This window comes from Paraburkholderia sp. BR14374, from assembly GCF_040948685.1.
Classification (GTDB): Bacteria; Pseudomonadota; Gammaproteobacteria; order Burkholderiales; family Burkholderiaceae; genus Paraburkholderia; species Paraburkholderia youngii.
The window spans coordinates 1-44151 of record NZ_JBFPKF010000031.1; the positions used below are offsets into that span (position 1 = coordinate 1).

Here is a 44151-nt window from a genome sequence, read left to right on the forward strand (position 1 = left end):
GGTGCAGGACGGCGACGGCCCGAACGCGCCCGAGAGGTGGTTCACGGCGAGCGCTTGCCAGCAGGACAAGGGCTGGAAGTGGGCGACGGCCGAGCCGGCGGTCGCACGCTGGGGCAATTTGCAATAATGAAGCGGCCAATGTTGCTCGCCGCTTCCTCCCTCCGTCATTAACGACGGAAGGCCCCATCGTCAGCAGTTCCTGGAGGACGCAGTCCACCTTGCGCGCGCAGGGCAGCCCCCGATGACCAGGATGCAGTCCTGATGGGGCTGCATCGTTGAGCACAGCCCCGCGCGATAGATCGCACGCTAGCAGGAGTGATTTAACGTCGCTCTGTACATCGGAGAAGCGGCGACGCCTTCCAATCAATGGTCACGCTAGAGCACACGGGTCGACAGCTCCCGCAAAGCCGAAGCGCGTGTGGATCGACGCTACCTTGCGGCGAACACCGAGACCCCGCCATTGACGAATCCATTTGCGGCGCAACTCGGGCATCCTGCTGGCGATGTCGCCGAAGAGTAGGGAACGAAAATCAGCCCTGTCGCCGGGTCGACTGCAACCGAATGCGCATTGTTACCAGTGTTCAGGCGAGTGACAACCCTGCGGGAACCGGCGTCGACAATGGTTAATACCGGCGTACACGGCGATGCGGCCGAGCAGGCGCCATTCGTCGAGGCATTGCCGGAAGAAGTCCAACGGCTTGCCGCGTTGTAGTAGCGATTGGTGGACACATCGTATTCAAGCTGATCACCTCCACCCGCGTTGAGGGACGCCAGGAGCGCGCCGTTTGAACGATCGATAATCTGCATGAGCAACGGTGCGCCAGTCGTCCCTTCTCGGCAACCGACCGCAATATCGTTCCCAGGCCCGAGCGCCAACCCAGTAGGATCGCAGTTACCTTCCCCATACATTGCGACGCCCGCAAGGGTTGTATAGTTCTGCGTCCCGCCGTTTGGTATTGCGCGAACAGATGCTCCCGGCAGTTTTACGAGTTCACCATGAGGATTCGTCGTGCTGCCGTCTACGTTCACGTAGAAGTTGTCGCTCGTGGCGTCGTACCGGCAGGCTTCGAGTCCGGCAGTGGGTTTACCCGCGTTGTCAGTGAATGTGACCTTTGCCACGACGGTCTGAGTTGCCGTGTTGATGAATGTCGCGAAGGGCGGGTTCTCTTCCGGACTCGAGATCATGAAGATGCCATGGGTCGAATCGAGACAACCTTCATCTGCGCGCACGCCGGTTGTGCTGACCACTATCTTGCTTATCACTGCCCCTGCTGCAGGGTCGACGATCTTCACAGAATTCACGTCCCCCGCATAGATGAGGCTGCCGACAGGCGTCGCGCCGTCCGGACCGGCCTGCGAATTCGGACCGGGTCCAAGTCCCGTAAACGCGAGCGGACCGCTACCCTGGATTGCCTTGACGAACGACTTCGACGGAATGTCGATCTGATCCAGCGAAGCGTTATTTCTGTCGGTAAAAAAGTAATGGCTACCGGAAACGACGCCGATATCAAAGGAAAAGTTGACGCCGGTCTTGATGTTCGGCACGGCAATGTCCGATACATAATGCGGCCCGCTTGTAAGGTTGTCCCCGCCGCCACAGCCCGCAATAACGACCGCCACCGACGCAACCGCCATTGCATTTGCCCAAATGTACCTTCGCATCGCCCACCTCCTTTGATCGTTGAAATATGTCGAGCTTCGTCAATGCGTCCGCAACAGTGGAATCCGCCGCTACAGCATACGCTTTCCATTAAGTAGTCGTCCGTATCGTATTCACCAGGTATCAAACGTGATTTGCTTCAGTTTTTCATAAGGTTTCCGTGGAGCCATTCAATGTCGCGAAGTTCGCCATACCACCATTCTCGGGCTTCGCGCCAAAACCAGCTGGCAAAAGGGCCCGTCGCGGCGAGATGCAATCGGTTAGCACCGGTTTGCACGCCTCCATGAAAGCGCGTTCATTTGCGAGCCGTGAACACGTCGCTCAGCTAACTGCAGTCTGATCAGACGCGCGCCGTCGGAGTCGATTCTGGAATGTGAGCTGAAGGATGCACCGGGCCATTGTCCGGATCAGATCCTATGGAACGACGCGGCGGCCCGCGCACCACGATAGTCGAGCGTGAGGCATCAGGGCTGATACTCCTTGTTCATGCGTGGTTGCATGCAGCATACCGCGGCGCTGGAAGCGCGAGGCAGGACTACGCTTCTTTTGTGTCAAAGATCAGAAGATCTACACCTGCCTGCGCGAAGTTGCCGAGATCTGCCGCAGTCGCCCGGCCTTCGGGCGGGTCAAACGCCGACTTGATGGCGTCGACCGAGTCGAAACGACACTTTACAAGAAGCAAACGGATGCAAGGCGTTCGATAACTACTACGCGTCGACCCATGTGCCACTGGCGAAGACACTGCCGGGCCTGAAAGGTTATGAGATTAGTGCGGGGCCGGTGGCGTTAGCCCAAGGCAACTCGCCCTACCACCTCGTCGCCCATCAGTCGGGTGCATCCTTTCGAGCGGGATGGGGGCGGTGCAGTTTGCTGTCCTGACCATTCAGAGCGGAGTCCACCATGACACCGCTACGTCGACGCATGATCGAGGATATGCGCGTGCGCAACCCTTCCTTGCGGAAGACCGCTGTCGTCGTCATTCGGCCGGCGATCGCGCTCCGCTCGCTCGCAGGATCATGCTCACCACTTCTTCCGTAGTCACCTCGAAGCGCTTCGGCGCTAGCGCGCGCTTGCCGGAGAGCGCGCATATCTGTGCCTCGAAATCGGCATAGTGCTGAGTGGTTGCCCAGATCATGAACAGTAGCGTCGGCGGATCGACGGGCGCGAGCAAGCCTTTGGCAATCCATCGCTCGATCAGCTTCACACGTGTGTCCATCCACGGCTTCACGCGTTCGAGCAGGATCTCTTGCATATGCGCCGCACCGCTGATGATTTCGTTGGCCCACACCTTCGAGCCGAGCGGGCGGCGCCGTGACAGGGCCATCTTGGCGCGTACGTAGCCGCCTATCGCCTCGACCGGATCATCGCTTGCATCGAACAGGTCCGCGGCCGCGTTCCATTCCTCGAACACATCGTCGAGCACGCGCCAGTACAACGCCAGTTTGGTCGGGAAGTAGTAGTGCAGATTGGCTTTCGGCAAGCCTGCGCGCTCTGCAATCAGCGCCGTGCTCGCGCCTTCGAAACCGCGTTCGGCGAACACGGCTTCGGCACAGGCGAGCAGGTGGGATTCATTCGACGCGCGAATCGAGGCTTTGCGCCGACCGCGCTTGTGCGTTGCGTCAGCGGCTGGCAGCGCCGGCGTGGTGCCGCGCGTCCCGAGGGGCGCGGCTCGCGCGGTGGGTTCGTCGTTGCGCATGGTGTTCGGTCCATTCGAAAGAAATGAGAAGCGCGTCGGCCGCGCGCGTGCCGGCTTCATTGTAGCCACGATGCAAGTGCGTCGCGTATTCACCCGCATCGGCAGAAACGCGCAAGTAGGACGTCCGCGTGCTTTTCGCGCACTGCAGCATCAATGGCACGGTTCTCGCTCGTAACTCCGCATTGAATTAGCGAAGTTTATCGTCTAAAACCTGTCCAATCGGACAGGATTAGAAGGGCGGGATTTCAGGAACCGCACAGTCCTACCCAGGCGTGCACCGCGATGGCTCTTCGCGCCCCACGCGGCGGCATGCACGCACGTTTGACGAACACGGACAGGAGGACACGTATGAACGCAGTAAGCGAAGCCGCGCTGACGACCGCGGTCCACGTGAACGGCCAGCGCTTGTGGGACAGCTTGATGGAGATGGCGAAGATTGGCGCCACCCCCAAGGGCGGCGTGTGCCGTCTCGCGCTGACCGACCTCGACAAGCAGGGCCGCGATCTCATCGTGCAATGGGCGAAAGAGGCGAACTGCACGGTGAGTGTCGACCAGATGGGCAACGTGTTCATGCGCCGCGCGGGGCGCAACAACGACCTGCCGCCCGTGATGACCGGCTCGCACGCCGACTCGCAGCCGACGGGCGGCCGCTTCGACGGTATCTATGGTGTGCTCGGCGGGCTGGAGGTGATTCGCTCGCTGAACGATTACGGCATCGAAACCGAGCGGCCTGTTGAAACGGTGATCTGGACCAACGAAGAGGGCTCGCGCTTCGCGCCGGCGATGGTCGCCTCCGGCGTATTTGCCGGCGTGTTCACGCTCGAGTACGGGCTTTCGCGCAAGGACGTCGACGGCAAGACTATCGGCGAGGAATTGCAGCGGATCGGCTATGCGGGCGCAGTGCCGTGCGGCGGTCGCAAGATTCACGCTGCGTTCGAACTGCACATCGAACAAGGGCCGATACTCGAGGCCGAGAACAAAACGATAGGCGTGGTCACCGACGCGCAAGGCCAGCGCTGGTACGAAGTCGTGCTCACGGGGCAGGAAGCGCACGCGGGGCCTACGCCCATGCCGCGCCGCCGCGACGCGCTGCTAGGCGCCTCGCGGGTCGTGCAGCTCGTCAATGAAATCGGCCTGCGTCACGCGCCGCTCGCGTGCGCGACGGTCGGCATGATGCAGGTGCATCCGAATTCGCGCAACGTGATTCCCGGCCGCGTGTTCTTCACCATCGACTTTCGCCATCCGCAGGACGAGGTGCTGGCGCAGATGGACGCAGAGCTGCGCGAAGGCATCGCGAAGATCGCGCAACTGGGCAAGCTCGAAGCCGACGTCGAGCAGATTTTCTACTACGCGCCCGTGCCGTTCGACGAGGCTTGTGTGAAGTCCGTGCGCGCGGCGGCCGAGCGCTTCGGCTATTCGAACCGCGACATCGTGTCGGGTGCAGGTCACGACGCGTGCTATCTCGCGACGGTCGCGCCGACCTCGATGGTGTTCGTGCCGTGCATCGACGGAATCAGCCACAACGAAGTCGAGGACGCGACGATCGAATGGATCGAAGCCGGCGCGAACGTGTTGCTGCACGCGATGCTCGAACGCGCGAGCGAACCCGGCTGACGCCCAACGATTGAACACGAGCGGTCTCAGCGCCGCGCTGTCTTTCCAACGATTCCCCTATACCGGCCGCGCGCATCACGCACACGGCCGGCGGACCCGTGTTTTGCCTCGCAAGGAGCACCCGGATGTCCCAGACCACCTCGAATGCCGCCGACGGCATCGCCCCAGGCCGTCTCAACGCCGAGCAGCTCGGCTGCAATTTTGCCGACGTCGCGCCGCCGCTTTCCGCGAACGCGGCCGTGATCGCGGCCGACCGCTGTCATTACTGTTACGACGCACCTTGCGTGAACGCGTGCCCCACGGGCATCGACATTCCCGGCTTCATCCGCAAGATCGGCAACGGCAATCTGAGGGGCGCGGCGCGCGACATTCTGAGCGCGAACCCGCTGGGCGGCATGTGCGCGCGAGTGTGCCCCACCGAAATTCTCTGCGAAGGCGCCTGCGTGAGAAATCATCAGGATGGCGAGCCGGTTCGGATCGGCGTGCTGCAACGTCATGCCACCGACTTCCAGATGGCGCGCGAAGCCGCCGGCGCGCCGACGCTCTTCAAGCGCGCGAGCGACACAGGCCGTCATGTTGCGGTGGTCGGCGCGGGTCCCGCGGGTCTTGCCTGCGCGCACACGCTCGCGCTGGCCGGGCATCGCGTGAGCGTCTTCGATGCGGGCAAACATCCGGGCGGTCTGAACGAGTACGGCATCGCGGCGTACAAGACCGTCGATGATTACGCACAGCGCGAGGTGCGGTGGCTGCTTTCAATCGGCGGGATAGAACTGCGCCAGCGCCAGCGGCTGGGGCAAGACGTGACGCTGGCGGAACTACGTGCAGCGTACGACGCGGTGTTCATCGGCGTGGGACTTGGCGGCACGCACACGCTGTCCATCGAAGGCGAACTGCTCGACGGCGTGCTCGATGCGGTGGATTTCATCGCAGGCTTGCGCGCGGCCGATGACCTGTCCGGCGTGCCCGTCGGCCGCAAGGTAGTGGTGCTCGGGGGCGGCAATACGGCAATCGACGCCGCCGTGCAAAGCCGCAAGCTGGGTGCTGATCAGGTGACGCTCGCCTATCGTCGCGGCGCGGCGCAGATGAGCGCCACCTGGGCCGAACTGGAATTCGCGTGTACCCAAGGTGTGACCGTGTCCGAGTGGATGAAGCCGTTGCGAATCGTCGGCGACGACACCGCGGTGCAGGCCGTGGAATTCGAGCGCACGAAGCTCGATATGACCGGTGCGTTGCTCGGCACCGGGGAGATCGTGCGCGTCGAGGCCGATATGGTGCTGAAAGCGATTGGCCAGAAGCTCTTACCCGCGGGCCTCGACGGGCTGCAATTCACCGAGGGTGGCGGGCGCATCGCAGTGGACGCGAACGGCGCCACCTCGCTCACGGGCGTTTTCGCAGGCGGCGACTGTGCCGGCCACGCCGGAACCGATCTGACCGTTCAGGCCGTGCAGGACGGCAAGCTCGCCGCGCACGCGATCGACCGCTTCCTTGCGAACCTGTCTGCGAGAGCCGCTTGAGCCGCGCGAAAGCTACATCGAATCCAGCTAAAACGAAGGAGTCGCATCATGGCCGACTTGCGCTGCACGATTGCCGGCATTCAATCGCCGAACCCGTTCTGGCTCGCTTCCGCGCCACCCACCGACAAGGCCTACAACGTCAACCGCGCGTTCGAGGCAGGGTGGGGCGGCGTGGTCTGGAAGACGCTCGGGCTCGACCCGCACGTGGTGAACGTGAGTTCGCGCTACGGTGCGACCACCTGGCGCGGCCAGCGGATCGCAGGCCTGAACAACATCGAGCTGATCACCGACCGGCCGCTCGACGTGAACCTCAAGGAAATCGCGCAGGTGAAGCGGGACTGGCCCGACCGCGCGCTGATCGTCTCGCTGATGGTGCCCTGCAACGAGCATGACTGGAAGTGGATCCTGCCGCAGGTGGAAGCGACCGGCGCGGACGCGGTGGAACTCAACTTCGGCTGTCCGCACGGCATGAGCGAGCGCGGCATGGGCGCAGCGGTCGGACAGGTGCCCGAGTACATCGAAATGGTCACCCGCTGGGTGAAAGAAGGCACGCGCCTGCCTTGCCTCGTGAAACTCACGCCGAACGTCACCGACATTCGTCACGGCGCGCGCGCGGCGATGAAGGGCGGGGCGGACGGCGTCTCGCTGATCAACACGATCAACTCGATCGTAGGTGTCGATCTCGACGTGATGGCGCCGCTGCCCGCCGTGGACGGCAAGGGCACGCATGGCGGCTATTGCGGCCCCGCCGCGAAGCCGATTGCGCTGCACATGGTCGCGGAGATTGCGCGCGACCCGCACACAAATGGCTTGCCCATCTCCGGCATCGGGGGCATTTCCGACTGGCGCGACGCCGCGGAATTCATTGTGCTGGGAGCGGGCAGCGTGCAGGTTTGCACCGCCGCGATGCACTACGGCTTCCGCATCGTCGGCGACATGATCGACGGCCTGTCCAACTGGATGGACGACAAGGGCTACGCCAGCCTCGACACGATTCGCGGCCGCGCCGTGCCCAACGTCACCGACTGGCAATACCTGAACCTCAGCTACGACATCAAGGCACGCATCGATCAGGATCGCTGCATCCAGTGCGGGCTCTGCCACATCGCCTGCGAAGACACCTCGCATCAGGCGATCACCGCCACGCGCGATGGCAAGCGCCACTTCGAGGTGGTCGATGCGAACTGCGTCGGGTGCAATCTATGCATGCATGTGTGCCCGGTCGATCAATGCATCACGATGGAGCGCGTCGATTCGGGCGAGCGCTACGAGAACTGGACCACGCACCCGAACAACCCGGCGCGTGTCGCCGACCCGAAAGCCGCCTGACACGTTGAAGCCGGACCGAGCCGAACCCACGACAAGCGACGGAGAACCCACTTCATGAGCCAACCCTTAGCCGTCGACGCCACTGCGCGCCGCGCCGAAAGCGATCTATACAACGATGACCTCGCGCCCACCGGCGTCGCGCAGCGCACATGGCGCTGGTATCACTTCGCGGCACTATGGGTGGGCATGGTGATGAACATCGCCTCCTACATGCTCGCCGCCGGCCTCACCGAGCAGGGCATGTCGCCATGGCAGGCGGTGCTCACCGTGCTGCTCGGCAATCTGATCGTGCTCGTGCCGATGCTGCTGATCGGTCATGCGGGTACCAAGTACGGCATTCCTTATGCGGTGCTGGTGCGAGCATCGTTCGGCACCCAGGGCGCGAAGCTGCCCGCGATGCTGCGCGCCATCGTGGCATGCGGCTGGTACGGCATTCAATCATGGCTGGGCGGCAGCGCCATCTATACGCTCGCCAACATCCTCACGCACAACGCGCTGGTGGGCGACGCAATGCCGTTTCTCGGCATTTCGATCGGCCAGGCCAGTTGCTTTCTCATCTTCTGGGTGTTGCAGTTGTACTTCATCCTGCACGGCACCGATTCGATCCGCTGGCTCGAAAGCTGGTCCGCGCCGATCAAGGTGGTGATGTGCGCAGTGCTCGTGTGGTGGGCCTGTTCGAGGGCGGGCGGCATGGGCTCGATGCTGTCGCAATCGTCACAGTTCGTTGCCGGCGGCAAGAAGGCGGGCCTGTTCTGGGCGACGTTCTGGCCGAGCCTCACGGCCATGGTGGGTTTCTGGGCGACGCTCGCGCTCAACATTCCCGACTTCACGCGCTTCGCAAAAACGCAAAAAGACCAGTTCGTGGGCCAGGCGATCGGCCTGCCCATTCCGATGGCTTTGCTCTCGGTGGTGTCCGTGGTCGTGACGTCGGCGACGGTCGTGATTTACGGAAGGGCGATCTGGGACCCGATCGATCTCACGAGCCGCATGGAGGGCGTCGGTGTGGGCATCGCGCTCGTGATCCTCACGCTCGACACGATGTGCTGCAATCTCGCCGCGAATCTCGTCGGCCCTGCCTACGATTTTTCGAGCCTGTGGCCCAAGGGCATTTCGTACAAGACGGGCGGCCTTATCACCGCGGCCATCGCCATCGCGATGATGCCGTGGAAGATCCTCGCGACCACGCAGGGCTACATCTTCACTTGGCTGGTCGGTTATTCGGCGCTGCTCGGACCGGTGGCCGGCATCCTGATGGTCGACTACTTTCTGGTTCGCAACACACGCCTCGATACGACCCAGCTCTTCGAGGAAAACGGCGAATACGCGTACTCGAACGGCTGGAACCCGGCGGCCGTGATCGCGCTGATCGCCGGGGTGCTGCCGAACCTGCCGGGCTTTCTGAATGTCGCGTTCCCGAATGTGTTTGCCTCGGTGCCCGACGCGTTCAAAAGCATTTATACCTATGCGTGGTTCGTGGGGCTCGCGATTGCGGCGCTCGTCTACGGCGTGATGATGAAAGTGGGCCGGAGCCGGCGCCCGAGCGTGGCGAGCGCGTGAGCGTTTCAAGCGTCAATGTTCAACTGAAGGAGACTTGGCATCATGGCGATCCTGATTCGAGGCGGCACCGTCGTCAATGCAGACAAGAGTTGGCGTGCGGACGTGCTCTGCGAAAACGGCGTGATCCAGAGCGTCGGTGAAAACCTCGACGCGCCTGCGGGCGCGACCGTGGTCGACGCCGGCGGTCAATATGTGATGCCTGGCGGCATCGATCCGCACACGCATATGGAACTGCCCTTCATGGGCACGACCGCCAGCGACGACTTCTACACGGGCACCGCGGCGGGGCTTGCGGGCGGCACGACATCCATCATCGACTTCGTGATTCCCAACCCGAAGCAAGCGCTGATGGATGCCTTTCGCGAGTGGCGCGGCTGGGCCGAAAAAGCCGCTGCTGACTATGGCTTTCACGTGGCGGTGACGTGGTGGGATGAAAGCGTGCATCGCGACATGGGGCTGCTCGTGAACGAGCACGGCGTGTCGAGCTTCAAGCACTTCATGGCCTACAAGAACGCGATCATGGCGGACGACGAGATCCTCGTGAACAGTTTTGCCCGCTCGCTCGAACTGGGCGCGCTGCCCACCGTGCATGCGGAAAACGGCGAGCTCGTATTTCAATTGCAACGCCAGTTGCTGGCGCGCGGCTTCACGGGTCCGGAGGCGCACCCGCTGTCGCGGCCGCCCGAAGTCGAAGGCGAGGCAGCGAATCGCGCGATCCGCATCGCCCAGGTACTGGGTGTGCCGGTGTACATCGTGCATGTGTCGGCGAGAGACGCGCTCGAGGCGATCACGCGCGCGCGCAGCGAAGGTCAGCGCGTATTCGGCGAAGTGCTCGCGGGGCACCTGGTGATCGATCAAGCCGTTTATCGCGACCCGGACTGGACGCGCGCCGCCGCCCACGTGATGAGCCCCCCGTTCCGTACGCAGGAGCATCGCGACGCGCTCTGGCGCGGACTACAGGGCGGGCTGCTGCATACCACCGCGACTGACCATTGCGTGTTCTGCGCTTCGCAGAAAGCCATGGGCCGCCATGATTTCACGAGGATCCCGAACGGTTGCGGCGGCGTCGAGGATCGCATGGCGGTGTTGTGGGATCAAGGCGTGAACACCGGCCGGCTCACGCCGAACGAATTCGTGCGCGTTACCTCCACCAATGCCGCGCAAATCTTCAACCTCTACCCGCGCAAGGGCACGGTGGCCGTCGGTGCCGACGCCGATCTCGTCGTATGGGATCCCGAGGCCACGCGCACCATCTCGGTCAAAACGCATCATCAGAACGTGGACTTCAACGTGTTCGAGGGCATGACGGTGCGCGGCGTGCCGACCCACACCGTCTCGCAAGGCGAACTCGTTTGGGTAGACGGCGACCTGCGGGCGCGGCGAGGCGCCGGACGTTACCTGAAGCGTCCCGCGAATCCCGGCTATGTGCAGGCGTCGCGCCTCGCGAACAGCCTGAAAGAGACGCAGCCCGTGCATCGCGACGGTGACGCACCACAATAAAAGCGGCGACGCCTTGAGGCACAACAGGAAAGGTCCAGCGCTCGACGCGCAGGATTGGTGTAATGCGCCGGTTTGTACGGCGGATTTACGGCGGCGGTGCCGGGGTGCTGATTGCACGGCGGTAAGCGATTCTGAAAGGATATTCCCGGCGACCGTGTTGCCAAAACAGTGCTCCTCGAAGCCGAGCACGGTTATGTGGCCGTCGCGCTGCCGTCAACGCCGTGATCGTGATCATGCGTTCGATCGGGCGGTTCTGGCGGACGAGAGAAAATGTCACGCCGAGGCGACTGGCGAGCACCTGCGGTTCAGGTTCGACGGTTTCCATAGGAGGCAAGGACGGCGGTTCTGATCAGGTCACGATGATTCTTGCACAGGTTATGCATTTCAGGCGCGGGCGAAGTTGGCGAGTTGGACGTCATAGCGCGCCGCTTCGGACTGGATGGAAGCCAGTGGTTTCCAACGCCGGTTGCGTCCTGACTACCGGCGTCTGTCACTAGCAAAAGCCTCCCCGATCTGCCTGGCCCGCTTCACCTCATCACTGTGCAGATAGATCGACGTCGTCGACACGGACGCGTGCCGCAGGTTGTCCCGCACGGTGGTCAGTTCCGCGCCGCGCCCGAGCGCGTGCGTCGCGTGGGTATGGCGCATCCAGTGGGGACTTGCGCGACGCAGTTTTTCCGCCAGCGGCGGATGATTGGCTTCGATAGCCTGCGCGGCAAGCAGGAAGAAGCGCCTGAGCACACCCCAGAGCCGTGCGCTGCTGATCGGGCCTTCGCTGAACGCGTGCGACGTGTCCAGCACGTTCACGCCGCTGAATCCCGTTGAAATCCTCGCGGGTGCCGCCACGCACAGCGGCACGTCTGCGCGCGCGTCCCCCTGGGGTGCCCTCGTCCGCCCCTTTCTTTCCTCGCCTCACCCCCTCGCTCCCCCGTTCAGGGGATGTTCCGCCCCCTTGTCTGAGCCGAAGATGACGTCATTCGGGATGTCACTGTCCACCAAGTAGTACGACAAATCTGTGCCAGCCCGCCATCCCCTTTCAGACTCAAGGAGAGATTGATGCAGGACGACGACCAGAAAGCGGCGACTTCGGCCCATGCCTATCCGCTGTTGATCAAACAACTGCTGCATACGCCGTGCGTTCAGGCGCCGGACCAGGAGATCGTCTACCGCGGGCAGCTGCGGATGACCTATTCGACGCTTCGTGAGCGCATCGCGCGCCTCGCCAGCGGCCTGAAGGGGCTCGGCGTACAGCATGGCACCACGGTCGCTGTAATGGACTGGGACAGCCATCGCTATCTGGAGTGTTACTTCGCCGTGCCGATGATGGGCGCCGTCCTGCAGACGGTCAATGTGCGTCTTTCGCCCGATGAAATCGCGTACACGATCGACCATGCCGGCGCCGAGGTGCTGCTCGTGCACACCGACTTTCTGCCGGTCGTCGAATCGATCAAGGACAAGCTCGAGAACGTGCACACCTTCGTCTATATCGACGAGCCGGACAGCGTGGCCGCCGCACATTCGATCGACTTCGTGGCGGAATACGAAGCGATGCTGGCGCAGAGCGAAGCGCACTACGACTTTCCCGACTTCGACGAGAACACCCGCGCCACGACGTTCTACACGACGGGCACGACCGGCCTGCCGAAAGGCGTCTACTTTTCGCATCGTCAACTCGTGCTGCATACGCTCACGCTGATGGCGGCGCTGGCGAGTCCCGTGTCCGGTCAGCGCTTCCATCGCGGCGACGTGTACATGCCGCTCACGCCGATGTTCCATGTGCACGCGTGGGGCATGCCCTATATCGCGACGGTCATGGGCGTGAAGCAGGTTTATCCGGGCCGCTACATGCCGGAGCGCCTGCTGCACCTGGTGCGCGACGAAGGCGTCACATTCTCGCACTGCGTGAGCACGATTTTGCACATGCTGCTCAACAACACCGAGTCCGAGTCGGTCGACTTGAGCAAGTGGAAGATCGTGATTGGCGGCGGAGCCTTGCCGCAGGGTCTCGCGCGTAGTGCGCTCGAGCGCGGCATCGACATCTTCGCCGGCTACGGCATGTCCGAGACGGGCCCCGTGCTGAGCCTCGCACAACTGCCGATGGGCAGCGAGGCGGTCGATCTCGACGAGCAGGTGCGTCTGCGCTGCAAGACGGGCTTCCCGGTTCCGCTCGTCGATCTGCGTATCGTCGACGAGGAGATGAACGACCTCCCGCGCGACGGCAAGACCAGTGGCGAGATCGTCGTGCGCACCCCCTGGCTCACGCAGGGCTACCTGAAGAATCCCGAGGCCTCGCAGCAGCTCTGGGCCGGCGGCTATCTGCATACGCAGGACATCGCCAATATCGACCCGACCGGCAATCTGCAGATTACCGACCGCATCAAGGACGTGATCAAGTCGGGCGGCGAGTGGGTGTCCTCGCTCGAGATCGAAAGCCTGATTTCGCTGCATGCAGCCGCGGCCGAAGTGGCGGTCATCGGCATCAAGGACGAGAAGTGGGGCGAGCGTCCCGTGGCGCTCGTCGTGCTCAAGCCCGGCGCCAAAGCCAGCGAGAACGACATCAAGCAGCACGTTATGACGTTCGCCACGTCGGGCCGGATCTCGAAGTACGCCGTGCCGCAGATTGTCAAGTTCGTCGATGCACTGAAGAAGACGAGCGTCGGGAAGATCGACAAGAAGTGGCTGCGCGAGCAGTTCGCCTGATCGGTCATTGAGAAGGGTTAAAAGAGGAATACTCACCATGAGCATCAAGGGATACAGCATCGCCACGATCGACGAATTCGTGGGCCGCGAGTTGGGCGTATCGGATTGGGTCGTCGTCGATCAGGCAGGCATCGACGCGTTCGCACACTGCACGGGCGACCGGCAATGGATTCATGTGGACGTCGAGCGCGCCAGACGCGAGAGTCCGTTTGGCGGCACGATCGCGCACGGCTATCTGACGCTTTCGCTGCTGGCCGCGCTCGCCATGGAGATCGGCCTGATTCCGGAAGACGCGTCGGCGGGCCTGAACTATGGGCTGGACAAGGTGCGCTTCATGACGCCGGTAAAGGCGGGCGCCCGGGTGCGCAACCGCGTAAGCCTTGTGTCGGTGGAGAAGAAGGGCGGCGGGCGCATCATCGTCAAGACGATGAACGAACTGCAGATCGAAGGTGAAGAGAAGCCCGCGCTGGTCGCCGAGACCCTCGCGATGCTCGTGGCGTAATTCGGGCGTTCAAGGACGCGCAATGCGTCGCACAAGGAGCAAGAAAATGGCGGCAACCGCGAAAGACAATTCGCATAACGAACAGATTGACGATATCTCAGCGTCGGCAACGGAAGGCATGCTTGGCCCCAATCCGTTTGTCGGACTGCGGCCGTGCGATATCCTGGCCACGGCGCAGCAGATCGGCGCGCAGGCCGTGCGGCAGCCCGCGCTGCTGGTCGAACAGGAGGCGGCGCTCGTGCGTAATCTCGTCGCGGTGCTGGGTGGCAACGCGAAGAGCGCACCGCCCGCAGGCGACAAGCGTTTCGCAGACCCCGCGTGGCAGGACAACACGTGGTATCGCATGGCGCTGCAGGGCTATCTGGTGTGGCGCGACGCGCTGAGCGGGTTTGTCGACCGCTCAGCGCTGGACCCGAAGAGCAAGGAGCGCGCGCAATTCGTGATGTCGCTCTTCACCGATGCGCTTTCGCCCACGAACACGCTGCTCGGCAACCCGGCGGCGCTCAAGAAAGCGGTCGATTCGGGAGGTGCAAGCCTGATCGGCGGCCTGAAGAACGCCATGTTCGACATGCTGAAGAATCAGGGCATGCCCGCTCAGGTGGACAAGAGCGCCTTCGAGGTGGGCAAGAACCTCGGCACTTCGCCGGGCGCGGTGGTGTTTCGCAACGAGGTGCTGGAGCTGATTCAGTACAAGCCGGCCACGGAGCAGGTCTATGGCCGCCCGCAATTGATCGTGCCGCCGCAGATCAACAAGTTCTACGTGTTCGACCTCTCCGAAGGCAAGAGCATCGTCGACTACCTCGTGAAGAACGAGTTCCAGGTGTTCGCGGTGAGCTGGCGCAATCCCACGGCAGCCCAGAGCCACTGGGACATGGATACCTACGTCTCTGCGCTGCTGGAAGCCATCGAGGCGGTGCGCGACATCACCGGCAGCGAAGACGTGAACCTGCACGGCGCATGTTCCGGCGCGATGACGATTTCGGCGCTGCTCGGCCATCTCGCGAGCCGCGGCGAAAAGACGGTCAACGCGACGACGCTGATGGTTGCCGTGCTGGACAGCACCGCCGACTCGCAGCTTGGCCTCTTCTGCACGCCCGAAGCGATCGCGGCGGCCAAGCAGAACAGCCTTGCGCGCGGCGTCCTCGCGGGCGAGGAGATGGGGCGCGTGTTCGCGTGGATGCGGCCCAACGATCTGGTGTGGAATTACTGGGTCAACAATTACCTGCTGGGCAAGGCGCCACCCGCGTTCGACATCCTCTACTGGAACAACGATACGACCCGCTTGCCCGCGCGGTTTCACGGCCAGCTGCTCGACATTTTCACGGGCAACCTGTTCAGCAAGCGCCACGCGCTTACGGTGCTCGGTACGCCGATCGATCTCTCCGAGGTCACGTGCGACACCTACGTGGTGGCGGGCATGACGGATCACATCACGCCATGGAAGGGTGTTTACAACACGGCGCGCACGTTCGGCGGCAAGACGCGCTTCGTGCTCAGCTCGAGCGGTCATATCCAGAGCCTGATCAACCCGCCGGGCAATCCGAAGGCGAAGTACTTCATGAACCCGGAACTGCCTGCGGAGGCGGATGCCTGGCTCGCAAGCGCCACGCCCGAAAAGGACTCGTGGTGGGGCAACTGGCGCGAGTGGCTGGCCAGCCGCTCGGGCGAGCGCCGCAGCGCGCCGGCATCGCTCGGCAACGAGCGTCACGCTGCGCTCGCCGACGCACCGGGAACGTACGTGACCGAGGCCTGATATACGCCCGTCGTTCTTACGCTGTGCATTGTTTTTTCAACGTAGTACTAATGGAGCTTTAATCGTGGAATCTACCAATCCGACTCATCTTTTCGCCGAATACACGAAGGTTCTCGGCCAGTTCAAGCTGCCGGGTGTCGATGTGGCCGCTATTCTCGAATCGCGCCGCAAGGACATCGAGGCGCTGGCCCAGGCCAACAGCGCGGCGCTCGCGGGCGTGCAGTCGCTTGGTCTGAAGCAGGCCGAGATCCTGCGCACGACCATGACCGAGCTGCAGTCGCTCGTGGCGAAGCTGGGCGCGCAAGGCGCGGCGCCGGGTGCGAATGCCGGCGAAGTCGTGCAGCAGGCGCTGCATAAGGCGCTCGTCGACATGCAGGAACTCGCGGATACGGCTTACCGTGCGCAGTCGGACAGCATCGCGGTCGTGACGAAGCGTGTGGCCGAGCACGTCGAGGAGCTGAAGGCGCTCCTGCAGCCGAAGAAGTAAGAGGGTACGGCGATGCAAAGCGCCGATGTTTCCAATGACGCGTCCCGCAGCGGGACACCCGTGCAAGAGATCGAGCAGATGAGAGCAGAGGCTTGCAGTCCCGATTCGAGCGGTGGCCCGGCCAGCATGCAAATCCAGACCGTCGACATTGACGGTCAGGTCCTGCGCGTGGGCGTCCGTCACGGCAGCGACGCTTCCCCGCCGCTGCTCCTCTTCAACGGCATCGGCGCGAATCTCGAGCTGGTGGAGCCGTTCGTCGAGGCGCTGGGGGACGTGGGCGTCGTCATCTTCGACGTGCCCGGTGTCGGCGGGTCGCCCGTGCCGCTCGTGCCGTACCGCTTCTCGACGCTTTCCGTGCTCGCGGACAGGCTGCTGACGCGGCTCGGCTACGACGGTCCGGTCGATGTGCTCGGCGTCTCGTGGGGCGGGGCGCTCGCGCAGCAGTTCGCGCGCCTCTACCCCACGCGTTGCCGCAGGCTCATTCTCGCGGCGACGTCGCCGGGCGTCATCATGGTGCCGGCGCGGCTCTCGGTGCTCGCGAAGATGATCGGACCGCGCCGCTACACCGACCGCAGCTATATGAAGCAGGTGGGCGCCGAAATTTATGGCGGTGCTTACCGGCGCGATCCCAGGTTGCTGGAGGAGCATAGCCGGCATATCCATCCGCCGCGCGGCCGCGGCTACCTCTATCAGCTGCTGGCCGCGTCCGGCTGGACCAGCCTGCCGTGGCTCGGTGCGCTGCGTCAGCCCACGCTCGTGATGCACGGCAACGACGACCCCGTCGTGCCGCTGACCAACGCGAAAATCCTGGCGGCCCGCATCCGCAACTCGACGCTCTACGTGATCGACGACGGTCACCTGTTCCTGATCGCGCGTGCGAAGGAAGTCGCGCCCGTAGTGCGCCGTTTCCTGCGCGAGGAACTGGCGTGAACGAGTCAGTCAGCGAACAAGTCAGCGCGATGCCCGACGGCGACGAGAGCCCGCTGAATGCGGCTGACCGGGCGCTGGCAGCAAGCAAGACGCGGCGTCTCAAACGGATGCAGCGCACCGCGACAAGTCTGCTCGCGGTCGTGTTCGCGGTGCTGCTCGCATGCGTTTTCCTGCAAGCGAAATATCCGTGGCTGGCCGGGCTTCCCTGGCTCAGGGCATTCGCTGAAGCCGGCACGGTGGGCGCCATCGCCGACTGGTATGCGGTGGTCGCGCTGTTCCGGCGGCCGTTCGGCCTGCCGGTTCCGCATAGCGCGATCATTCCACAAAACCAGCAGCGCATTGCGGAGAGCCTCGGCAAGTTCGTCGAGGCCAATTTCCTTGCGCCCGAGCTCATCACAGGCCGCCTGACCGGTCATAACGCCGCGCAGGCGCTGGCCCTGTGGCTCGCCGAGCCGCGCAACAGCCGCGCCGTCGGCGACGTGGTGGCCGACTCGCTGCCGCGCCTGCTGAACGGCATCGACGACACACAGGTCGAGCAATTCTTCGAGCGCGTGGCCACGCCGCAACTGCGCACGCTCGACGTTTCCCGCGCCATCGGCGAGGTCCTCGAAGTCCTGACCGAAGGCAATCGTCACCAGCCGCTGCTGGACCGGGGGCTGGCAGGACTGGAGCAATGGCTCGCCGCCAATGTGGACCTCATCAAGGCCAAGTTCAGCGAAGCGTCGCGCTACACGCCCGCACCGCTCGATGCGTATATCGTCAGGAAGTTCGTCGAGGGCATCGTCGCGCTGCTGCATGAAGTGGCGGCGAGCCGGGAGCACGCGCTTCGACACCAGTTCGATGCAGCGGTGCAGGACCTGATCGTCCAGTTACAGCGTTCGCCCGTGTACCGGCGTTTCGGCCGGTCGCTGATGCGCGACTGTCTCCGCCATTTCAGAAACGAGGCCTATGCACCGCGCTTGCTGGACCACGTGCGCGCGCGCGTGATCGCCGATGTCGAACGTGACGATTCCATCGTGCGCGGCGCGCTGGCAGGCGTGCTCGCAACGCTTGGCAGGAGCGTGAGCGAGGAGAGCGCGATCCAGCACAAGCTCAACGCGTGGTGGCTGGAACTGGCGCGCGAGCTGGTGCTGCGCTATCGCCATCGACTCTCGGCGCTGATCACCGACGTCGTGAAGGGCTGGAACGCGCAGGAGGTCAGCGGCAAGATCGAGGCGGAGATCGGCCGCGATCTGCAATACGTGCGGATCAACGGCACACTGGTGGGCGGAATGGTCGGCGTGTTGCTGCATGGGCTCGCGCTCGTCATTGTGATGTGACGCGCCGGACGATTCAGACGCTCCCGACCAACCCCAACGATTGCGCCCGCGCCACCGCCTGCGCGCGTTTGTCCACCGAGAGCTTCACGAAGATGCTCTTCACGTGCGACTTGACGGTCTCCGGCGCGATGCCGAGCGTGCGCGCGATTTCCTTGTTCGACTGGCCGTGCGCAATCAGCCCGATGATGTCGCGCTCGCGCGCAGTGAGCGCCTCGCGCTCCGCATTGCGCGCGCGCTTGTCGCCTGGCTGGTACAGTGCGCGGCTGCTGTCCAGCAAACGATCGACGTAGGCCAGCAGCGCCTTCGCTTGCGCCTCGCCGCGCAGCGCTTCGCGCACGGCCTGTAGCAACGGCACGATCTGCGGCCCCTGATCGACGATGGACTGGTAGAGCCTCGCGGGCGCTGCGGCCTTCAAGACTTCGCGAAAGGTCTCGACGGCCCGCGCGCGCTCGCCTGCCGCCATCCAGACGAGCGCGAGCACCGTGCGCAGGCGCAGCGCGAGATAGCAGCCGTGCCGGCACTCGATGGTTTGCAGCGAGGCCGTCAATGTGTCGGCGGCGTCCTGGGTGCGGCCCTGTCCCATCGCGAGATACGCGCGCGCGAGCCCACGGTAGGTGGCGATTTCGGGAGCCGCGGACGTTGCGGCAGCGCTGGCCGCATCCGCGAGCCGGTCGAGCTGCACCACACTGGCCGCGGCTTCCACGATGCGGCCCTCGGCGAGGTTGAGCCGCGTGCGTTCGACGAGGGCGCCGGCGCTCAGGCGGTCCCATTTGCGCGCGTAGGCCAATGCCTGCGCCCGATCAATCAACGCATAGGCCTGCACGGTGTCCGAACGCGCCCCGGCGGTGCGGATCAGCATCCGGTAAGCCATCAGCGCGCTGTCGAGCAATACGGCGGCGTCGATCACGGGCATCAGGTCGCTCACCAGCGCCTCGGCTTCGTCCAGCCGGCCTTCCTCGTAGCGCAGCTGCCCGATCATCGGCGCGACCTGTGCGACGGCGATGGACTTCGGGCCGGCATGCTGCTCCGCGAGCCGCATGGCTTCCTGAAAATAGCGCTCGGCCAGCGGGAAGTGCAGTTGCTGCATCTCTACGTGGCCCAGCAGCGTGAGCCGGTAGACCGACGCGAACACGTTGCGCGAGTCTTCCTCGATCGAATACGGAACCCATGGCACCGCGTAGAGCGCTTCCAGGTTGCCCGTTTTCCAGTGCGCGAAGCGCACGACGTTGGAGGCCACGTTGGTGGTCCAGATATCGGTCGATGGCCGCTCGAGGCAGGTTTGCGCAAGCGCGAGGCAGGCGTGCGCGTCGTCCTGAAGGGCGGCCACGACGGAGCGGATTGCCTGGCATTCCCAATGAACTGGCCCGGAATCGGTGCTCGATGCATCGGCGCCCGACGCATCGGCGTCTTTCTCGATCGTGTCGAGCATGGCGAGCGCTTCGTCGAAGCGCATGGCGAGCGCCATGCCCCAGGCGATGGCGAGCGTGACCTTGATCTGCGAGCGCATCAGGTGCGCCGGGAACTGCCGCTGCCAGCCGAGCAGCGTGAGCAGGTCGCCTTTCGTCACCAGCGCCATGGCGCAGCGGCCGATCAGCGACACCGCCTCTTCCGTATCGCCCGCGGCGATGGCATGCCTGACCGCGTCGGTCCATTGCGCCTCCTGCGCGTACCACTGGCAGGCGCGGCGATGCAGGTCGGCGACCTCGTCGCGGTGCTGCGTTTGCAGGCGACGGCGCAGGTATTCGCCCATCAGATGATGGAAGCGGAACCAGCTGCCGTCGAGATCGAGCGGTTCGAGCAGCAACTGGCGCGCGGCGATCGACTCCAGCATGGCCTGGCTCGTTCTGACGCCGGTGAGCGCCTCGCACAGCGGCGCGTTCAGCCGCTCGAGTATCGAGGTGCGCAGCATGAACTCGACCATGCCGCCCGGCAGGCGCTTGACCATGTCCTCCAGATACGCCGCAAACGGGCGCGATGCGCCCGAGGCCGGCGCGACCTCCGCACCCGGCTTGTGAGCGACGCGCGCCAGCACCGACGCGGAAATGCGCAATGCGGCGGCCCATCCCTCGGTGCGGGTAAAGAGCGACTTGATGCTGGACGCATGCAGTTTGCCCGGGCATTCGTGCTCGACAAAGCTGCGCGTTTCGTCGAAGTCGAAGCGCAACGTGGAGGCGTCGAGCTCCAGCAGGCTGTTGCGGGCTCGCAGGCGGCCGAGCGGCAGCGGCGGGTCGGTGCGCGTGCAGATCACCACGTGGACGTGCGACGGCGCGTTTTCGACCAGAAACGACACCGCGTCGTGGATGGCCGGCAGGCTGATCAGATGGAAGTCGTCGAGGAAGATGCAGACCTCGTCGGCGACCTCGACGAGCTCGTTGATGAGCGTCGAGACGATCGCCTGCGCGGGCACCAGCGACGCCGCTGTCGTGAGCCCGATGGCCGACGCGCCGACGTTGTCGCACGCCTGCTGCAGGGCCTGCGCGAGGTGATAGAGGAAGCGCGCGGGCTCGTCGTCTTCGCTGTCGAGCGACAGCCACGCCACCAGTACACCCTCCCTGCGCAAGCGCTCCAGCCAGGTCAGCGCAAGCGAGGTCTTGCCGAAGCCCGCCGGGGCCTTGATGACGGTGAGACGTTTGTTCTCGGCCTCCCCGGCGAGGCAGACCAGGCGCGGACGGTCGATCAGGCCCGCGGGCAACCGGGGCGGAAAGATCTTCGTCGCGAGCAAAAGTGGAGGTCTGGCCGCGAATGCCCCTCCAGTCACCGCTCCTGACGCTTCGGTCACGTGCATGGGCTGCTCCGTGTCAGCGGGTTCGCCCCGGCTGCGTCCCCTGTTTTTCGATGGATCACCCCTGTATGGGGGATATTGCACCGCGTCAGCCTGAGAGACCATGGCATCTAATGAAGCGGACGGAAAAATGATAGCCCAACCGCTACGAAGCTGGTGCGGTTGAGCGCGACGAATTACGTTGCAGCGCACAAGGCCCCACCTTGGGAAGCAGGGAGAACAGTTCGTTCTACGGACCATTTGGACGATCTAAAGGAGCGGAGCAGGCAATGAAAGTACTTGTAACAGTCAAGCGCGTCGTCGATGCAAACGTGAGAGTGCGCGTGAAAGCCGACGGCAGCGGTGCGGATGTCGCAAACGTGAAGTTCTCGATGAACCCCTTCGACGAGATCAGCGTGGAGGAGGCCGTTCGCCTGAAAGATGCCGGCGCCGCGACGGAAGTGGTCGCCGTGTCCTGCGGCGTGCAGGGCTGCCAGGAAACGCTGCGTACGGCGATGGCGACGGGCGCCGACCGCGGCATTCTCGTCGAAACCGACGTGGAGCTGCAGCCGCTCGCCGTCGCCAGGATTCTGAAGGCGCTGGTGGACAAGGAGCAGCCGCAGCTGGTGATGCTCGGCAAGCAGGCCATCGACGACGACGCGAACCAGGTCGGCCAGATGCTGGCTGCGCTGCTTGACTGGCCGCAGGCGACGTTCGCCTCGAAGGTGGAGATCGAAGGCGGCAAGGCGGTCGTGACCCGCGAGATCGACGGCGGCCTGGAGACGATCGAAGTCGACCTGCCCGCGGTCATTACGGCCGATCTCCGTCTGAACACGCCGCGCTACGCGAGCCTGCCCGGCGGCTGGCAGATGGCGCGCGCGGCGGCGGTGGCGTCGCAGAAGCTGGGGGCGCAGGAAGATCCGGAGTTCTATCAAGCGAAGCTCGCCACCGCACGGTTCTACGCGGAAAAGATCCTGCCCAAAGCGTCTGCGTTGCTGGAGGCGATCAAGGCCGGCACATCGGGCGCGGTCGTCATCGAACAGCTGTAAAGCAGTTGCACGGAATTTTCAGAAAACCTCCGTTGAATTCAATTCGGAATCCACATCAAAATGAAAGTGAAGAAATTCGTATGTCTCGCCCTGATACCCGGGGCGATATGCAGTAGCGCGATGGCCCAGAGTGCGGGCAGCCTCATCACCAGCGTGGGCGGGGCATGGCTCGACTTCGGGCAATCGTCGGCGACGCCCATGACAAGCACCACGGCGTTCGGCACCTATACTTCGCCGGGCACGGGCGGGCAGATCCACAATACGTTCACCGCCGAACTCTCGATGACGTATTTCGTCACGGACCACATCGCGCTCGATCTGGCGAGCGGCATACCGCCCAAGCTCAAGCTCTATGCGCAGGGCAGGGTGACGCCAGTCGGGCCGAGCGGTCCGGGGCTCGACCTGGGCAACCTGCAGCCGCTCGCCACCACGCGATCATGGCCGCCGATCCTCTTCGTGAAGTATTACCTTGGGGATGCGCAGTCGAAATTCCGGCCGTTCGCGGGCGTGGGCGTGAATTACACATGGTATTCTCATACCGAACTCAACTCGACTTTTAGCGGCGCATTGCAGCAGTTCGCCGGGCCGGGCAGCCATGTCGAGAGTTCCTTGAGTCCCTCCTGGAATCCAGCGTTCAATGCGGGCGCCTCATACAATTTCAGCAAGAACTGGTACGCTACGGCGTCGGTCACCTATTTGCCGCTCAAGACGAATGCGACAGTGACGGCCTATGCCGCCAATGGACAGCCTGCGCTCACGAACAAGACGCGAATCACTGCGAATCCATGGATTACGTTCGTGGGGGTTGGATACCGATTTTGATCAGACTGGATGCGCGACTCGTTCGGCCCGGCGCTCGCGCCCCTTCCATCGACATGGATAAGCGGCTAACACCATTGTGCAGTTGAGTTGCGGACCGCTTTGCGCTTAAGCTTCTATTGCTGGTCGAGCCGGCGAGCCGATTGTTCAAGGAGAAGATGCTCGTGAAAGTCTCTCATTTGCCTCGATGCGTCGCCCTCGGCGCAGCGTTCGTCTCGAATGCGATTTATGCACAGGAGATCGGCGCCAGCCTCGATTGCCATCTCGGTCCCCACACGTTCATCGAGCAATTGGTCGATGAAAAGGAGATCGATCCTGTACCCATGAAGGTGTCGGCCAACTCGGTCAACGCGTACCGGCTCAGGCCGAATCAGAACTTGACGGCACTCGGATTCAAGGTGCGAGCCGTCTTCGGCTTCTCCCCGAACGACGACATGTTCATCCAGAAAATCAGAGAAGGTGAAACGCCCCATCTCGTCTATGGTGTCGTCGTCATGGCAGGGAAAGAGGCGGTCAGCGAACGCTTTCGCGAAACGGGTAGCCCGGCGACGGTAAGGGAAGTCATGCCGCTCGTCATGACGGCGGTCATTTGTGACAAATAGCCTTGCCCCGAACACATCATACCCCCTGAATCATTCCCGCCGGCCGGTCAGAATGGCGGGTGACACTCGAAGGTCAGTTCCGTTCCTTGTTGTTCCAGTTCGTGCCCGCTGCGTATGAAATTCAACCGGGTGCCGACCTGCATGCCGCGTTTGGCGCAGTAGTCACTAGCGCTGCTGACGGTCTTTCGATATCCGCTGACCTACGACAGTCGAGCGCCCCGCGTATTGGCGGTGACGGTAAACACATTCGGCTTGTCGGTAGCGGCGACATCCGAAGTGCTCGTGCAGGCCGCCAGGGATAGAACACAGGCGGCGAGCGACGAGCAGATGAGCGGATTTTGCAATCCGCTCCGGGCGATACCCAACAGGTCAAGGCTGCTCACAGCGACTGCTCGGATGCGACGGTCGCAGACGGTGCCTCGGCAATGGCCGCTGCGCGCTGCGCGAGAATCTTGACAATAAAGTCCCAGGCCATCAACAGGGCACCCACGGCGAACACGATGTCTCCCGGCATGCGCATCCACTGCCAGAAGGTGGTGGTGCTGTAGAACTCGAGGCTTCGCGCATACGCATAGCCGTGCGTGTAAACCGCTAGCAGTTGCGAGCCAGCCAACCGGGTAGAAGTTCAACGCGATCCACATTACGAGGCCGGCGTTGTAGAGCCAGAATGCCCATACGCCGCAGCGGTCGCTCCACGCGCGATGGCCGTTCAAATAGCGCAGGACCATGTAGATCAGACCAATGGCGAGCAGCCCGAAGGCGCCGAACATTGACGTATGCGCGTGGTTCAGCGTGAGGAAGGTGCCATGCTCGTAATAGTTGACCAGCGGCGCATTGAGCGTGCCGCCGCCGAACACCCCGGCGCCCACGAAGTTCCAGAATGCAGAGCCGAGAATGTAGAGATAGGCAAGTCGATACGGGAAATCCTTTTCGTGCTGGATGTGACGCTGCTGCTCGATGGCTTCCAGCACCAGCAGGAACAGCGGCAAGACCTCGAGGAACGAGAACATGCTGCCGAAACTCACCCAGAGGCTCGGTTCGCCTGCCCAGTACATATGATGGCCAGTGCCGAGCACCCCGCCGACCATAATGAGGATCCATTCGAACAGCACTGCGCGCTCAACCATCTGCCGCGACACCAGTTCCAGCGCCATGAGGAAGTAGCCGGTCACCGCTGCTGCGAACAACTCGAAGGCAAGCTCGACCCAGAGGTGCACGACCCACCAGCGCCAGAAGTCGGTGATCGAGAAAGACGGGTTGGGCGAGCCGAACGGAATCATGCCGAATACATAGAGCACCGTGACGCTCAGCGTGGCGGCCCAGAGAAGATGCTCGATGCGGAACAGGCCGTAGAGCGTTCCGCCGCTTTGCCTGAACAGGGCCTTGAGGGTGGGCCAGAATGCACGCAGCAATACCAGACACCAGACGGCGAGACCAGCAAAGAAGAGAACTTGCCAGAAGCGGCCCAGTTCGAGATACGACAGTCCCTGATTGCCGAACCAGAACCAGTGTGCACGGATGACGCCCATCACACCGAGGTAGTCGCCGATCAGCGCCCCAGCCACGATAACTACCAGTACCCAGAAAATGAGGTTCACCAACGCACGCTGCCCGGCAGGTTCACGCTTGCCGATCAAGGGCGCGAGGAACAGGCCCCCGGCGATCCAGCTCACGCCGATCCACACGATCGGCGCCTGCAGGTGCACGCTGCGCAAGGCGGCAAACGGCAGCCACTTGTCCACTTCGATGCCGTAAAAGCTGGTGCGATCGGTGTAGTAGTGCGCCATGATCGAACCCGCGAGGATCTGTACCAGCAGGACACCGGCCACCACCAGGAAATACTTCCAGAGCGCACGCTGGCTGGGCGTGGGTTCCCTGAAGCCTCGTAGCACCGGTTCGAAGGTTTCGGTCCCGGCCTTGGGCTCGATCCAGAGGCGAAAGATCATCAGGATCGCGCCGATCGCGAAGAATATCATCGTGAACGAAATCCACGTCCACTGGAACGTGGCAGCGGTGGGCGAGTTACCGACGAGGGGCTCGGGCGGCCAGTTGATGGTCCATGAGTAGTCCTTGCCGGGCCGGCGTGCGACGGTCGTGAGCGACGAATACAGGATGAAGCTCGCGGTTTGCGTGGCGGTGGATGCGTCGAGCGAACGTGCCCCTGTATAGCCTTGCGCAAGGTTGTCGCTGAGCAGCGCTGCGCTGATGCGTGGCCGCAACGTCTGCATCGCCTGAGCCACGCTGTCCGGAAGCACAACCTGCTGCTGACTCAGGTCGATGCCCTGAAGTTGTGCCTGCATGGTACGCGTGACGCTTGCCTGCTGATCGGCCGTCGCGGCGTCAAACGACTTGCCGTAGCGAGATAACGCCAGATTGTTTCGCACCTCCTTCGCCAGCTCGACGAGGTACTTGGCGGTGAAATCTTCGCCAAAGTAGGACCCCATGCCATACAGGCTGCCGAAATCCATCAGATCCGCTTGCTGAAATCCCGACTTGCCCGCGACGATGTCGGCGTAGCTCATCACCGGTGCGCGGTTGGGCGCGACCATCTGCTGTGGCAGTGGCGCTGCCTGCTGATAGGTGGCGCGCGTTGCCAGGATCATTCCCACCCAGCAGAGCGCGGTGACCACGATGAAAACCCAGATCAGGACCCGGCTCGTGCGATCTTGCGGACAACGATTGCCCGCGGTGAGCGGTTTTGCATTCATGGTTCCATTCCTTCGCGAAATGCCCGTGCACAGTCTTCGGCGATCAAATACTCGTTTGCGATTCCGAGTATCAGTCGTTTGCGGCTGCCAAGTGGCGGATTGGATAGATCTGGAGTGTGATCGGTTTCAATTTCAACAAGTGATAAGCAGTCCAAATGCAGGTGATAGCAATTGACCTCCGGCGCCACGAGAGCCGTGCAGCACCCGGAGCGGATATCATCATGTCGCAATTGCGAAAACAAGAAAATCGTACCAACGGCTCGCGTAGTCCCCCAGAAGGGTAGTGGGATCATACATGTGTATGTTGGGAGTCGTTCCGGGTTAGAAAAACGAGTTGCACGTTTCGGCCCGGTTGCGCCGGTACGATTCGGATGGCTATGAATTCATTGCGGGCGAGTTGTCATTGGGTGGCGGAGCACGTCCCGAGCAGTTCGACTTCCTGTTTGCGATGGCCGGGAAAAAAACCGATGTTGCAGACGAAGACGAAATGCGCTTCGGCGAGTCGCCCGTCGTTATGCGAGCGCTCAATGTTTATTATCATGCCGTTGACGCGTTATTCGACGCGCTGCCGGAGCCGCCGTTACAATCGGCTTGCCGGGGACACCCTGATCGCAGCAATCTACGGTGTGGTGCTCGTGCCTCGAACGACTCCGACGAAGCGTTGGTCCGACACCTGCATGATGGTCGAACTGACCGTCGACGCGATCATCGACAACTGGGTCTCTGGCAGGGGGCGAGACGGCCATACCAGACGCAGTCTCTCAATGAAGCGAAAGCTGCGGTAGGCGCTATCGCCGTGCCGGACCGCCTGTCTGCGGCAGGCTCACGCCACCTGCAAATCACTCGTGTTGTAGAGAACCAGTTGATCGTTCTTGCTGGATTGAGCAAAACTGCCTTTCAGATGTTCAACCCACGTTCTCACTTTTGCGTCGAGAAACATCTTCGACGCAAAGAGTGCGTAAATGTCAACGTGTTCAAACTGGCAGGCAGGCAGTATGTGCACGAGGCGTCCATTGCGGAACGCATCAACGGCTGCATGCAGCGGCAGTAAGCCCACTCCCATCCCGAGTTCGAGGGCATTGGCAAGCGAAGATTGCGAACTGATGCACAGCCCGGGTTGAACGGAAACCGTTTCGCAGCCGTTTGAGCCTTGCGACGTCAATTCGACGTTGTCAGACCAGGAGGGGGCGAGACAAACGAGACTATGGTTCGAAAGGTCCGCGAGCCTGTTGATCATCGGATGCACGTCGAGATAGTTTGGAGACGCGCACATCACGCTGTAGGAGCTGCCAAGACGCGTACCGATAAGCGAAGAGTCGCGCAGCACCTCGGTCGCCACGACGGCCATGTCGAATTCACCGGCGAGAAGGTTGACCGGAGAGTCCGATAGCGTCAGCCCAACCTGCACGGACGGATGCCGTTCCCGATAGGATCTCACTGCGGGCACCAAATAGTGTTGCGCAAGCGATTGGGAGGCGTGAACCCTAAGGCAGCCTGTGGGACTGATGTGAATCGATTTGGCTTCAGCTTCTGCTTCGTCCAGGGCTTCGAGAATCGAATGGCAACGCGCCAGATAGCGCTTGCCCGCGGGCGTCAAGGCAATCCGCCGCGTCGTGCGATGCAGGAGTCGCGTGGCAAGATGCTGCTCGAGGTCGAAAATGAGCCGCGAGACTGAACCCGTACTCATGTTCAGCTCCCGAGCCGCCAACGTATAGCTTGCGCCGTCGGCCACACGCTCAAAAATCCGCATGCTCTTCAACAAATCCATAGTCGTCTCTCCGCTCCGGACTTCAGTCCGAACCTCGATGAAAACCCTTTCGAAGGTTCGAGCCATCCATGTCGATTCGTACCGGATAAAAGGTAACGTAGAGGCGTTCTGGTTACAAATGTGGGATCGGTTGTGGAGATCACGTGATAGGCCAGGTGAATCATACGTTCGTATAACCGTGCGGAATGAAGGTTCGCTGCTGCAGCGATTTCCCGCCAAGCGAACCGAGACACCTTGCTATGGCGCGTGCAGACCGGATTTTCGACCATGAATGGCATGCTCAGACCATCCAGACCGTCGGGCCAGGGATATTCTCACGATACGGGACCGTTGCATTCGCCAATACGGGGCGCGGCTGCGCCGGTAACGTGGAATCGGTTTGCCTGTGAGTGGAGATGCCGAGCGTGGCGGTTCGCAAGTCAGGGGATGAGCGATCAAGTTCGGTAAGCGAACGGCGTAACTGTCCCGAGGCCGCGCTGGGGCTGCGTTGGGCCGTATCACAGTTGCTGCCGGTGCGGGAGAACGAGATGCATGCTGAGCCGGTTTCGGCTGTTACGAACATGAACCCTGCCGACGGTCTGGTCTCGATGGTATACGTGATCGACGACGACGAGGCGATGCGCATTGCGCTCGTTGACCTGTTGCATTCAATCGGGCTACGCGCTCAGGCGTTCCCGTCCTGCCGCGAATTTTCGGCATGCCATAAGGAGGACGTACCGAGTTGCCTGATTCTGGACGTCAGGTTGCACGGTGAGACTGGGCTCGCATTCCAGGATGAACTCGTGAAGAGCGGTATTCGGATGCCAATCATCTTCATGACCGGGTATGGCGACGTCGCCATGTCGGTGAAGGCGATGAAAGCCGGCGCAGTGGACTTTCTCCCTAAGCCTTTCCGCGACCAGGACATGCTGGACGCGGTCACCGACGCGTTGGCTTGCGATAACGAACGGCTCGCGTCCCAACGGGCGCTAGCCGCGCTACGCGCTTGCTACGATTCATTGAAGCCTCGGGAGCAGCAGGTGATGCTGTTCGTCGTGGATGGACTGATGAACAAGGAAATCGCCAGCGAGTTGAAGCTCAGCGAAATCACCGTCAAAATTCATCGAGCTCAGGTCATGAGAAAAATGGCCGCGCGCTCGGTCGCGGATCTCGTCAGAATGAGTGCAGCGCTTGGCATAGAGACGCCAAAAGGCAAGCCTGCTTGGGTCGCTTGGGACCCGCAGGATAACTATTGATCTTCGTCGCTTTCAGCGGCATTTCGGGCGGCTGTGTCGCTCGAAACGGCGCCGCTGCGCATACGCAATTGCTGCGGTGTAGCACCCATCCTTCTGCGCACCACGCGGGTAAAGTGCGACGCATCCGCAAAGCCAGCGCGGCGCCCAATTTCACCCACCGTCATCCGCGCGAATATCTTCGATTCCAGCATCCGTAGCGCACAATTCATCCTCGCGTCGAGCAGCTGATCGGCGAAGGTCTGCTGGCATCCCGCTAGCGCTCGATGTAGTGTGCGCACGGAGATGCCGAGCGAGTCGGCGACAGCTTCGGCGGTCAGACCATGCTCGTGGCAGCGCTGGGCGAGGCAGTCGCTCACGCGATCCCGCAACGATCGCTCGGCAGGCTTGCTGTGGGGCTCTTGACCGCTCATCTCATGGGCGATGAGCGCGAGCAGGGCGCCCACCTGATCGGCGAGCACGCTGTGCGGGATAGGCGCGTTCGCAACCGCATCAGGCAACAGCTGGACCAGGTAGGCGGCAAGGGCGGCGCCCCAGTTGGAATTACCCGGAATGCGCCGACCAACAAGAGAGCCAACGTCGGGAATCCAACGTTTGAGCCACTCAACGGGAACGCCGATGTTGAGAAATTCGTACCAGCGCACGAGATCAATGCCGCAATTGAGGTCCGAATCGACGAGTACGAGGTCGCCGGGCGCGAGGCACAGATCGTTGCGATGCAAGACGTGATAGGTGTTATTCAGGCTCATCATCAAGTGATACTGGCGCTTGCCGCTGCGCGCCAGTTCGCTGCGTCCCCGGCCGCAGGTGTGCGGAGTGCCCGACTGCCGCACGACCGTCAGCGGACCACAGGCCACCACAGTCATGTTCGCTTCGAACTCGCGTGGATTGCTTGTCCGGACATACAGGGGGATCATTGCCGAGGTCAGCACATCCGCCCAGACGTCAAGGCGTTGGGGGGCAGGCAGGTCACGGGTCGACCACCGCGCGACCTCTGCAATTCCAATGCCGTTCATGAGCGAATCCTCTGGTTTGGGTGGGAAAAGGGCTGCCACGCCGCCACAAGAAGTATAGGCGCTAGCCTCGACGAGTTTGCGTACCGGATTGCGGCGTTGTAGCGAAATCCTTACTACAGGATCGCGAGGAAGGCTAAGGCTGACGTAAAGCATGGTTCAGCCACCGCTCCAGCTCGTCGGGGTCCATCGGCTTTTCGAGCAAGGCAAACGGGCCGGTCGCGAGAACTTCGGCGCGCAGAGAGGCAGTTGGACCCGCGGTGATGAAAACGACGGGAGGCGCGAATCCCAGTTCGAGAAGGCGGCTATACATCGCCAACCCGGACATACCCGGCATCTTGATGTCCGAGATGAGGAATGCCGTGTTGTGAACGTCCTCTGAGTCCAGGAATTGCTCCGCGGAATCGAATGCCCGCACGATCCACCCGAATGCTTGCACGAGGCGCGCAGTCGCCGAGCGGAAAGGCTCATTGTCATCGACGATGGAAACGACTTGGGGCGGACGCATGCAGCGATCCCTCAACTAGCTTTGCTCAGTGAGCGCTACGCAATCGTGCATCGGTACCAGGCTGCGAGCCAAGCAATGAAGAGTGTTCGTTGGTGTGATCGGTTTACACCAAAGTATGACTCGCCTGGCACTTCGTATGGGCAGCGCCGGTGCATGCCATCGAGACTTCGCCCGCTGAACTGCATTCCGTTCGATTCTCCCATCGTCGACTTGATTACGGTACGGGAAAATCGGGCGGATTAGTGCGTAGATAGTGAGTGACCGGCAATCGCGGTGGTGGTGAAATTGTCCACGAGTTGAACAATTCGTGTGGAATCCACAGACTCATGGAACAGACACTTGCACAACAATCGTTCGAAACGATTATCTATGAACAGCGCAACGCTGCCGCTGTCATCACGCTGAATCGCCCCGAGGTCCTCAATGCTCTGAACCAGAAAGCCATCCGTGAATTTCTGGTTTGTCGCAGGAGAGGCCATCTGTGACTTGTAGGGTAGTCGTTGTCCGTCGCACCACGCTTTACGCAACGCCGTCCTGATGTTTTCAGACTCGTTGGGATAGTGACGAAGCACCCATTCGTTGCTCAGGATGCGTTCCTCGTCAGTCCAATCGCCGAGCTCACCTACTTTCGATTCATCGAGGGACGCGAGCGCGTTGTCGACCCGGAGTCTGACGGCGTTCAAATGCTCCTGCAGCGCGAGAAGCCATTGGCGCACAGAATCGGGTCGACCGTTAAGCACGAAGGGTGATGTCGCATAGCGTGTCAGGTTGAGGATGTCCTGGAGGATCTGGGATATCTGTTGCACGGTGACTCCTGTTCGTTGGGTTGCGGCGGGCCGAACTGCCACCCGGCGCCGTGTGTGGTCGCGGTGCGTCTGCCGCCGTCAGTCTGTGTAGCCGTACCGATACCGCTGAAGCAGTGCGCCGTACTGGCGATATGCCACTATCCAATCCGTCGCAAATGCGCGGCGTGCATCGTGAAGGCTGACTTCGCCGTTGCACACGCCCTTGTAAAGTGCGAATTCCAACTCGTCCTTGCGATCCGCGTTCCATTCGGACTTGCGCGGCTGCGGCCACAGATTGCGAGGATCGGTCGGATTGCCGCCGACGCTGAGCGGAATGAGGTGGTCCTCCTCGAAGTCGCGTGGGTTGGTATCCGTGTATCCGTATTGCCGGATCTGGAGCTTCTTGAGCCTGTTTGTATAGAAGGCGGGCGGTCGCACGGTTTTTGTCCAGCCTCTCACACAGATGGTGTTGCCGATGTTTTCCTGCGTCACGTCCGGATTGATCGCGCCCGGAGTGAGCCTCGGATCGGGCAGATCGGCAGCAAAACAACTCGCCGACGATAAGAGCACTGCAGTCGCGAAAATTGATTTCAGCTTCATGTAGCCGTCCGATTTACGGTTGTCGCGGTGGCTTGCCCTTGTCAATTGCATGGTCGGATTGGTGCGTGTTGTCGGTCGGCTCGGACATAAGGCGTGGTTCCGGGGCGCCCGCGCGCGGGCATTTCTCATTGTCGGGCGCGGGTAGGAACCGGGGTGGCGCAAAAGCTCAAGCGTTTGCGCGAGCTTTCCAGCAGATCAATTTCCGGCGAAAGCTATATGGTTTAGTCGAGCTTTCCGGGTTGGGGCCGTTAGCCGGCTGACGGCAGCGCGACGTGATGGGCCACGTGCCTCCGGATTGAACAGGGGCTTGCGTGCCTTGTCAGCTGGCACGCGCGCCCGGATATCCACAGACTTATCCAGCGAAACGGTGGATATCTTGCCGCGATGGACACGTGAGTCTTCTCCGAAAGCCGCATCGATTTCGACGTCATTCCGGTCGCAGTGCCGTGCCGTTGGCGATACGATCGACTCACCTACCGCGTCACTGACGCATCGACAGAATGCCCGCAGCACGTGGGCTCTCTTCATTCACCCCGACGGGTTTGACACCCGTTGCGGGCGTGCTCCCGTCAATCGAAACGACCGGGAGCATCCTGAACCTCAATCGGCTGCTTCGCATCGGCATGCAGATGCATTGCCCATCGTACGAAACACACGATCGCCTGCTGCGGATCGTGAAGTCGAAGAAGCGGTATTCGACCCAGGTCGTGTGGAAACGCGATGGCATAACGATGCGGCGCGTGAACCGGAGCCCAGCGGCGCGTTCGACTGCCTTCGCAGCCATCACGACGCCGACGAGAAGCTAAATCTCTCTGACGCGTTCCAGATGAGTTTAAGGGCTTCTTTTCAATACCTGCCGAGTGCTCACGCACCCACCAGCCGCATTGCCTTCATCGTCTTCTTAAAGCCCAGAATTCTCAACACTCGCGTGAGGTTGTAGGCGAGTACGTTTAAACTCATCTCGGTACCTACATTGGGCAACCTTCGGGTCAGGAAGTGCGTGTAGCCCATCCAGTGTTTGAACGTTCCAAAGACGTGTTCGACGGTCCGCCTGCGCACTGTCATCGCATCAGGCGCCTTGTCCAGCCGACGTTGGGCTGCCTCCAGCACCGACTCGTGCTCCCATCGGCTGATACGCCGATAATCGCTTGGCGTACATCGCGCTTTTATGGCGCAACCAGGACAGGCGCTGCTCCAGTAACGGCGTATCTGCATGCCGTGCTCCTCTCGCGTAAAGCGGTAAATGGCACGCTCTCCAGCTGGGCACTGATATTCGTCATCCCGCGTAATGTAGATAAAGTCTGCCTTGTCGAATCTGCCATGATGTTTTGCGCCTGAGGTCGTGGGCTTCGGCAACATGACCGCAATTCGCGCGTCTGCGCACTCCTTGATCTGAGGCCCGCTGTAGTAGCCACGATCAGCGACTGTTCCCGCGTCAACCGGTCGAAGCTCTCGACGTGCAGCGCGTCGCCGGGCCTGATGTCCCCGAACTTGATGCCTTCGATGAACACGGACAGCGCGCCCTTCCTGTGGTTCTTGCCGCGGAATGCGCTGATACCCGCGTCGGTGATCGCTTCGTCGAGCACGTAGCCGTGCTTCGCCGCCGCCTGTTTCGCGTACTCCGCCTGACGGCGCAGGCTGTCGCCGTCCTCCTGCGCCTTCGACGAAAAACGGTAGTAGGGAATAAGCCGGCGCGAGCCGACCGGAGCGGCGGAGCGCGCCGAAGCCTTGCTTGCCTTGGTTTTCGTCAACATGAGAGCCCTCGTTGAACTAGGTTCAGTATATACATTGAGTAGCCGCATTCAAGCACGCGGTCGAAGGCATGTCCGAGACTCTGGATCACGAGGCTCGCCAATTCGGAATCCGCGTGACGCTCGTCGAACCGTCCTTCACCCGCACCAACCTGGACCTCAATGCACCTCACGCGGTGTCCAGAATTTCGGCCTATGACGACGAGCGAGATCTCGCCCTCCGGGCTGTTCAGAAGAGTGTCCAGAACGGGCCAGAACCCGACGGCGTGGCCCGCACGATCATAGAGGCGGCACTCGGCCGCTGGCGCATGCGCCACACGCCAGCCGGACAGGCTTCGATCCTGAGCAAGTTGCGTCGCTTCATGCCTGCGGGTCCTCTCGACGCCAGTCTGAGGAAGTCATTCGGGCTGGCCCGATAACCGCGCCGGATCATGCACATGGGATACCGCATCCGCTTATCGCAGGTGGAGGCGGGTTTGTTCGAGACGATACGCACCTTGGCATCGGTTCGGCTGCCCCTTGCCTCGAACAAAGGGCAGCTAGTTAAGAACGAATCAGAACAAGGAGATGACATGGGAGAGCAAAACGCCTATCAGGTCGCCGATTGGAATGGTCAAAGCGGGGAGCACTGGGTCGCCAACCAGGCCCGGCTCGACGCTATGGTGGCGGCCTTCGGCCAGGCCGCGATAGAAGCCGCCGCGCCCGCAGCGGGCGCGCGCGTGCTGGACATCGGCTGCGGCGCGGGTGCGTCGAGCCTGGCTCTGGCTGCCCGCGTCGGCGCGGGGGGCCAAGTGCTGGGCGTAGACATATCCGAACCGCTGATCGACCGAGCGCGCGCGCTTGCGCCGCAGGATACGCCGGTCCTGTATCAGGTGGGCGACGCCAGCAGCGCCGAGATGCCCGAGGGCTCGTTCGACATCCTGTTCTCCCGTTTCGGCGTGATGTTCTTCGACGATCCAATAGCGGCGTTCGCCCATATGCGACGCGCGCTGCGGCCGGGCGGGCGGGTCGCTTTCGTCTGCTGGCGCGGCGCGGCGGAAAACGATTGGGTGCGCCTGCCGATGGGCGCGCTGAAGGGCATCGCCCCGCCAAGCGCGCTGCCCGATCCCGAAGCGCCCAGCCCGTTTTCGTTCGGCGACCGGGGGCGCGTGGCACGCATCCTGACGGCGGCCGGCTTCACCGATATCGCTATCGCGCCCTTCGATGCTTCCGTCCCGTTCGGCGAGGGCGGAACGCGGGACGCTGCGATCGACGACGCGGTGAAGATGACGCTCGAGGTCGGCCCGCTGTCGCGCGCGCTCGCTGATCAGCCCGACGACATCCGTGCCCGCGCCTCGGCCGCGGTTCGTGCCGCCTTCGCGGGCCTGCCCGGCGAGCGGTCGGTGATGATCGACGGCGCGGCGTGGATCGTCATGGCACGCAATCCGGCAAGCTGACAGGGATTAACAGGGTAGACGCCGCTGCTCGGTAGCGCTGGGCGTCATTGGCCGCTCAGATTGAGTCCCTTCCGGCCGACGAACGAGCGCTCGCCTTGTGACACTCAGATGGCCGGTTGCGAAGCAGAGCCGACGCCTGAGCGGCCTGCCGGCGGCGCATGTGACCGGCAGCTTGTGGCCGCACAGAGCCCGACGGCGACCGGTTCATGACGACCTGTTGCGGACTTTGGGACCTTCCGAAAGCAGCCGTCCATGCCACGGTCACGCTACGTCACGACGGGGCGAGGTCAACGAAACAATCGAAACTGAATCTTGCGAATCTCAGCGCTGCAATCGTCAACGACGTCGGTGCTACATCTGATTTTGACGTCGGCATGCATGCAGTATCTCGTTGACCGCGAACGCTCCTCTCACGGTTTGCACATTTTGCAGAACACACAAGTGATACGCCCTTTCGCGCGGCAGAAGCATTGCGCCATTTCGGTAAAGCGCGTCGCACGAGTTGCTAATCTCGCGAGCCGCAAAGCTGCTCTGACTATTTGCCAACGAATGCAGAATGCATTGATCGTAGTCTGAATTATCACCACCGTATGCCAAGGCCGAGAGCGGGGTAGCGAGCGTGATCGAGAGAAAGAGATAAGCGAGTTTGAGCATGCTTGTAGCCGAGGTCCGGAGGTAACACAGGGTGCAGCCACCGATTGTCGACGATTCAGGCCCCAATGTCGAACGTCTCAGACTGGCCGAAGCCAGCCGGACATGTCCGGCTCCGCCTCGACGCGGCTGCTGCCTGTCGCATCTTTGAGCAGTTCGGCGAATGGCTATGTGCTTCTGCAGCGCCTTGACTTTGCGCGCTGCTCCGTAGGCTGGGTTGTGCCGGATCGTCCCGACCGGCGCAACCTTCGAGCGGAGCGTGGCATGCCCTACCGGACAGCATTTCTAGACCTGACCTATCCCGACGAATCTGCACGGCCATGTGCCCTTCAATTCCGGATCGCATTCACGGAAGCGCCCGAACGATTTGGGATCATTCAACTGCGCCACGTCAACCCGGACCATCAAAGTCCGCTGAATTCTTCGATCGTTCGAGACCACGTGCTGAACCGCATCCTGGATGTCTATCTACGCGGCGTGGCGCTAAACGCAATCAGGCTCGTCGTTGAGGACGGCGAGACGTTGGCCCTCTTCGCCATTGAGGTCGACATCCACGACTACATCGCGCGCGGCAATCCGTACGACGCCACCCATGTCACGACGGGCCGAGGCAGGTTCTCCGAACGCGTTGCAATCCGCACGGACTCCGTCATCGCCGGGCGGGCACGCGTCCATACCGCACACGCGAAACCTGTTCCTGTCCCGAAGGAAATAGCTGCGGCTCTGCGATAGCAAGGAAGTGTTGCAGCCAGCTATCTATCGAGAAAGCATGCATCAAGCACGGCGCAATAATGCCGAAGCCCAAAAAGAAAGAAAGCCCGCGGTTCATGAGAACGCGCGGGCTGGTATCGAGAAAATGGATGCTGCCTTCAGACGTTGAAGCCAAGCCGGAACTGGTCGCCAGTTGCAGGTGCAGCGCGCCGTGAGGCGGCGGCCATCCAGCGATTCATTTCTGCAGCGCGGTGCGCAATCGTGTTGGAGATCCCCGCCTGCCGCGCTTTCACACGTGCAGCAAAATCCGCCGCCATCGAATCGACGCTGGCCACCCAGGGATACATCTTGACCCTCGATAAGGCCTGCCCCTTGACGCCGAAGCAGTGGACGTGTGCCCCATCTGGAAGATGTCCCTCCAGCCCTTCCAGTATCGCAAATAGCCCATGCCGGGGATCGGTCAGGTGCCGCCGACAGACGGAGCCAAGGCCGATCAGAACGGGGGGCGCGATCCAGGGCATCCATCGCTCCCACACCTGCATCATGAGATCGATGCTGCGTCTGTAGTCATCAAGGGACCACCCCTGCGCGACCGGTACCGGAATGCGGACTGCATTCTGGACTTCGCGGGCGCTCATCGTCTTCGACAGTTCATCCTGCCACGCATATACAAGACGCAGCATTCCCTCCAGAAGCGTCGCCGTCGCGTTGATGCGATAGTCGATCGCAGCCCGATCCGCGGCAATCTCCGGCTCACAGCATAAATCGGGCTGAGAGACCCACGTCGCCCCGGAAAACGCGGCGAGTTCTACATATTGCTCCATCGTCCAGGGATATACGCCAGCGATGCCGCGCTGCCGGCCTTTCGATTGAAAGAGCCGCATTGCGGTAAATCCCGCGCTGTCCAGAGCGAAATCCATCTCTGTCAGGTCCGTCGCTTCAGGGATGCGGAAGCGACCAGTTTTCGGATTCCAGAAAGCCGAAGCGGAAACCATCCCTGCATAGCCTTCGTTAAACGCGTGGTATGCGAGTCGGCCACCGCTGTGCGGGATACCGACCCGGACGAGGAGGTCTTCGTCCACATGAGCGTTGCGCTGGCGAACCGGCATGCCGGGTTCAGCTGCTTCAAGGTACATAAGCTACTCCAGATGGATGCGCGGAGCAGCCCCTTGCGGGGGCGTGCCCCGCAAGGGTGAATGAGATGAGACCGCTCACGCGGCCATCGAGAAGAGATCGAACTGCTGCACTTCCTTGACCGCATTGCTGATCAGGTACTGATCCATTTCCGCCGGCGTGAGGTTCAGACGCTCGGCGAGGCGCGCGAAATACTGCCCGCGCACCGCCATCTCCTGATATCGCTGGGACTTCCCGGCAGGCAGTGTCAGGATCGTTTCGTTGAGCCAGAAACGCGCCGATTCGATTCCTGCGTGGGCCTGCACGCGCGCATAAGCGCGCAATAGACGACGTGGCTTGCGGGAAGCGAACGGATATGGCGTCAGTCCGAGGCGGTAAGTCGCCAGGGTAACAAGGCCTCGTAATCGTCCGCTGTTTCAGCAAGCGGTAGGGCCCTGAACAGCGCGACGAGATACTTGTACGGCTCAACCTGGTTGGCCTTGCAGGTTTCGATGAGCGAATACAGGTTAGCTGCGGCGTTCGCACCGGCAACCGTGTCATAGAACAGCCAATTGCGACGCCCGACGGTAACCGGCCTGATGGCGTTCTCGCAGACGTTGTTCGAGATCGGCCAGGCGCCGTTCTCGACGTAGCGGATGAGCTTGGACCACTGGCTCTGCAGGTAGTGCAATGCTTTGCCGAAGGCGCTTTGCGGCAACACGGCGTGCAACTCGCGCAAGAGCCGTTCTTCAATTTGTTCCAGCACCGGGCGACTCTCGCGTTGCCTCAGCGGCAGCCGATCCGCCGGCGTCATGTTCTCGCAGCGAGATTCGACCGCAAAGAGCTGCCCGATCAGCCGAATGAATTCGCTCACGGGATGATCACGGCCACGCTGTGCTTTGGGCAGATTGCTGATCAACCTGATGCGTGATCACCTGCTTGACGCCGACATCGTCTACGGCGATGAAACGACAGTGCAGGTGCTGAAGGAGCCGGGACGCGCTGCGCAGCGCAAGAGCTACATGTGGGCGCAGATGAGCGGCACCGGTCCCCCGGTTCGGTTGTTCAGCTACAGCCCGACACGCAGCACGGCACAAGCCGCGTCGCTGTACGCCGGCATCAAACCAAATGCGGTATTGATGCCGATCTGCGCAAGATTCGTGACACGCTGGTATCCGCGGCCGACCATCTGAACGTCGGTCTGTGCGGCGGCGGCACGCATCCCTTCCAGCAATGGAGCGAGCGGCAGATCGTCGATACGCCACGTTTTCAGTATCTTTCCGAACTGTACGGATATCTCGCGAAGCAGTTCACGGTGTTCGCACGCACGTCGCTACATGATCGAGGCAGAGGAGATGGGAATGATGCGCGTTGGCGCCGGCGTCACCAGGCGCGCGCGCCTTGATACCCAAGTCACAGCAAGGGCACGCGTACTTGATTCGCTGGTGCTGAATGACGCGCACCTGCTGCGGCACGATATCGAGTTGCTCACTGATCTCGGCACCGATCTCGACGAGCGCATGCCCGTCGTGCGCACAAACACGTGCCGATTCGGGCAACTCGTGCCGCACGACCTCGCGCGGCAGCATCGGGTCTAGCGGCTTGCGCCCGCGCTTCTTGCGCTCGTGTGCGCCAACTTCAATGCGCTGCTGTGCGTCGCTCTCGTGCGCAGGTTCGCATCCGGTTGCAAGTGCTTCGGCTTCATTCAGGAATAGATCGCGTTGCTCGGCGCCACGCACTTCGCTCTTGGCCGCAAACAGTTGCCGCTGATATGCCTTGAGCTTCTCGCGCAGCAAGTCACGCTCGACCGTCACCACACGCAACTCGCTCTTCATGGCAGCGAGCTCTGCGCGCAGTGTCTTTAGTTCGTCGGAGGAGGATGAGGATGGTGGCGGCATCGCTGGGTTAGACCAGCGATGCTGGCTCGCGTTTCAAGTCACGCGCCGATAATATCGCGTCGGATGTGCGCGCATCGCTTCAATGTCGATACCCTCGAGCAGCCAGTGCAGTTGTTCCGTTCGGAGCTTAAGCACAGGCTCCTTGCGCGGCCATACGAAGCGGTCCTGCTCGAGCCGCTTCATAAGCAGCCAGAAGCCATTTAGATCCCATAGCAGCATCTTGATGCGATCGCGACGCTGATTACTGAACACGTATACTCCACGCTCGAATGGATCAAGCTTCATCGATTGCTCGACAATGGCCGCAAGCCCGTTGATGCTCTTGCGGAAATCAACGGCATCGCGATGCACATAGACCTTGAGTTCAGCGTCCAGCAGAAACATCGCACCGTCCCAGCGTCTCGATCATGGCCGATATCAGCGGTGCGTCATGGGCGCTGCATTCGAGCTTGAGCGTGACACCGTTGGGCATGTGCACCGTCAATCGTGATGAGGCGTCGATTGCGACGACGCTCTTGGCTCTGTCTGATGCACGCGCCTATAGGCTCGCGCGCAACGACCATCTCTTGATCACCGATCTCGACGACTGGAACGAATGCTGAGGTAACCATCGCTGACGGCGACGGCGTACCGCTCAGCCGCTGTTGCATGCTAGGTCCCGCGCATTCTTGCGCGTAACTCACATCGGGATGGGAGCGCTGATTGAAAAGCCCCACCTTTGCCGCGTGAGGCAGCGTGTCAATGTGGACCATTTCGTGCCGGTGACGAGGTGGCTGCCGACCAACGGTCGATGGCCGCAAGAAAATAACGAGAGGTTCTGGCGTACAGCTACCTCTTAGCAACACTGGTCGCGCGCTACTTAGGGTTGGATTGCCGCGTGGTGCGCTTGCCGTTTTGCTTAGGTGCCATGCGCCCGCTGTCGGGTGGAGTTTTCGCAGACTCGCATTTGGCGCCGTCGATGATGAGCCGATAACCGGCTAACACGGCTTCGTCCGAAATGCTTTTTCCCTCGGGCAGTGCGCACATTTGAAGTAGACCATACATGTATATGCGCATGACCCAGTACGCAGTCTCTACGCGATCAGCGGGTACGTTGCTTTGCAGGAGTCGCTCGACGCTTTCAGTCCGCTGCCGTACGGCCTCGCTCGCCGTGGCGTGCTGCGGACTGAATAGCGTCAGCCCCGGGTACTGCCGCATGTGCCTGAAATAACTGAGAAAACTTCTCTCGGCGGCTTCATCTGGCGTTTCCGCTGAGTCCACCCACGACATGTCGCGCTTTTTGAGGACGCTGTTCAGCACCATGTGCATAAGCGCCGTCTTGTTCGGCACGTGGTGATATGCAGCCATCGACGAGACGCCAAGTTCCTCGGCAAGCGCCCGCATGGAAAGGCCCGCCGTGCCTTTTTTCGCAATGATCTTCAACGCTGCCGTGACCAGCGTGTCCGGGGTGATGGTTCCGTATGGTCGTTTGGATTCTGAAGAGGGGCGAGCCTTCTGGGCGGTGGTGGTAGCCATAATCCCGGGGATGTCTATAGAAAAAGAGGGAAATCGCGCGAATTTGTACATTGTACGCTGCGACGCGTCGCTCGCAAGCAACCGGCTGGCGCGAGTGCGCCGGCGTCACCCAACAAAGCAGATTGAAATAGCGGGGCGATGTGCGGAGGCGCGATCTGCCGCACGGGCGATCGGTTCGACCGCACACGCGCGAACGATATACGGCAAAGGTGTGCACCGGTTTCCGTCGAACGATCTTCCATTCGTGTGGGGCGACCACCCCCTTCGTCGACGACTCACCCTACTGCTGGCCTTTGCGAAGCAGCGCGACCGTGCGAACACGCTGTTGTGTAACAGCGCGACGTGAATGGGCACGCCGAAATGCGTGGCCGCTCGATGCGCGAACCGAACAATCAAGTTATGGCGTCGGCGCAAGCTCGAGAGCCTTCTGTTGCGCCGCTGTACCGTACAGTCGCGTTCGTAAATTTGAACTGGCGTGCCATGAGCGTGACCGAATACATGCACTCCGCCGTGACGGGTATAGCGAACCAGTTTTTCCAAATAAACCTTCGTCATTGCCGAGCTCGCCTTGCTCTTCTCGGGCCGCAACAAGTGCAAGCTAGGCCTGCTCGCCTTCCAGTGCCTGCATGCCACATCCGCCGGTGCCCCAGCTAGCGTTGAGCATCAGTGGATAACCGGGCGTTCGTCGCGCTCGCGCTGGCCAACGTCTATCTGTCGCGCAAGCAATTGATGGCATTGGTACGCCCATAGTGGGCGAAAAGCGGGCAGGTGCCCGCCCAAGGCCCGAAAGGGCCGAGACGCGACGGCTCGAGCTCGGCTTCATGACTTGGAGACGTTCAAATCGCTGACAGTCACTATTGAGACTTCCATAATTCATGACATCACCAGAGACTAGCCTGCATCCCAGCACGCACAGCTACCGCAATCACCCAGCACGCCATGAAACGCTCATCGCCGGACGTTCGACATCAGGCGGAAACACGCGCCACGTACCGTCCTCGTGGAGGAAAAAATAAATCGCCAATGCGCCTGCTGGCCGCAATGCCTCGACGCATACATAGCGTCGCCGATTCGAGGGCATGCGACCAAACCGTGTTATCCGAACCGACATAGCCCGCGTCGGCCCAAGCCATTTTTCGACCAGCAAACGCAAAGGCCTATCCACCCTACCCATCGACTTCTCCTTCAACTTCGCTATGCCTGATGTAGCTAGCCAACCTAATATGTTTAGGACTACAAATCCTATCGGATACCTTTCGGCTTAAGCGTCACGCAATTGCGAATTTTTGTGCCGTACAACCTCAACGAATTGCATACCGCTCGCAACAAGCTCACGAGCACAGCGTCGTCTTTCGATCATCATTGCGCACCGGGCTCAGGCGACGTTGCGGTGACTCATGATTTACGGAAAGATCAATAATTTGGCGCCTTGTTCAGCGCAGCCCTAACGCGATTCATAAGTCGTCAGACTTTTGCGGTGTCCGCCAGTTGATCCACATACTGTTGGGGCAGCCCCCAATCCTGCAAAAGACTGCGGACGGCGGCGGACGTGCCCGAGGCCTGGATCGCTGCCGGAGTACGCGAGAAGCGCGGCGCCGGCGCGGGTTGGCGGACGCCGTCGATCTCGACAAAAGTCGACCGCGCGACGTTGTGCGGGTCCTGCGTTGCCTCATCTGCCGTCAGGACCGGGGCGAAGCAGGTGTCGGCGTCGCCCATGATTTCGACCCATTGATCTCGGGTTTTGGTTGCGAAGATCTCAGCGAATGTGGCCTTTATCGCAGGCCACGCCGCGCGATCCATCTGCTCGTTCGGCAGTTTGCCGGCCAGGCCAATCTTCTCGAGCAGCAGGGAATAGAACTGCGGTTCAATCGCGCCGATTGCGATAAACCGACCGTCAGCGCAGCGGTAAGTGTCGTAGAACGGTGCACCGCCGTCGATTAGGTTCGCGGCGCGCTGCTCTTGCCACCGACCCTGCGCACGCAGCCCGTAGAAAGCAGCCATCAGGTAGCTCGAACCGTCGCTGATTGCCGCGTCCACTACCTGGCCCTGCCCGGTGGATCGTGCATGAAGCACCGCGGACAGCAGACCAACGGCGAGCATCATTGCGCCACCGGCGTAGTCTCCTACCAGACTGAGCGGCGGGACGGGCCTGTCCTTCGTGCCGATCGCGTCCAACGCGCCGGTGATCGCGATGTAGTTGATGTCGTGACCTGCACGATGAGCATACGGGCCGTATTGGCCCCAGCCCGTCATACGTCCGTAGACGATGCGCGGATTGCGCTTCAGCATTTCATCGGGACCCAGGCCCAGCCGCTCCATAACGCCTGGCCGGTAACCTTCGAATACCACGTCCGCCGCTTCGCAGAGTGCGAGGCAGGCGGCCACAGATTCCGGGCGTTTCAGGTCAAGTGACACCGATCTACGGCCGCGCCGGTCGATCTCTAGACGGGACATACGACCTGCATTGGCACCCTTGCGGTCGATACGGATGACGTCAGCGCCCATATCGGAGAACAGCATTCCGCAAAACGGCCCGGGGCCAATGCTGTCACTGACCGGCATATTCGAGCCATTCCGGGATCGGCGTAATCGAGCCACCGGATGATCGCCGCAATCGAGCCAGTGCATGATCGGCGCAATCGGGCCACTCGATGATCGGCGTATTGGAGC

General features: G+C 61.9%; 33 protein-coding genes and 11 pseudogenes. 23 read left to right on the plus strand and 21 right to left on the minus strand.

Features of this window, described 5'->3' with window-relative positions; genetic code table 11:
- Window positions 1-429: 429 nt before the first annotated feature.
- Together AB3X86_RS35015 and AB3X86_RS35020 are read right to left on the minus strand one after the other, a co-directional pair.
- Window positions 430-1662, minus strand: a complete 1233-nt coding sequence (locus tag AB3X86_RS35015; RefSeq protein WP_368599496.1) for a hypothetical protein — start codon at window positions 1660-1662, stop codon at window positions 430-432.
- Between the two features lie 533 nt (window positions 1663-2195).
- A pseudogene (locus AB3X86_RS35020) lies at window positions 2196-2324 on the minus strand (EthD family reductase); the annotation flags it as partial.
- 26 nt (window positions 2325-2350) lie between these two features.
- On the opposite strand from AB3X86_RS35020, the pseudogene AB3X86_RS35025 reads away from it, so the two are divergent.
- Window positions 2351-2482, plus strand: a pseudogene (locus AB3X86_RS35025) (EthD family reductase); the annotation flags it as partial.
- Window positions 2483-2636: 154 nt separating this feature from the next.
- On the opposite strand, the gene AB3X86_RS35030 reads toward AB3X86_RS35025, so the two are convergent.
- On the minus strand, window positions 2637-3356 hold the full coding sequence (locus AB3X86_RS35030; protein WP_368599497.1) for a TetR/AcrR family transcriptional regulator: 720 nt from the start codon (window positions 3354-3356) through the stop codon (window positions 2637-2639).
- A 348-nt stretch (window positions 3357-3704) separates the two neighbouring features.
- Between AB3X86_RS35030 and AB3X86_RS35035 the strand changes: the two genes are divergently transcribed.
- The 5 genes from AB3X86_RS35035 (at window position 3705) to hydA (ending at window position 10870) form a co-directional block, all read left to right on the plus strand.
- The gene (locus AB3X86_RS35035) at window positions 3705-4970 is read left to right on the plus strand and encodes a Zn-dependent hydrolase (RefSeq protein WP_368599498.1); all 1266 of its coding nucleotides are present in this window, start codon (window positions 3705-3707) and stop codon (window positions 4968-4970) included.
- 125 nt (window positions 4971-5095) lie between these two features.
- Window positions 5096-6484 (plus strand): NAD(P)-dependent oxidoreductase, encoded by a 1389-nt coding sequence (locus tag AB3X86_RS35040; protein ID WP_368599499.1) that lies wholly within the window; start codon window positions 5096-5098, stop codon window positions 6482-6484.
- Window positions 6485-6532: 48 nt separating this feature from the next.
- Window positions 6533-7813, plus strand: a complete 1281-nt coding sequence (preA, locus tag AB3X86_RS35045) for an NAD-dependent dihydropyrimidine dehydrogenase subunit PreA (protein WP_368599500.1) — start codon at window positions 6533-6535, stop codon at window positions 7811-7813.
- Window positions 7814-7867: 54 nt separating this feature from the next.
- Window positions 7868-9370 (plus strand): NCS1 family nucleobase:cation symporter-1, encoded by a 1503-nt coding sequence (locus AB3X86_RS35050; protein ID WP_368599501.1) that lies wholly within the window; start codon window positions 7868-7870, stop codon window positions 9368-9370.
- Window positions 9371-9412: 42 nt separating this feature from the next.
- Window positions 9413-10870: a dihydropyrimidinase gene (hydA, locus tag AB3X86_RS35055; RefSeq protein ID WP_368599502.1), complete on the plus strand. Its 1458-nt coding sequence runs from the start codon at window positions 9413-9415 to the stop codon at window positions 10868-10870.
- A gap of 477 nt (window positions 10871-11347) precedes the next feature.
- Here the strand turns inward: hydA and AB3X86_RS35060 are convergent.
- Window positions 11348-11635 (minus strand): annotated as a pseudogene (locus tag AB3X86_RS35060) (tyrosine-type recombinase/integrase); the annotation flags it as partial.
- A 291-nt stretch (window positions 11636-11926) separates the two neighbouring features.
- On the opposite strand from AB3X86_RS35060, the gene AB3X86_RS35065 reads away from it, so the two are divergent.
- From AB3X86_RS35065 to AB3X86_RS35090, 6 genes are all read left to right on the plus strand, one after another.
- The gene (locus AB3X86_RS35065; RefSeq protein ID WP_368599503.1) at window positions 11927-13570 is read left to right on the plus strand and encodes a fatty acid--CoA ligase; all 1644 of its coding nucleotides are present in this window, start codon (window positions 11927-11929) and stop codon (window positions 13568-13570) included.
- A gap of 37 nt (window positions 13571-13607) precedes the next feature.
- Window positions 13608-14072: a MaoC family dehydratase gene (locus AB3X86_RS35070; protein ID WP_368599504.1), complete on the plus strand. Its 465-nt coding sequence runs from the start codon at window positions 13608-13610 to the stop codon at window positions 14070-14072.
- Window positions 14073-14118: 46 nt separating this feature from the next.
- Complete coding sequence (locus tag AB3X86_RS35075; protein ID WP_368599505.1) at window positions 14119-15825, plus strand: alpha/beta fold hydrolase; 1707 nt, start codon at window positions 14119-14121, stop codon at window positions 15823-15825.
- 64 nt (window positions 15826-15889) lie between these two features.
- The gene (phaP, locus tag AB3X86_RS35080) at window positions 15890-16312 is read left to right on the plus strand and encodes a TIGR01841 family phasin (protein WP_176365821.1); all 423 of its coding nucleotides are present in this window, start codon (window positions 15890-15892) and stop codon (window positions 16310-16312) included.
- Window positions 16313-16390: 78 nt separating this feature from the next.
- Complete coding sequence (gene phaZ / locus AB3X86_RS35085) at window positions 16391-17242, plus strand: poly(3-hydroxyalkanoate) depolymerase (protein WP_368599506.1); 852 nt, start codon at window positions 16391-16393, stop codon at window positions 17240-17242.
- 140 nt (window positions 17243-17382) lie between these two features.
- The gene (locus AB3X86_RS35090) at window positions 17383-18561 is read left to right on the plus strand and encodes a DUF445 domain-containing protein (RefSeq protein ID WP_368599507.1); all 1179 of its coding nucleotides are present in this window, start codon (window positions 17383-17385) and stop codon (window positions 18559-18561) included.
- Window positions 18562-18574: 13 nt separating this feature from the next.
- On the opposite strand, the gene AB3X86_RS35095 is transcribed toward AB3X86_RS35090, so the two are convergent.
- Window positions 18575-21346, minus strand: a complete 2772-nt coding sequence (locus AB3X86_RS35095; RefSeq protein WP_368599508.1) for a LuxR C-terminal-related transcriptional regulator — start codon at window positions 21344-21346, stop codon at window positions 18575-18577.
- A 266-nt stretch (window positions 21347-21612) separates the two neighbouring features.
- Between AB3X86_RS35095 and AB3X86_RS35100 the strand changes: the two are divergent.
- The 4 genes and pseudogenes from AB3X86_RS35100 to AB3X86_RS35115 all read left to right on the plus strand — a co-directional run.
- Window positions 21613-22179: pseudogene (locus AB3X86_RS35100) on the plus strand (electron transfer flavoprotein subunit beta/FixA family protein); the annotation flags it as partial.
- Between the two features lie 12 nt (window positions 22180-22191).
- Window positions 22192-22371: an acyl-CoA dehydrogenase C-terminal domain-containing protein gene (locus AB3X86_RS35105; protein ID WP_368599524.1), complete on the plus strand. Its 180-nt coding sequence runs from the start codon at window positions 22192-22194 to the stop codon at window positions 22369-22371.
- Window positions 22372-22431: 60 nt separating this feature from the next.
- Window positions 22432-23193, plus strand: coding sequence for an OmpW family protein (locus AB3X86_RS35110; protein WP_368599509.1), 762 nt, complete (start codon window positions 22432-22434; stop codon window positions 23191-23193).
- Between the two features lie 155 nt (window positions 23194-23348).
- Window positions 23349-23792, plus strand: a complete 444-nt coding sequence (locus AB3X86_RS35115) for a hypothetical protein (RefSeq protein WP_368599510.1) — start codon at window positions 23349-23351, stop codon at window positions 23790-23792.
- Between the two features lie 200 nt (window positions 23793-23992).
- Here AB3X86_RS35115 and AB3X86_RS35120 read toward each other — a convergent pair whose 3' ends face one another.
- Together AB3X86_RS35120 and AB3X86_RS35125 are read right to left on the minus strand one after the other, a co-directional pair.
- Complete coding sequence (locus AB3X86_RS35120; protein ID WP_368599511.1) at window positions 23993-26500, minus strand: nitric-oxide reductase large subunit; 2508 nt, start codon at window positions 26498-26500, stop codon at window positions 23993-23995.
- A gap of 823 nt (window positions 26501-27323) precedes the next feature.
- Window positions 27324-28268, minus strand: a complete 945-nt coding sequence (locus tag AB3X86_RS35125) for a LysR family transcriptional regulator (RefSeq protein WP_368599512.1) — start codon at window positions 28266-28268, stop codon at window positions 27324-27326.
- A gap of 527 nt (window positions 28269-28795) precedes the next feature.
- On the opposite strand from AB3X86_RS35125, the gene AB3X86_RS35130 reads away from it, so the two are divergent.
- Complete coding sequence (locus AB3X86_RS35130) at window positions 28796-29503, plus strand: response regulator transcription factor (protein ID WP_368599525.1); 708 nt, start codon at window positions 28796-28798, stop codon at window positions 29501-29503.
- On the opposite strand, the gene AB3X86_RS35135 is transcribed toward AB3X86_RS35130, so the two are convergent.
- The 6 genes and pseudogenes from AB3X86_RS35135 to AB3X86_RS35160 form a co-directional block, all read right to left on the minus strand.
- Window positions 29497-30516 (minus strand): AraC family transcriptional regulator, encoded by a 1020-nt coding sequence (locus tag AB3X86_RS35135; RefSeq protein ID WP_368599513.1) that lies wholly within the window; start codon window positions 30514-30516, stop codon window positions 29497-29499. The genes AB3X86_RS35130 and AB3X86_RS35135 overlap by 7 nt on opposite strands.
- 133 nt (window positions 30517-30649) lie before the next feature.
- Window positions 30650-31021 (minus strand): response regulator transcription factor, encoded by a 372-nt coding sequence (locus AB3X86_RS35140; protein ID WP_368599514.1) that lies wholly within the window; start codon window positions 31019-31021, stop codon window positions 30650-30652.
- 239 nt (window positions 31022-31260) lie between these two features.
- A complete protein-coding gene (locus AB3X86_RS35145; protein ID WP_368599515.1) occupies window positions 31261-31827 on the minus strand; it encodes a hypothetical protein in 567 nt (188 codons plus the stop codon).
- A gap of 78 nt (window positions 31828-31905) precedes the next feature.
- On the minus strand, window positions 31906-32406 hold the full coding sequence (locus AB3X86_RS35150; protein ID WP_368599516.1) for a hypothetical protein: 501 nt from the start codon (window positions 32404-32406) through the stop codon (window positions 31906-31908).
- A gap of 864 nt (window positions 32407-33270) precedes the next feature.
- Window positions 33271-33831 (minus strand): annotated as a pseudogene (locus tag AB3X86_RS35155) (transposase); the annotation flags it as partial.
- Window positions 33828-34208 (minus strand): annotated as a pseudogene (locus tag AB3X86_RS35160) (recombinase family protein); the annotation flags it as partial. The pseudogenes AB3X86_RS35155 and AB3X86_RS35160, both read right to left, overlap by 4 nt.
- Between AB3X86_RS35160 and AB3X86_RS35165 the strand changes: the two are divergent.
- Window positions 34202-34576 (plus strand): annotated as a pseudogene (locus AB3X86_RS35165) (short-chain dehydrogenase/reductase); the annotation flags it as partial. The pseudogenes AB3X86_RS35160 and AB3X86_RS35165 sit on opposite strands and share 7 nt — an antisense overlap.
- Before the next feature lie 153 nt (window positions 34577-34729).
- Complete coding sequence (locus AB3X86_RS35170; protein ID WP_368599526.1) at window positions 34730-35593, plus strand: class I SAM-dependent methyltransferase; 864 nt, start codon at window positions 34730-34732, stop codon at window positions 35591-35593.
- A 351-nt stretch (window positions 35594-35944) separates the two neighbouring features.
- Here the strand turns inward: AB3X86_RS35170 and AB3X86_RS35175 are convergent, their stop codons facing one another.
- Window positions 35945-36247, minus strand: coding sequence for a VF_A0006 family four-cysteine protein (locus tag AB3X86_RS35175; RefSeq protein ID WP_303246658.1), 303 nt, complete (start codon window positions 36245-36247; stop codon window positions 35945-35947).
- A 102-nt stretch (window positions 36248-36349) separates the two neighbouring features.
- Between AB3X86_RS35175 and AB3X86_RS35180 the strand changes: the two genes are divergently transcribed.
- On the plus strand, window positions 36350-36976 hold the full coding sequence (locus AB3X86_RS35180) for a hypothetical protein (protein ID WP_368599517.1): 627 nt from the start codon (window positions 36350-36352) through the stop codon (window positions 36974-36976).
- Between the two features lie 137 nt (window positions 36977-37113).
- Here the strand turns inward: AB3X86_RS35180 and AB3X86_RS35185 are convergent, their stop codons facing one another.
- The 3 genes and pseudogenes from AB3X86_RS35185 to AB3X86_RS35195 form a co-directional block, all read right to left on the minus strand.
- Window positions 37114-38091 carry a hypothetical protein gene (locus AB3X86_RS35185; protein ID WP_368599518.1) on the minus strand — a complete coding sequence of 326 codons (978 nt, stop codon included), beginning with the start codon at window positions 38089-38091 and terminating at the stop codon, window positions 37114-37116.
- Window positions 38092-38166: 75 nt separating this feature from the next.
- The gene (locus tag AB3X86_RS35190) at window positions 38167-38394 is read right to left on the minus strand and encodes a hypothetical protein (protein WP_368599519.1); all 228 of its coding nucleotides are present in this window, start codon (window positions 38392-38394) and stop codon (window positions 38167-38169) included.
- A gap of 56 nt (window positions 38395-38450) precedes the next feature.
- Window positions 38451-38975, minus strand: a pseudogene (locus AB3X86_RS35195) (transposase); the annotation flags it as partial.
- A gap of 43 nt (window positions 38976-39018) precedes the next feature.
- On the opposite strand from AB3X86_RS35195, the pseudogene AB3X86_RS35200 reads away from it, so the two are divergent.
- Both AB3X86_RS35200 and AB3X86_RS35205 read left to right on the plus strand, forming a co-directional pair.
- Window positions 39019-39192 (plus strand): annotated as a pseudogene (locus AB3X86_RS35200) (transposase); the annotation flags it as partial.
- A 20-nt stretch (window positions 39193-39212) separates the two neighbouring features.
- Window positions 39213-39389 (plus strand): annotated as a pseudogene (locus AB3X86_RS35205) (glutamate-cysteine ligase family protein); the annotation flags it as partial.
- Between the two features lie 36 nt (window positions 39390-39425).
- Here AB3X86_RS35205 and AB3X86_RS35210 read toward each other — a convergent pair.
- A pseudogene (locus tag AB3X86_RS35210) lies at window positions 39426-39966 on the minus strand (IS66 family transposase zinc-finger binding domain-containing protein); the annotation flags it as partial.
- Window positions 39967-39999: 33 nt separating this feature from the next.
- Entirely contained in the window at window positions 40000-40350 is a 351-nt protein-coding gene (gene tnpB / locus AB3X86_RS35215; RefSeq protein ID WP_368599520.1) for an IS66 family insertion sequence element accessory protein TnpB, read from the minus strand.
- 23 nt (window positions 40351-40373) lie between these two features.
- Between tnpB and AB3X86_RS35220 the strand changes: the two genes are divergently transcribed.
- Complete coding sequence (locus AB3X86_RS35220) at window positions 40374-40568, plus strand: hypothetical protein (protein ID WP_368599521.1); 195 nt, start codon at window positions 40374-40376, stop codon at window positions 40566-40568.
- 253 nt (window positions 40569-40821) lie between these two features.
- On the opposite strand, the gene AB3X86_RS35225 is transcribed toward AB3X86_RS35220, so the two are convergent.
- Complete coding sequence (locus AB3X86_RS35225) at window positions 40822-41532, minus strand: TetR/AcrR family transcriptional regulator (RefSeq protein WP_368599522.1); 711 nt, start codon at window positions 41530-41532, stop codon at window positions 40822-40824.
- A gap of 1413 nt (window positions 41533-42945) precedes the next feature.
- The gene (locus tag AB3X86_RS35230) at window positions 42946-44043 is read right to left on the minus strand and encodes a CaiB/BaiF CoA transferase family protein (protein ID WP_368599523.1); all 1098 of its coding nucleotides are present in this window, start codon (window positions 44041-44043) and stop codon (window positions 42946-42948) included.
- Between the last annotated feature and the right edge of the window lie 108 nt (window positions 44044-44151).

What these genes read in the sequence shown, in the direction of transcription:
- AB3X86_RS35075 (WP_368599505.1), top strand. Translation starts at nt 14,119, where the DNA reads ATGGCGGCAACCGCGAAAGACAATTCGCATAACGAACAGATTGACGAT.
- AB3X86_RS35015 (WP_368599496.1), bottom strand. Translation starts at nt 1,662, where the DNA reads ATGCGAAGGTACATTTGGGCAAATGCAATGGCGGTTGCGTCGGTGGCG.
- AB3X86_RS35150 (WP_368599516.1), bottom strand. Translation starts at nt 32,406, where the DNA reads ATGAAGCTGAAATCAATTTTCGCGACTGCAGTGCTCTTATCGTCGGCG.
- AB3X86_RS35140 (WP_368599514.1), bottom strand. Translation starts at nt 31,021, where the DNA reads ATGCGTCCGCCCCAAGTCGTTTCCATCGTCGATGACAATGAGCCTTTC.
- AB3X86_RS35110 (WP_368599509.1), top strand. Translation starts at nt 22,432, where the DNA reads ATGAAAGTGAAGAAATTCGTATGTCTCGCCCTGATACCCGGGGCGATA.
- preA (WP_368599500.1), top strand. Translation starts at nt 6,533, where the DNA reads ATGGCCGACTTGCGCTGCACGATTGCCGGCATTCAATCGCCGAACCCG.
- AB3X86_RS35225 (WP_368599522.1), bottom strand. Translation starts at nt 41,532, where the DNA reads ATGTACAAATTCGCGCGATTTCCCTCTTTTTCTATAGACATCCCCGGG.
- AB3X86_RS35170 (WP_368599526.1), top strand. Translation starts at nt 34,730, where the DNA reads ATGGGAGAGCAAAACGCCTATCAGGTCGCCGATTGGAATGGTCAAAGC.
- AB3X86_RS35035 (WP_368599498.1), top strand. Translation starts at nt 3,705, where the DNA reads ATGAACGCAGTAAGCGAAGCCGCGCTGACGACCGCGGTCCACGTGAAC.
- tnpB (WP_368599520.1), bottom strand. Translation starts at nt 40,350, where the DNA reads ATGTTTCTGCTGGACGCTGAACTCAAGGTCTATGTGCATCGCGATGCC.
- AB3X86_RS35105 (WP_368599524.1), top strand. Translation starts at nt 22,192, where the DNA reads ATGGCGCGCGCGGCGGCGGTGGCGTCGCAGAAGCTGGGGGCGCAGGAA.
- phaZ (WP_368599506.1), top strand. Translation starts at nt 16,391, where the DNA reads ATGAGAGCAGAGGCTTGCAGTCCCGATTCGAGCGGTGGCCCGGCCAGC.
- AB3X86_RS35220 (WP_368599521.1), top strand. Translation starts at nt 40,374, where the DNA reads ATGGCCGATATCAGCGGTGCGTCATGGGCGCTGCATTCGAGCTTGAGC.
- AB3X86_RS35180 (WP_368599517.1), top strand. Translation starts at nt 36,350, where the DNA reads ATGTCCGGCTCCGCCTCGACGCGGCTGCTGCCTGTCGCATCTTTGAGC.
- AB3X86_RS35135 (WP_368599513.1), bottom strand. Translation starts at nt 30,516, where the DNA reads ATGAACGGCATTGGAATTGCAGAGGTCGCGCGGTGGTCGACCCGTGAC.
- AB3X86_RS35185 (WP_368599518.1), bottom strand. Translation starts at nt 38,091, where the DNA reads ATGTACCTTGAAGCAGCTGAACCCGGCATGCCGGTTCGCCAGCGCAAC.
- AB3X86_RS35070 (WP_368599504.1), top strand. Translation starts at nt 13,608, where the DNA reads ATGAGCATCAAGGGATACAGCATCGCCACGATCGACGAATTCGTGGGC.
- AB3X86_RS35120 (WP_368599511.1), bottom strand. Translation starts at nt 26,500, where the DNA reads ATGAATGCAAAACCGCTCACCGCGGGCAATCGTTGTCCGCAAGATCGC.
- AB3X86_RS35050 (WP_368599501.1), top strand. Translation starts at nt 7,868, where the DNA reads ATGAGCCAACCCTTAGCCGTCGACGCCACTGCGCGCCGCGCCGAAAGC.
- AB3X86_RS35095 (WP_368599508.1), bottom strand. Translation starts at nt 21,346, where the DNA reads ATGCACGTGACCGAAGCGTCAGGAGCGGTGACTGGAGGGGCATTCGCG.
- AB3X86_RS35040 (WP_368599499.1), top strand. Translation starts at nt 5,096, where the DNA reads ATGTCCCAGACCACCTCGAATGCCGCCGACGGCATCGCCCCAGGCCGT.
- AB3X86_RS35130 (WP_368599525.1), top strand. Translation starts at nt 28,796, where the DNA reads ATGCATGCTGAGCCGGTTTCGGCTGTTACGAACATGAACCCTGCCGAC.
- hydA (WP_368599502.1), top strand. Translation starts at nt 9,413, where the DNA reads ATGGCGATCCTGATTCGAGGCGGCACCGTCGTCAATGCAGACAAGAGT.
- AB3X86_RS35030 (WP_368599497.1), bottom strand. Translation starts at nt 3,356, where the DNA reads ATGCGCAACGACGAACCCACCGCGCGAGCCGCGCCCCTCGGGACGCGC.
- AB3X86_RS35125 (WP_368599512.1), bottom strand. Translation starts at nt 28,268, where the DNA reads ATGGATTTGTTGAAGAGCATGCGGATTTTTGAGCGTGTGGCCGACGGC.
- AB3X86_RS35175 (WP_303246658.1), bottom strand. Translation starts at nt 36,247, where the DNA reads ATGCTCAAACTCGCTTATCTCTTTCTCTCGATCACGCTCGCTACCCCG.
- AB3X86_RS35065 (WP_368599503.1), top strand. Translation starts at nt 11,927, where the DNA reads ATGCAGGACGACGACCAGAAAGCGGCGACTTCGGCCCATGCCTATCCG.
- AB3X86_RS35115 (WP_368599510.1), top strand. Translation starts at nt 23,349, where the DNA reads ATGCTCGTGAAAGTCTCTCATTTGCCTCGATGCGTCGCCCTCGGCGCA.
- AB3X86_RS35230 (WP_368599523.1), bottom strand. Translation starts at nt 44,043, where the DNA reads ATGCCGGTCAGTGACAGCATTGGCCCCGGGCCGTTTTGCGGAATGCTG.